Source organism: Agarivorans sp. QJM3NY_29, from assembly GCF_050870835.2.
Lineage (GTDB): Bacteria > Pseudomonadota > Gammaproteobacteria > Enterobacterales > Celerinatantimonadaceae > Agarivorans.
On sequence record NZ_CP194036.2, the window covers coordinates 4,621,319 to 4,678,989 of the forward strand.

Annotated in this window: 48 protein-coding genes (1 of these 48 cut by a window edge); 17 read left to right on the forward strand and 31 right to left on the reverse strand. The window is 46.6% G+C overall.

What is annotated here, in order from left to right; translation table 11 throughout:
- Positions 1-77: 77 nt before the first annotated feature.
- Positions 78-1,484, forward strand: coding sequence for a PocR ligand-binding domain-containing protein (locus ACRRS0_RS21065; protein WP_432455643.1), 1,407 nt, complete (start codon positions 78-80; stop codon positions 1,482-1,484).
- Positions 1,485-1,554: 70 nt separating this feature from the next.
- Here ACRRS0_RS21065 and ACRRS0_RS21070 read toward each other — a convergent pair whose 3' ends face one another.
- Positions 1,555-2,460 carry a LysR family transcriptional regulator gene (locus tag ACRRS0_RS21070; RefSeq protein WP_432455642.1) on the reverse strand — a complete coding sequence of 302 codons (906 nt, stop codon included), beginning with the start codon at positions 2,458-2,460 and terminating at the stop codon, positions 1,555-1,557.
- A 100-nt stretch (positions 2,461-2,560) separates the two neighbouring features.
- Between ACRRS0_RS21070 and ACRRS0_RS21075 the strand changes: the two genes are divergently transcribed.
- Complete coding sequence (locus tag ACRRS0_RS21075) at positions 2,561-3,355, forward strand: TSUP family transporter (protein ID WP_432455641.1); 795 nt, start codon at positions 2,561-2,563, stop codon at positions 3,353-3,355.
- A 54-nt stretch (positions 3,356-3,409) separates the two neighbouring features.
- Here the strand turns inward: ACRRS0_RS21075 and ACRRS0_RS21080 are convergent, their stop codons facing one another.
- The 3 genes from ACRRS0_RS21080 to ACRRS0_RS21090 form a co-directional block, all read right to left on the reverse strand.
- Positions 3,410-3,955 carry a DUF2301 domain-containing membrane protein gene (locus ACRRS0_RS21080; protein ID WP_432455640.1) on the reverse strand — a complete coding sequence of 182 codons (546 nt, stop codon included), beginning with the start codon at positions 3,953-3,955 and terminating at the stop codon, positions 3,410-3,412.
- Between the two features lie 21 nt (positions 3,956-3,976).
- Positions 3,977-4,507: a hypothetical protein gene (locus tag ACRRS0_RS21085; protein ID WP_432455639.1), complete on the reverse strand. Its 531-nt coding sequence runs from the start codon at positions 4,505-4,507 to the stop codon at positions 3,977-3,979.
- Positions 4,508-4,659: 152 nt separating this feature from the next.
- On the reverse strand, positions 4,660-5,550 hold the full coding sequence (locus tag ACRRS0_RS21090) for a LysR family transcriptional regulator (RefSeq protein WP_432455638.1): 891 nt from the start codon (positions 5,548-5,550) through the stop codon (positions 4,660-4,662).
- 96 nt (positions 5,551-5,646) lie between these two features.
- Between ACRRS0_RS21090 and ACRRS0_RS21095 the strand changes: the two genes are divergently transcribed.
- Positions 5,647-6,606 (forward strand): nitrilase family protein, encoded by a 960-nt coding sequence (locus tag ACRRS0_RS21095; protein ID WP_432455637.1) that lies wholly within the window; start codon positions 5,647-5,649, stop codon positions 6,604-6,606.
- 454 nt (positions 6,607-7,060) lie between these two features.
- On the forward strand, positions 7,061-7,588 hold the full coding sequence (locus ACRRS0_RS21100) for a GNAT family N-acetyltransferase (protein ID WP_432455636.1): 528 nt from the start codon (positions 7,061-7,063) through the stop codon (positions 7,586-7,588).
- Between the two features lie 72 nt (positions 7,589-7,660).
- Here ACRRS0_RS21100 and ACRRS0_RS21105 read toward each other — a convergent pair whose 3' ends face one another.
- The 12 genes from ACRRS0_RS21105 to ACRRS0_RS21160 form a co-directional block, all read right to left on the reverse strand.
- A complete protein-coding gene (locus ACRRS0_RS21105; RefSeq protein ID WP_432455635.1) occupies positions 7,661-9,007 on the reverse strand; it encodes a class II 3-deoxy-7-phosphoheptulonate synthase in 1,347 nt (448 codons plus the stop codon).
- 276 nt (positions 9,008-9,283) lie between these two features.
- Positions 9,284-9,889: a GNAT family N-acetyltransferase gene (locus tag ACRRS0_RS21110; protein ID WP_432455634.1), complete on the reverse strand. Its 606-nt coding sequence runs from the start codon at positions 9,887-9,889 to the stop codon at positions 9,284-9,286.
- 176 nt (positions 9,890-10,065) lie between these two features.
- Entirely contained in the window at positions 10,066-11,202 is a 1,137-nt protein-coding gene (locus tag ACRRS0_RS21115) for an ABC transporter ATP-binding protein (RefSeq protein WP_432455633.1), read from the reverse strand.
- A gap of 1 nt (position 11,203) precedes the next feature.
- Positions 11,204-12,544, reverse strand: coding sequence for a GH1 family beta-glucosidase (locus ACRRS0_RS21120; protein ID WP_432455632.1), 1,341 nt, complete (start codon positions 12,542-12,544; stop codon positions 11,204-11,206).
- 4 nt (positions 12,545-12,548) lie between these two features.
- Entirely contained in the window at positions 12,549-13,400 is an 852-nt protein-coding gene (locus ACRRS0_RS21125) for a carbohydrate ABC transporter permease (RefSeq protein WP_432455631.1), read from the reverse strand.
- A 1-nt stretch (position 13,401) separates the two neighbouring features.
- Entirely contained in the window at positions 13,402-14,403 is a 1,002-nt protein-coding gene (locus ACRRS0_RS21130) for a carbohydrate ABC transporter permease (protein WP_432455630.1), read from the reverse strand.
- Positions 14,404-14,452: 49 nt separating this feature from the next.
- Positions 14,453-15,700, reverse strand: a complete 1,248-nt coding sequence (locus ACRRS0_RS21135) for an extracellular solute-binding protein (RefSeq protein ID WP_432455629.1) — start codon at positions 15,698-15,700, stop codon at positions 14,453-14,455.
- 24 nt (positions 15,701-15,724) lie between these two features.
- On the reverse strand, positions 15,725-16,732 hold the full coding sequence (locus ACRRS0_RS21140; RefSeq protein WP_432455628.1) for a LacI family DNA-binding transcriptional regulator: 1,008 nt from the start codon (positions 16,730-16,732) through the stop codon (positions 15,725-15,727).
- 372 nt (positions 16,733-17,104) lie between these two features.
- Positions 17,105-19,507, reverse strand: a complete 2,403-nt coding sequence (locus ACRRS0_RS21145; protein ID WP_432455627.1) for a GH36-type glycosyl hydrolase domain-containing protein — start codon at positions 19,505-19,507, stop codon at positions 17,105-17,107.
- A 47-nt stretch (positions 19,508-19,554) separates the two neighbouring features.
- Positions 19,555-22,719 carry a GH116 family glycosyl hydrolase gene (locus ACRRS0_RS21150; protein ID WP_432455626.1) on the reverse strand — a complete coding sequence of 1,055 codons (3,165 nt, stop codon included), beginning with the start codon at positions 22,717-22,719 and terminating at the stop codon, positions 19,555-19,557.
- A 239-nt stretch (positions 22,720-22,958) separates the two neighbouring features.
- Positions 22,959-23,870: a MalM family protein gene (locus ACRRS0_RS21155; protein ID WP_432455625.1), complete on the reverse strand. Its 912-nt coding sequence runs from the start codon at positions 23,868-23,870 to the stop codon at positions 22,959-22,961.
- A 59-nt stretch (positions 23,871-23,929) separates the two neighbouring features.
- Positions 23,930-25,111: a carbohydrate porin gene (locus tag ACRRS0_RS21160; protein ID WP_432455624.1), complete on the reverse strand. Its 1,182-nt coding sequence runs from the start codon at positions 25,109-25,111 to the stop codon at positions 23,930-23,932.
- Positions 25,112-25,448: 337 nt separating this feature from the next.
- Here ACRRS0_RS21160 and ACRRS0_RS21165 point away from each other — a divergent pair, with 337 nt between their 5' ends.
- The 3 genes from ACRRS0_RS21165 (at position 25,449) to ACRRS0_RS21175 (ending at position 30,218) form a co-directional block, all read left to right on the forward strand.
- Positions 25,449-27,458 (forward strand): methyl-accepting chemotaxis protein, encoded by a 2,010-nt coding sequence (locus tag ACRRS0_RS21165; protein WP_432455623.1) that lies wholly within the window; start codon positions 25,449-25,451, stop codon positions 27,456-27,458.
- Positions 27,459-27,484: 26 nt separating this feature from the next.
- On the forward strand, positions 27,485-29,749 hold the full coding sequence (locus tag ACRRS0_RS21170) for a glycoside hydrolase family 9 protein (RefSeq protein WP_432455622.1): 2,265 nt from the start codon (positions 27,485-27,487) through the stop codon (positions 29,747-29,749).
- A 226-nt stretch (positions 29,750-29,975) separates the two neighbouring features.
- On the forward strand, positions 29,976-30,218 hold the full coding sequence (locus tag ACRRS0_RS21175; RefSeq protein WP_432455621.1) for a GlsB/YeaQ/YmgE family stress response membrane protein: 243 nt from the start codon (positions 29,976-29,978) through the stop codon (positions 30,216-30,218).
- A gap of 55 nt (positions 30,219-30,273) precedes the next feature.
- Here ACRRS0_RS21175 and ubiK read toward each other — a convergent pair whose 3' ends face one another.
- The 4 genes from ubiK to ilvY form a co-directional block, all read right to left on the reverse strand.
- A complete protein-coding gene (gene ubiK, locus ACRRS0_RS21180) occupies positions 30,274-30,528 on the reverse strand; it encodes a ubiquinone biosynthesis accessory factor UbiK (protein WP_432455620.1) in 255 nt (84 codons plus the stop codon).
- Positions 30,529-30,593: 65 nt separating this feature from the next.
- Entirely contained in the window at positions 30,594-30,809 is a 216-nt protein-coding gene (locus ACRRS0_RS21185) for a hypothetical protein (protein WP_432455619.1), read from the reverse strand.
- A gap of 21 nt (positions 30,810-30,830) precedes the next feature.
- Positions 30,831-31,304, reverse strand: a complete 474-nt coding sequence (gene ybaK / locus ACRRS0_RS21190; protein ID WP_432455618.1) for a Cys-tRNA(Pro) deacylase — start codon at positions 31,302-31,304, stop codon at positions 30,831-30,833.
- A gap of 13 nt (positions 31,305-31,317) precedes the next feature.
- Positions 31,318-32,199 carry an HTH-type transcriptional activator IlvY gene (gene ilvY, locus ACRRS0_RS21195; protein WP_432455617.1) on the reverse strand — a complete coding sequence of 294 codons (882 nt, stop codon included), beginning with the start codon at positions 32,197-32,199 and terminating at the stop codon, positions 31,318-31,320.
- A gap of 201 nt (positions 32,200-32,400) precedes the next feature.
- On the opposite strand from ilvY, the gene ilvC reads away from it, so the two are divergent.
- A complete protein-coding gene (gene ilvC / locus ACRRS0_RS21200) occupies positions 32,401-33,882 on the forward strand; it encodes a ketol-acid reductoisomerase (RefSeq protein WP_432455616.1) in 1,482 nt (493 codons plus the stop codon).
- 893 nt (positions 33,883-34,775) lie between these two features.
- Here ilvC and ACRRS0_RS21205 read toward each other — a convergent pair.
- Positions 34,776-35,576: a helix-turn-helix domain-containing protein gene (locus ACRRS0_RS21205; RefSeq protein ID WP_432455615.1), complete on the reverse strand. Its 801-nt coding sequence runs from the start codon at positions 35,574-35,576 to the stop codon at positions 34,776-34,778.
- Between the two features lie 136 nt (positions 35,577-35,712).
- Here ACRRS0_RS21205 and ACRRS0_RS21210 point away from each other — a divergent pair, with 136 nt between their 5' ends.
- The 4 genes from ACRRS0_RS21210 to ACRRS0_RS21225 all read left to right on the forward strand — a co-directional run bounded on the left by ACRRS0_RS21210 (position 35,713) and on the right by ACRRS0_RS21225 (position 39,604).
- Positions 35,713-37,068, forward strand: a complete 1,356-nt coding sequence (locus tag ACRRS0_RS21210; protein WP_432456129.1) for an SLC13 family permease — start codon at positions 35,713-35,715, stop codon at positions 37,066-37,068.
- Between the two features lie 183 nt (positions 37,069-37,251).
- Positions 37,252-38,196, forward strand: coding sequence for an ADP-ribosylglycohydrolase family protein (locus tag ACRRS0_RS21215; protein ID WP_432455614.1), 945 nt, complete (start codon positions 37,252-37,254; stop codon positions 38,194-38,196).
- The gene (locus ACRRS0_RS21220; protein WP_432455613.1) at positions 38,193-39,023 is read left to right on the forward strand and encodes an NAD(+)--dinitrogen-reductase ADP-D-ribosyltransferase; all 831 of its coding nucleotides are present in this window, start codon (positions 38,193-38,195) and stop codon (positions 39,021-39,023) included. The genes ACRRS0_RS21215 and ACRRS0_RS21220 overlap by 4 nt, the downstream gene beginning before the upstream one ends.
- A 71-nt stretch (positions 39,024-39,094) precedes the next feature.
- The gene (locus ACRRS0_RS21225; RefSeq protein ID WP_432455612.1) at positions 39,095-39,604 is read left to right on the forward strand and encodes a GNAT family N-acetyltransferase; all 510 of its coding nucleotides are present in this window, start codon (positions 39,095-39,097) and stop codon (positions 39,602-39,604) included.
- Positions 39,605-40,180: 576 nt separating this feature from the next.
- Here ACRRS0_RS21225 and ACRRS0_RS21230 read toward each other — a convergent pair.
- On the reverse strand, positions 40,181-41,137 hold the full coding sequence (locus ACRRS0_RS21230; RefSeq protein WP_432455611.1) for a choice-of-anchor A family protein: 957 nt from the start codon (positions 41,135-41,137) through the stop codon (positions 40,181-40,183).
- 271 nt (positions 41,138-41,408) lie between these two features.
- Positions 41,409-42,167, reverse strand: coding sequence for a GNAT family N-acetyltransferase (locus ACRRS0_RS21235; protein WP_432455610.1), 759 nt, complete (start codon positions 42,165-42,167; stop codon positions 41,409-41,411).
- Between the two features lie 295 nt (positions 42,168-42,462).
- On the opposite strand from ACRRS0_RS21235, the gene ACRRS0_RS21240 reads away from it, so the two are divergent.
- Both ACRRS0_RS21240 and ACRRS0_RS21245 read left to right on the forward strand, forming a co-directional pair.
- Positions 42,463-43,299, forward strand: coding sequence for a phosphate/phosphite/phosphonate ABC transporter substrate-binding protein (locus ACRRS0_RS21240; protein ID WP_432455609.1), 837 nt, complete (start codon positions 42,463-42,465; stop codon positions 43,297-43,299).
- A complete protein-coding gene (locus tag ACRRS0_RS21245) occupies positions 43,300-44,838 on the forward strand; it encodes a diguanylate cyclase domain-containing protein (protein WP_432455608.1) in 1,539 nt (512 codons plus the stop codon).
- Positions 44,839-44,890: 52 nt separating this feature from the next.
- On the opposite strand, the gene ACRRS0_RS21250 is transcribed toward ACRRS0_RS21245, so the two are convergent.
- Together ACRRS0_RS21250 and ACRRS0_RS21255 are read right to left on the reverse strand one after the other, a co-directional pair.
- Positions 44,891-46,456, reverse strand: a complete 1,566-nt coding sequence (locus tag ACRRS0_RS21250) for a carboxylesterase/lipase family protein (protein WP_432455607.1) — start codon at positions 46,454-46,456, stop codon at positions 44,891-44,893.
- A 21-nt stretch (positions 46,457-46,477) separates the two neighbouring features.
- A complete protein-coding gene (locus ACRRS0_RS21255; protein WP_432455606.1) occupies positions 46,478-46,978 on the reverse strand; it encodes a phenolic acid decarboxylase in 501 nt (166 codons plus the stop codon).
- A 133-nt stretch (positions 46,979-47,111) separates the two neighbouring features.
- On the opposite strand from ACRRS0_RS21255, the gene ACRRS0_RS21260 reads away from it, so the two are divergent.
- Positions 47,112-47,975, forward strand: coding sequence for a LysR family transcriptional regulator (locus ACRRS0_RS21260; RefSeq protein WP_432455605.1), 864 nt, complete (start codon positions 47,112-47,114; stop codon positions 47,973-47,975).
- 27 nt (positions 47,976-48,002) lie between these two features.
- Here the strand turns inward: ACRRS0_RS21260 and ACRRS0_RS21265 are convergent, their stop codons facing one another.
- Genes ACRRS0_RS21265 through ACRRS0_RS21275 form a run of 3 tightly spaced genes read right to left on the reverse strand, consistent with a single transcriptional unit; the run spans position 48,003 to position 50,671 of the window.
- Positions 48,003-49,118, reverse strand: coding sequence for a DNA alkylation repair protein (locus ACRRS0_RS21265; RefSeq protein ID WP_432455604.1), 1,116 nt, complete (start codon positions 49,116-49,118; stop codon positions 48,003-48,005).
- 43 nt (positions 49,119-49,161) lie between these two features.
- On the reverse strand, positions 49,162-49,602 hold the full coding sequence (locus ACRRS0_RS21270; RefSeq protein ID WP_432455603.1) for an HNH endonuclease: 441 nt from the start codon (positions 49,600-49,602) through the stop codon (positions 49,162-49,164).
- A 34-nt stretch (positions 49,603-49,636) separates the two neighbouring features.
- A complete protein-coding gene (locus ACRRS0_RS21275; RefSeq protein ID WP_432455602.1) occupies positions 49,637-50,671 on the reverse strand; it encodes an acyltransferase in 1,035 nt (344 codons plus the stop codon).
- Positions 50,672-50,846: 175 nt separating this feature from the next.
- Here ACRRS0_RS21275 and ACRRS0_RS21280 point away from each other — a divergent pair, with 175 nt between their 5' ends.
- On the forward strand, positions 50,847-52,310 hold the full coding sequence (locus ACRRS0_RS21280; protein WP_432455601.1) for a sensor domain-containing diguanylate cyclase: 1,464 nt from the start codon (positions 50,847-50,849) through the stop codon (positions 52,308-52,310).
- Positions 52,311-52,363: 53 nt separating this feature from the next.
- On the opposite strand, the gene ACRRS0_RS21285 is transcribed toward ACRRS0_RS21280, so the two are convergent.
- A complete protein-coding gene (locus ACRRS0_RS21285; protein ID WP_432455600.1) occupies positions 52,364-52,891 on the reverse strand; it encodes a DUF4136 domain-containing protein in 528 nt (175 codons plus the stop codon).
- A gap of 242 nt (positions 52,892-53,133) precedes the next feature.
- Between ACRRS0_RS21285 and tcdA the strand changes: the two genes are divergently transcribed.
- The gene (tcdA, locus tag ACRRS0_RS21290) at positions 53,134-53,922 is read left to right on the forward strand and encodes a tRNA cyclic N6-threonylcarbamoyladenosine(37) synthase TcdA (protein WP_432455599.1); all 789 of its coding nucleotides are present in this window, start codon (positions 53,134-53,136) and stop codon (positions 53,920-53,922) included.
- Positions 53,923-54,220: 298 nt separating this feature from the next.
- Here the strand turns inward: tcdA and ACRRS0_RS21295 are convergent, their stop codons facing one another.
- Together ACRRS0_RS21295 and ACRRS0_RS21300 are read right to left on the reverse strand one after the other, a co-directional pair.
- Positions 54,221-57,292 carry an efflux RND transporter permease subunit gene (locus ACRRS0_RS21295; protein WP_432455598.1) on the reverse strand — a complete coding sequence of 1,024 codons (3,072 nt, stop codon included), beginning with the start codon at positions 57,290-57,292 and terminating at the stop codon, positions 54,221-54,223.
- Positions 57,293-57,303: 11 nt separating this feature from the next.
- Positions 57,304-57,671 carry the final stretch of an efflux RND transporter periplasmic adaptor subunit gene (locus ACRRS0_RS21300; RefSeq protein ID WP_432455597.1) on the reverse strand. 754 nt of this gene lie beyond the right edge of the window, so 368 of the gene's 1,122 nt are visible here — the last part of the coding sequence; its start codon lies beyond the right edge, outside the window; it ends in the stop codon at positions 57,304-57,306.

A 57,671-nucleotide genomic window follows, 5' to 3' on the forward strand; every position in this document is an offset into this window, starting at 1 on the left:
TTACTATCACCGATCCGTGCTCTGCTGCGCATGATATGAGTCCGGATAATACTTTAAAGAAGAGTTAGGGTAAGCTAATGTCGAATGCACAAATGATATTTTTTGGTCTTTTTTTTATTGTTGCAAGCTCTGTTGTCCGCTACTTTTACAAGAATAAAATTGCCTCCGCTAAAGAATCGATGCATGCCAATAAAATCCCTCCACATGCCTCTTTATCGATCGAAATAAAAACCATCGATGAACAATTAAAACACGTGAATATTCAACCGAAAACCGCATCGACTCAAAATAACGCAAAGTATTCAGTGAAAGACCTAATTGATGTTGAATTATTGCAGCAAGTTCAAGATGCCTTTTCCAATGCCTTTGGTGTCGCCAGTATCACCGTTGATGATCAAGGTGCTCCAATCACAAAGCCAAGTAACTTTATGTCATTTTGCATGGAATTAAACCGCGGTAATCCTGAAGGTTTAAAATTATGTTGCCAGTGTGATGCGGGGGGTGGAACCTTAGCGGCAAACCTGTCGAAACCTGCGATATACCGTTGCCATAGTGGGCTGGTCGATTTTGCGGTGCCAATTATCATTGAAGATAAACAAGTGGGCAGTATCGTCGGAGGGCAAGTTCTCACCGAAGCCCCCGATCTCGATAAATTTCGAGCGCATGCTAGAAAACTGAATATTGACGAAGATAAATATCTTGAAGCCTTAAGTAAAGTGTCTATTATTTCACCCGATAAACTGATCTCTGCAGCCCAGCTACTTGAACTCATTGCCAAGGCTTTTTCTCAAACGGGATTAAAAACAAGAAAATTGCTCGATGCCTCCTTATCAGGCCTAAGTGAAATGACCAGCAGCATTACGCTGGTATCTAATTCTTCAAACCAAATAAAGGGAAGTTTGCAACAAGTCGCCACAAAATCCTCTGCGATGTCGAACACCGTAAAAGAAATTTCCGACAATGCCAGTAAAAGCCGAACCATTGTTTTGCAAGCAGTGGAAAAGGTGAAACACTCGACCAAACAAATGGATAATCTAGAATCCGCGGCACAAGAAATCGGCATGGTATTAGAGACAATTAGTAAGATCTCCAGCCAGGTCGATCTCCTCTCTTTAAATGCCGCGATTGAAGCCGCTCGGGCTGGAGACGCTGGCCGAGGATTTGCGGTCGTAGCCAATGAAGTGAAGCACCTCGCAGGCCAAACTCAGGATGCTTCTATTGATATTGGTACTAAAATACACGACATTCAACAAGCATCAAGCGATGCTCAAGCCAATATTTCACTGATTAATCAAGTCATCAAACAAGTTGATGATACGGTACTCGCCATTGAAAGTGCAGTTAAAACCCAAGCCAATATGGCAGAAGAAATGTCAGAGAATATTTTGCAGACCTCCACCGAAATGGAAACCGTAGATAACGACATGCAACATGCAGCCAGCGTGGCACAGAAGTTAACCACGAGTCTGGAACAGAGCTTATGATGACAGTGGCATGGCTATAAGCAAATATAAACACCGCCTGATGCCACCAGTCAGAAAACAGAGGCCCGCGCTAAGCAAGCCTTTGCCTAAGCTTTTCTTTTAAAAAATCGAGAAAAACGGTCACTTTTTTAGCTCGATGATCGCTATCGGCGGAAAGCAGGGCAACAATATCCGCCGCAGCTAAGCTGTAATCGGGCAATAGCGGCAACAGTTGCCCTTGGGCCAACTCTTTATTCACATCCCAGCCAGAGCGCAACATCAGCCCTCGTCCAGCAAGACACCAGTCTTTCGTCACTTGACCCACATTACTCGCCAGATGAGGTTCAACTCTGACCGAATGGGGCGTCCTGGTGGCGGTTTCAGTAAAACGCCACATGCTGGCATCCTCATCGTTTTCTCTGAGCACAATACAGCGATGCTGGGCTAAATCGGCTGGCTTGACGAGGGCCGGAGCCGTGGCGAGGTAGCTTGGAGATGCCAGCAATAATCTTTGATTTTGCGCCAAGACCACACGCTTTAATGATGAATCCTGCAGCGCGCCAATATACAACAGCAAGTCAGGACTCTGATGCACCGACCATTTTGGGGCATCAGACAGAATTAATTCAATCTCGGTTAAGGGATAAAGTTGTTGAAATTCGCCAATAATTGGCCCGATATGCTTTGTCCCTAGTCCCAGTGGTGCCACCAGCCGAAGATGGCCGGAAACGGTCAGTTTGTTGGTTGAAATATCCTCACTAATCGCTGCCAGATGAGTTAACAGCAAACGGCCTCTTTCCGCCAACAGCTGCCCTTCACTGGTCAGCGATATCGCTCGGGCGGTTCGCTCCACCAAGCTAACCCCTAGCTTTTGTTCAATCGTTTTGAGGCGTTGCGACACACTCGGCGGAGTCACATTCATTGTTCGCGCCGCCGCAGCCAAAGACCGACTGGCCGCAATAACGACAAAAAATTGCAGATCCTGAGAATTAAGCATTAAGCTTCACCTTAATGATGGAATAAAGATCTGTTAATTTAACTACATGCTTAGCCATGTTACAACTATTGCCAGTTATTCAATTATCATGGAAAAATCGATGCAAACCAGTCTACTTGCCGAGCTGAACAGCAATATTTATCTGATCTTGTTTGTGGTCGCGATTGTCGCGGGCGTGGTGGATGCAATTGCTGGCGGAGGCGGACTGATTGCCGTGCCAGGCTTGATGCTCGCCGGACTTCCTGCGATGACAGTACTAGGAACCAACCGCTTTCAGGCGGTGATCGGAGAGCTCACCACCGCCCTCAGTTTTTTATTGCACAAGCAATTGAACCTGAAGGGGCTGGGTCTGGGGATCGCCACTACTGCCGCGGGAGCCTTAGCGGGATCCTACTGCGTCAGTCTGTTTAATAAAGAGCTATTGGAAGTGCTGTTACCTGTTTTAATGTTGGCGATCACCGTTTATTCGATCCTGTCCAAACAATTAAAAACCAGTGCGGCCTCACCAGCCAAGCTCTCCATCACCCAATTTATGCTGATATGCGGGCCGATCATTGGCTTCTACAATGGATTCTTTGGACCCGGAACTGGCTCAATCTGGATGATAGCCTTTGTCATGTTATTAGGTCATACCCTCAAACAAGCCACCATGATGACCAAGCCCCTCAATTTAATGGGGAATATCATCTCGCTAGTGTTTTTCATTCATCTGGGAAGTATTGATTATGCTATCGGACTCACCATGGGGGTAGGACAAGTCTTAGGCTCACTACTGGGCAGTCGACTGGTGATGTCGCAAGGAAATCGACTGATAAGACCGGTATTTATCTCGGTTACGCTACTGATGAGCGCCAAGCTACTGTACGAGCAACTACCGCTCAATCTACTCGCCTAAGCGCAGTAAACCGCTTGTGCTTGGCAATACCAGCGCTGCGCTTGTTCACAGCGGCTACAATTGGTAATTGCTGCGCTTGCCAATATCAAAGTGCAGCGGCTGCTTGAGTTTCTGATAGGCAATAATCACGCAGCCAATGCTGATGAAACATAGCAAAGGCAGCCGCAATTGACTCCAGGGACTTAAATAAATTAACCAATCCGCCAGTAATACCGTGGGCAACCAACGCAGTAGACCTAAATCGAAGCAAAAGCTCTCTTTATAGACCAAGGCCGATACCACCACATAAAAAGCCCCCATCGCGAGGCTTGCCAGTAGCGGCCAATGCCATAGATAGAAAAGTAAACTTAACCAAAGTGCCGCCCATCCACAGGCTTGCACTAAGTAACGAATCGATTTGCTGTAAATATGTAAATTGTGTGCCAACAAACTACAAGCCGCGGCTAATAGCCATAAGGGCTGCCTAATGGCATGCTGATAAATACCGCTGTAAGCGGCCCAGGCAAAGGCAAAAGCCAGCACTAGCCAGCCTAAGCGATAAGACAAGACACTCAATTTATCGATACTATCTAAGTTTTCCTGATGTTCGGTGTTGGCCACAATACTGCCCTTATTTGCTTATCAATGACGACTTAAGTCGCGTGCTAAAATCAGCGCCAAGCCAATAATTTGTAGAAATAATGCTAAATTTCTCAAAGCTGAAATGGTCGCCATTTGCTCAGTATAACGACTGCTTAAATCGATATTCTGCAAATACCAATGATCAATGCGCTGGCGCAAACTATTTTGAATTTTATCAATAAAAAAGTCCAGACTCGCCAGATTATCCAAACTTATGGCCGAAATTTCCCCTTGCTCCAACCAATACTGCAAATCTTTAGCGACCAGCTGCTGTACATGAACGGGGATCGAGCGCTGAGTCTGAGCTTCACTCGCCAGCAGGCTATAGATCAGTTCTCGTTTGCGCTCTAATCCGTCAACTTGTTGCCAGGTTTGTCCGATTAATTTGTCATGCTGCTGCTGGCGTTGCACCATTCCATGGGCATCTTGACTGACCCGGTCAATATAAAAATTGGTCATTAAGGCGGCCACAATATTAAACAGCAAACCGATTAATACCACCCATTGGGTTCGCGTCAAAGCCCAGGCCATCTTCACTATCCTTAATCATTGAACGATGCTTAAGTTTAGCGACAGATTAACTAAAAGATCGGTCTTGCAGATAAATTGCTCACAAGCACGGTCGCGATCAAAATCACCACAGAGCCCAATAAACCCCGACCCAAGCTTTCATCCAGAAACATCTAATGACCGCCCAGCGGGATCATTTCATTGATAGAGACTGCATTGATAAACTGATCACGCACCCCGTCCTGTTGGCTATCGTTCCAAATTAAACCGACATCCCAAACAGCATCAGGACCATGAATCGGGATTAAACGGATATTATCTTGGCAGATGGTACTGGTACTTTGAGGAACAATGGTATAGCCGAGATCCGCAGAAACTAAAGTCAGCAAGGTCAGGATATCATTCGCCTCTTGCGTCGCTCTTACGCTAAGTTGGTTTGCACTAAAATAGCGCTCAATTTGAGTCGCTAAACCCTGTCCACGAGAAGGGCGCAGTTGTAGATAATTTAGCTTAGCCAATGACGCCAAAATATTAGATTCGTCGACCCTTTGACTGCTGTTCACCGCAATAGCCAAACCATCGGAAAACAGCTGCATGCCTTTTAAAGGCGGCTTAATATCCGGCAAACGGTTAAAGCTCAAGTGCAAGTCACCATCGAGCAAAGCCTCCACTTGGTCCGATGAAGGGAGGTCATTTAGCGTGATATGAACATGGGGAAATTGCTGCTTAAATTTAGCGATCAGTAAAGGAGCCTGAAGATAAGTTGAAATACCAAAACCAACCTTTAAATGGCCATACTCACCTGCAGCAACACAACTGGCCAAACGCTCGAAACTTACAAATCGAGCGGTGAGGCTTACAGCTTCCGGCAAAAGGCTTGCGCCCGCTTGAGTCAACTCGGCACCATTCCTTCCGCGAGTAAACAATGCCACCCCAATGCTCTCTTCTAAGCGTTTAATTTTTTTAGTCAATGCTGATTGACTGATAAAAAGGCGAGCCGCAGCGAGCGTGTAATTTCTATCTTTTGCAAGCTGACAGAAAGCCTGAATAAGATCGATATCCATTCCATTTACTCATCAATAGTTGAGAATTATTCATTATACGGAATGAAATGAAATTTCTACACTTACTCATCCCGTTTGTTTTAGAAAGAGGTCAACATGAAAGATCTACGCGTCGCTTCCGTCCAGTTTAATCATAAAGCCGATGATAAATCCTTCAATCTATCGGTGATACAAAACTATGTCATCTCGGCAGCAGCACAAGCTGTAAAAATCATCGTCTTTCCAGAAATGTGCATTACTGGCTACTGGCATGTTTCTCAGTTGAGTGAAGACGCGATCAGAGGGCTAGCAGAACCCGTTCCGCAAGGACCAAGCTGCCAACATTTATTAGATTTAGCCAAGCGATATCAGATGACTATTGGCGCAGGCTTAATTGAGTTAGCCGACAATAACCAACTATTTAATACCTATGTGATGGCAATGCCCGATGGTCGCCTAGAGAAACATCGAAAACTACATACCTTTATTAGCCAATACATGTCGAGTGGCGATCGTTATACTGTTTTCGACACTCCGCACGGTTGCCGTGTCGGTATCTTGATCTGCTGGGACAATAACTTGGTTGAGAATGCTCGAATCACGGCCCTGATGGGCGCTGACATTCTCATTGCGCCCCACCAAACTGGCGGCTGTAACTCGCGCAGCCCTCAAGCCATGGGGCTCATCGACCCACAACTTTGGCATCAACGTAAACAAAATCCACATGCGCTACGGGCTGAAATGCAAGGCAAAAAAGGACGTCAATGGCTGATGCGTTGGTTACCTGCTCGGGCGCACGACAATGGAATGTTCCTGATATTTAGTAATGGCGTTGGTTTAGATTTAGATGAAGTACGGACCGGCAATGCCATGGTACTGAACCCATATGGAGAAGTGATTGTTGAATCTGACAAGATCGACAATGACATGGTTGTAGCCGATCTAAAAGGCGATGAATTGGAAATGTGCACCGGTCGACGATGGATCCGCGGACGTCGCCCAAGCTTATATCATCCCATCTGCGAAACCACTGATGACCAACTAAATCCATATGCAGCGAGGTTTCAGGAAAACTAACGAAACAGAACCGTGGATCGGCGCTTGCGTCAGCCGCTCCACTGGTATTCAGTGCCCATAGAAAACCACTCGCGCAACCCCATATGGCTGGTTTCCACCAGATATGTCAAGTTGACAAACATCGTCCATTTAGGAAACATGTGCAACTTAAAACATGACGCGCAAGATCAGTATTTTTCTACTTTTAACCTCTGTTTGAATCAGCGATTCATCTCAAATAATTCGCCTTTACAGAAAGCCATAACAATTAAAACGGGACACACAAAAACAGGTCATCGTTTGGTGCAAAGTCAAACGGCATCGATGAAATTTTTGAAGCTTAACTGCAATTTGTAGAGCCGACTGATTCGCCCAACCAGTCCATCTTCAGCAGTTAAATAACCTTGCTACTATCGTCGTGCCCCACGACCAACCCAGCGCTCTTTTGCGAGCCTTAAAAATTAGGAGTTAGACGGTGTTATTTTTAAGAAAACCAAAGCCAGAGGATGCTGAATCGATCAAAGCGCTCTATCAAGCAAGCACTTCGCTTCATCAGCCATGGAGCTATCCACCAAGCAACTATGCAGGTTATCTGGCAGATGAATATCGCTATTTTCTCTGTCTCACAGAGAGCGGTGATATTGTAGGAACCTTCAATATTTCTGGCGTGGTAAGAGGCTATTTTCAATCTGCATATTTAGGCTACGAAGTATTCATGCCCTATCAAGGAAAAGGGTATATGACGATTGGTATAAGACTATTACTAGAAGAAGCTTTTTTCCAACTGAAGCTACATCGCTTGGAAGCCAATATTCAGCCCGAAAATACAAGCTCAATTAAACTGGTATCAAAAGCGGGATTTGAGAACGAAGGGTATTCGAAGCATTATTTAAACATTGGCGGATTCGGCTGGAAAGATCACCAGCGCTGGGCCATCGTTAATCATCAATGGTCAAGCGGCGAATCTAAAAGCAATAGAGCAATCAATCACCATCGAGGCTAAAACGGCGCATCTAAAATCATTCAAAGCAGACAAAAAAGCCACCCATAGGTGGCTTAGTCTAGCATCGCTGGTTTAGCGAGCCGCTTTAATATGATCCGCAATTAAAAACGCCAGCTCCAAAGCCTGATCGGCATTTAAGCGGGGATCACAATAAGTATGGTAGCGCTGCGCCAAGTCGTGTTCGGTGATTTGGAAAGCACCACCAACACATTCGGTGACATTACGACCAGTCATTTCAAAATGCACGCCGCCCGCGTAAGACCCTTCGGATTTGTGGATCTGGAAGAACTGTTGCACTTCGCGTAATACATCATCGACTCGACGCGTTTTGTAACCATTCGGAGCTTTAATGGTATTGCCATGCATTGGGTCACAGCTCCAGACCACATTTTTACCTTCGCGTTCTACCGCTTGAATTAGTCCTGGAAGATGATCCGCTACCTTGTCGGCCCCCATCCGAACAATCAGGTTTAAACGGCCTGCTTCGTTCTCTGGGTTAATAATGTCGATAATTCGTAATAACTCTTCAGGATCGGTGGTTGGCCCTGCTTTTAAGCCAATTGCATTTTCCACACCGCGCAAGAATTCGATATGAGCATGATCGATTTGACGAGTACGGTCGCCGATCCACAACATATGCGCCGAACAATCGTACCACTTACCAGTTAAGCTATCACAACGGGTTAAAGCTTGCTCATAGGGCAGAAGTAAAGCTTCGTGCGAAGTATACAAAGTAGTTTCACGCAGCTGCGGAGCGGTCGCCGGATTAATACCACAGGCATTCATAAAGGCTAAAGACTCTTCGATGCTACTCGCAATACTTTCGTAACGCTCTCCTAAGGGACTTTTTTTGATGAAATCCAAGTTCCACTTGTGAACTTTATTCAAGTCAGCCAAACCGCCTTGAGCGAAGGCTCGTAGCAAGTTGAGCGTTGACGTTGATTGATTGTAGGCGCGTAACATCCGCTCTGGATCCGGCACCCGGCTCTGTTCACTAAAACCGATTTCATTAATGATATCGCCTCGGTAAGAAGGCCAGCTCACCCCATCTATGGTTTCCATATCGTCACTACGCGGCTTGGCAAATTGCCCGGCAATACGACCAATTTTCACCACCGGTTTTTGACCACCAAAGGTCAAAACTACTGCCATTTGCATTAAGGCTTTAAAAGTATCGCGAATATGACTGGTTCTAAATTCGTCAAAACTTTCGGCGCAATCGCCCCCTTGCAACAAAAACGCTTCACCCTGAGCTACTTTTGCTAAATCTTTACGTAGCGCTCGCGCTTCACCTGCAAATACCAACGGTGGCTGGTCGGCCAAATATTGCTCGGTCTGTTGTAGCTTTTGTTGATCAGGGTAGGTGGGTAATTGTTTTACTGGTTTATCTCTCCAGCTTGAGGGTGTCCATTGCGTCATTACTGTTCCCGAGGATGTACTAAAAATACCCATAATAGGCATTATCCCGCACATGAAAAGCGCTAATTTCATTTTTTTTAATCATAGAAGTGAGTATCTATGCCGATGATTGAATAAAAAACCTCACAACACAGCAGTTATCAACAAAAACTGAATGATTGTTAGTTTAATTCTCTAATCTTTTTAGATAATGCCACAGCTAGCGCTGATTAGCCGCGCATATCAAGCCGTTTCACTGTGGCTATAGAAAAACCGTCGCCTCACCCAATACGGCCACTACCCCTGATAAACACCCAGTTTATACTGCAAAGATTGCTTTACCGTTGGCCATTCTTGTTGAGTAATCGAAAATACCACGGTATCGCGATAACGACCTTGGGCATCGATACTATGCTGTCGCAACACGCCATCTTGTTTTGCTCCAAGCCGAGCAATCGCATTACGTGAAGCATGATTATGCCAGTGAGTTCGAAACTCGACCGCAATCGAGTCTAAGAGCTCAAAAGCATAAGTTAGCAATAACAACTTACATTGGGTATTGACTGCCGAACGTTGATAGCTTTTGGCATACCAGGTGTAACCAATTTCTAAGCGGCGGTTGCTGGCATCCGCATTACAAAATCGAGTCGTCCCAATCACCTGCTTGCGGTGTTTATCAATCACCACAAAAGGCAAGGCTCGCCCTGCCTGTTGTTCGCCAAAGGCAGTTTCAAGATAATCATCGATCGATTCAGCGTTGGGTACCGAGGTATACCATAATTGGCTCAACTGGCCATCCGCTTCAGCGGCCAATAAGCCTGCTTTATGTTCAGCCTGCAACGGTAACAATAAGACATCTTCGGCGGTTAATTCCGTTTCAGTCAAATACTCGGTATTGCTCATGATTGGGTCCCTTCATCATGTTATCCACAAGACAAGCATATTAAAGTAAATAGCCGATGATACAACCCACCAAGGTAGGGCAAAGTAGATACATCAAGGGAAGCACGAATGCTTCCCTTGGTAAATTCATTACTCCTCACGGCCTGCTAAACTCAACTCAGCAGACAGGTACAACATTAACCAACTGAAGCAAGGCCCGCTCCGGCAGTGTTTGGAAATACAGCCAAGCTGTGTCCCTGTTTTAAATCAAACAGGTGTAGCGAGGTCATATCCACCACAAGATCCAGTTTATCGCCCTCGAGAACAAAGCTTTCGCTGGCAATTTCCGCCTGCATTGGACAGCCCGCAAACTCGCAGTTGAGTAGCATACTGGCACCTAATAGCTCTTTGTCTAGCAGCGTCACTGGCAACTTACTGATGTCAGTATGCCCGACTCGCTCAGCCCGAACATGCAAATCGGTTGGTCGTAAGCCCAGCTCCACCGCCTGACCAACGCTTGCTTTCTCTTTGAAACGTTCCGGTAACGGTAGGTAGTGACCACTGCATTGGATCTGCAGCTGCCCTTCATGCTGCTCTATGGTCGCCGCAAAAAAGTTCATCGTCGGATTACCAATAAAACCGGCTACAAATCGGTTATTCGGTTTACAGAATACCTCTTCTGGGCTACCAATTTGCGAGATCACCCCCTTATCCATAATCACGATACGATCGGCCAGGGTCATTGCCTCAATTTGATCGTGTGTGACATATAAGGTGGTAACACCTAACTCGCGGTGCAAAGCTTTAATTTCGGAGCGCATTTTGCCGCGTAACTTAGCGTCGAGGTTCGACAAGGGTTCATCAAACAAGAATAGCTTGGGAGTCCTCACCATGGCACGTCCCATTGCGACCCTTTGTCGCTGCCCACCCGAGAGCGCCTTAGGTTTGCGCTGGAGTAAGGTTTCAAGATTGAGCATCTTCGACGCCCATTGCACCCGTTCGTCAATGTCTTGCTGACTCATGCCTGATAATTTCAAGGCAAAAGCAATATTTTGATAGACCGTCATATGTGGATATAAGGCATAACTTTGAAAAACCATGGCAAGGTCACGGTCTTTAGGATTCACCTTATTAATCACTCGCCCACCCAAGACCACCTCACCGGAGCTAATATCTTCTAAACCTGCAACCATGCGTAAGGTTGTCGACTTACCACAACCCGAAGCACCGAGCAAAACCACAAACTCGCCATCGGCAATATGCAGGTCAAAGCCTTTTACCACCTCAACGTCACCATAATTCTTTTTCACATTCTTAAAATTTAAAGTACTCATCTCATAATCCTTTACGCTGCGCGAGGAATTGCGCAAATTGCAATCCACTCTGCTTAATCGTGCGTTGCTGAGTCTGATAGTCGACATGGATCAATCCAAAACGTTTGTCGTAACCAAAAGACCACTCAAAGTTATCCATCAGACTCCAGGCATAATAGGCACATACTGGAACGCCTTGTCGAACCGCATGATCAACCGCTTGTAGATGACTTTGGAAATAGTCGCAACGCTGCTGATCGTTGACCTTGCCATCAATCACCTGGTCGTCAGATGCCATGCCGTTCTCGGTAATGATCACTGGTGGCAGCGAATAGCGTTGATGCAATGCAAGCAATAGATCGCTTAAACCTTCGGGGTAAACTTCCCAACCCATAGCGGTGCGTTCCACATCATCTAATTTGACCCAGCGATAAAGCGTTTCAGGGTCGCTCGTAACAACTCTGCGGGTATAGTAATTAATGCCAATGAAATCCAAGGGTTGATGGATCAGCGCCAAATCGCCAGGCAGAATTAACGGCCACCACTGTGGCCGTAGCTGACGCATTAATTCTGGGTAAGTCCCTTCCAGAAGCGGTTGAATAAACCAATGGGTATCCTCTGCATCAGCGATGACCACCGCCGCTTCATCACTCGGCTTAAGTGGGTAAGCCGGTGAAAAATTAAGCACAATGCCATGTTTGGCGTGAGGCGCATTAGCGCGCATTTTGGGCAAAGCTAAGCCATGAGCTAACAGCAGATGATGCACCGCCTGAAAACCACAACGATCATCTTTTACACCCGGCGCATGGATACCAATGCGATAGCCTAAAAATGCACTACATAGAGGTTCGTTAAAGGTGGTAAAACTGTCAACCAGCTCCCCCAGCTCTTGGGTTACCACTGCCGCATATTCGGCAAATTTGTAAGCGGTTTCCCGATTTAACCAACCACCTCTGTCTTCTAAATACTGCGGAAGATCCCAGTGATAAAGGGTAACGTTGGCTTTAATCCCAAGTCGTTTCAGCGCCTCTAATTGCTCTCGATAGAAAGCTAAGCCAGCGGGATTCACCTTGCCATCGGGCTGGGGGATAATCCGCGGCCAAGAAATCGACAAACGGTAACAATCTAAATTGAGTTGCGAAATTAACTCGAAATCTTCAGGCCAACGCTCATAGTGTTGGCAAGCGATATCGCCTGTATCACCATTAGCGACCTTACCGGGGGTTGCGCAAAAGGTATCCCATATCGAGTCACTCTTACCATCACGATGTCTCGCCCCTTCAATTTGAAAGGCAGCAGTCGCGGCACCAAATTCAAATTCAGGGCGATACAGCACACTGTCTGGAGCAAACTTAAAACTCATCTAATTATCCTTTTACTGCGCCACTTGTCATACCACTAATCATCTGCTTAGACGCAAATAGATAGACCAATACAATCGGTAATATCGACAAGGTGGTCCCTAACATCACCGCGCCCCAAGGGGTATTCGGCAGGCCCTGTACACTGCGCAAGGCGGTGGTCAACACGAAATTTTCACTGCTGTTGAGCGCAATCAACGGCTGCAAGAACATATTCCAGAACATCACAAATTGAACAATACCCACCGTTGCCAATGCCGGACGCATCAGCGGTAACACCACCGACCAATAGGTCCGAAATTCACCAGCACCATCTAACTTCGCCGCTTCCAATAGCTCTTTGGGGATCGAGGCCACCACATATTGGCGGACCATGAAAATACAAAAAGGTGTCGCTGTGAAGGGCAGCCAAATTGCCACGTGGGTGTCCAGCAGTCCAAGGAACTTGATGGTCAGGAAGTAAGGAATAATCCCCACCACTGGTGGCACCATCATTGAGCCTATCAGCATTGCAAACAGAACATTTTTACCCTTGAAGCGATATACCCCAAAGGCGTAACCGCCCATGCTACAAAATAGTAAAGAGATCGTCGTTCCCAGTACCGAAACATAGATGCTGTTAAACATCGCCGACCAGAAAGGCATCACCTCTATCATTCGCTGGTAGTTGTAACCGAGACTATCGCCGATGCTCATGATCAGCTCGGTGCTAAAAATAGTGCTGCGATCATGGGTTGATAATAGTGCCGACCAAATGAACGGAAACACCGTAAAAAAGGCTGAAATACTCAGCACGGTGACGAGTAAATACAGACTAAATTTCTTCAACCAATAGAAAAAAATATCACGCTTATCCATGTTAGTTGTCTCCCATACCCTGTTTACCAAAGAAGAAAAAGTGGACTAGGGTAAAACCACCAATTAGCAGGAACAATAACCATGAAATCGCCGATGCAGTGCCCATTTCCAGCCATTCCCAACCGACTCGATACAGATACATAGCAATCGTTTGACCCGATTGCCCCACGCCGCCGGTACCACGGGTAAGGATGAAGGGTTCTTCAAACAACTGCAGATTCCCGATGATAGTCAGGGTAGTGGCAAAGAAGATGAAAGGACGCAACATGGGCAAAGAGATATACCAAAATTGTTGGGTCGCATTCGCGCCATCGATCCGAGCTGCCTCATACAGGTCTTTGGGAATGGTCATCAAACCCGTGGTGTAGAGCACAATATTGAAGCCGGTGTACTTCCAAAACACCACAAAAGCAATTGCCGGTTTCAAGGTGGCTTTTTCTTCCAACCAACGGATCGGCATGTACTGCTCTATCCAGCCAAAGGCCCAAGAAAACATATCTGACTGAGCTAAGGCTAATAAGACCTTGTTGATGATCCCCGAGTTAGGCGAATACATGTTGAAAAAGATCAACGAGACCGCCACCGTGGAGGTGATAAAAGGTAAAAAGAACGCCGATGTGAGCAAATGACGCGCCCGACTGCCCAAAGAGACCAAAATACAAGCCACCGGGATCGCCACCAAATGCTGAGCAAAACCGGAGGTTAATGCCAACCAAAAGGTGTTCTTTAAGGAACGCCATAACCATGGGTCGTCCAAGGCTAAAACGTAGTTCTCTAAGCCATTAAATTTCATGGAATCCAAGCCTGCCACCGGATTCCATTGGTGAAAGGAGAGAAACATAGAGAACAGTAAAGGGAATAAGCCAAATACCAAAAATAAAACCAGATAAGGGGCTAAAAATAGATAGGGAGCCAGCCGCTCTCGGCCCCCCTGTTCAAACCAATGTCGCAAAGTGCCAGTCCTAGGCTCAAAGCGAGTTGCATCTTTCGTTGTTGACGACATAACAATATCCCTAACAGCTTGGCCTGGAGTAGCTCCAGGCCAGATAGACTTACATTGCTTTTAAGCGACGTTGCAGAATACGATCAGCTTCGGCAAGTGCCGTCTTCACGTCTTTACCTTCATCCAAAACTTCGCCTAGAGCGGCATCTAAGATGATTGAGCGAGCCACTTGATCGCCCTTCGCTGGCTTAACGGGTTTCACGTTTTTAGCCACTTCAGCGAACAACAAACGAGCTTTTTGTCCATTGAGGAAGTCGATTTTTTCGTCAAACATGGGGTCGTCGTAAGTCGCAACTAATGAAGGGAAGGCAGCAATCGTTTTAAAGGCCTCTAGCTCCACATCAGGACGAGTCGCCATATACTTAATCAATGTCCAAGCTTGATCCTGCTTGTTACTTTGTTTGGGGATCACTAAGAATGAACCACCCCAGCTACCGTAGATGCCATCAGGCAGATTCGACACGCCCCATTTACCAGCGGTATCTGGTGCCATCCAGTTTTTTAAGTGGCCAAGCAACCAAGCCCCAGAAAGTTGGGTCGCCAAGGTGCCTTGTTTAAAGCCTTCATACCACTCGTTACTCCAAGCAGTAATTTTGGCATCCAGACCTAGATCACGAATTTTTTTCGCAGTTTCAAAGGCTTTTACAAAGCGAGGTGATTGCAGTAAGGATTTACCCTGGGCATCAAAGTAAAGCCCATTACCATCTTCAACCGTGGTGTAAATAATCGCTTCAGCAACATCGGCAGCCGACGCAATCAAGTAAACACCTTTCGGTTTTAACTTCTTACCGTATTCAATGTAACTATCCCAATCGTGGATCACCTTATTGATATCGGCACCCACAGAATCAGCTACATCACGACGGTAATACAATACCCCTGGGCCCAAATCCACCGGTATACCATATTGTGCTCCGTCCACGCCCTGACCCTGAGTCCACGCATAAGGTGCGTATTGGTCAGCTAAACTGTCGACATCATATTTTTCAGAGAGGTTTACAAACCCGCCCTTGTTTACGAAGGCGCCAATCCGACCCACATCGACCACCACCACATCACCAGCACCCGAGCCAGTTGCGAGATTGGTGGTTAACTTATTGTGATGGTCTCCCCAGTTGTTCATCACATAATCAACTTTCAGATCCGGATTTTCTTGATAGAACTTTGGCAATATTTGTTTTAAGCTACTATCGAAATCTGGAAAACCGTCGAAGCGGATTTCAGTTTGAGCCGCATTAGCCGTGCATGCCAAACCGAGTCCAAACAAAGCAGAGACTAGCAGTTTTTTCTTTGTCATCTTTCAATTTCCTTTTGTGATTTATCACTCCGTTGAAAGAGGCTGGGCGGTCGATTCTCGAACCACTAATTCGGGAGTCAACTCAATTGCTTCCATGTCGCCTTTTCCGGAGATCTTTTTCAAAACTAAACGTGCTGCCGCTTTCCCCATTTCCACTACGGGAAAGTGGACAGTCGTTAGTTTTGGCCTTAAATAACGAGATAACAGAACATCATCGTAGCCGACCACCGAGACATCTTTGCCTACCTGCTTACGCTGTTCTGCTAATACGTCATAAACGCCCAAGGCAATGTTGTCATTTCCACAAAAAACCGCGGTAAAATTCACATCACGTTGGATTAATTTTCTAGCGGGAGCAAGGCCCCCGTCTTCGTCATAACTGCCCTCAGCCACCAGATTGGGATCAAAAGCCACCTTCTGCTCTGCCAGCGCAATCCGATAGCCTTGCACCCGATCACGACTATCTTGCTTATTCATTGGTCCGCAAATACAAGCGACAGAGCGGTGTCCAAGGTCTAATAAATGTTTGGTGGCTAAGTAACCACCCAATTCGTTATCGAGAAAAATGCAGCTGTTCGCCAACTCAGGCACAAACCGGTTGATCAATACCAGCGGCCGACCCTGTTTGGAAATTTCGATCAATTCATCGTCGCCGATCATCGTCACATGCAGAATGAGGGCATCAACCTGTCGCGATAGCAAAAAACCAATCGCCTCGCGCTCGCGCTCCTCAATATCATCACCGCTGGTCGCCACTAAATGGTGGCCGTTGGCACGCAGTTCTTGTTCGACTTCATGCATGATTGGCCCAAAGAATGGGCCTGATAAACTACTTACAACCATACCAATGCTGGTTGAACGACTTGAGGCAAGGGCTTGGGCAAAACTATTGGGACGATAGCCCAAATCACGCATCGCAGCTTCCACCCGAACACGAGTCGTTTCTGACACTTTCTTATTGCCATTAATGACTCGCGACACGGTGGCTTGAGATACATTTGCCAATTCTGATACTTCTCTGATGGTGGCCATCAATCACTCCCTATGTAAGCGCTTACATTCAATTTGATTAAAAAACCCTATTCAGGGTTAATGTAAGCGCTTTCCTAAATAGTGCTTCGCCAGCCAACAATTGTCAATTCTTTGCAAAATATGACTGGTAGAACTGTGAACAGACGCATAACTTACACTCAATGAAACAACAATGAAATTATGAAACAAAAAAACTAGTTTATATTCAATAAATTAAAAAACATAATGTCAAATCACATATTTAACATTAATATCCTAAGTGTGCGCGACTTCAATCGCTCGCAAGCCCAGTATTCCTCGCCTTAAATCCGTGGCGGTGCAGCAATACGCGGGTTAAGCGCATTACTGTTTACCACGCGTATTACCGCTGATTTATCGAGCAAGTTCCAAGCGAACTTGATAAACCCCTGGTGCCTGCTCTGGGATCAAATCTCCAACAATCGCTTCCCCTTCCAAATAGAGTTGACTCGTGGTCAAAGCGGAGCGAAGCACTTCGATGTGATAACTCGCACCGCGATACTTACGCACCACTTTAAAGCCCGGCCACGCGTCCGGAATACAAGGCTGGATCCGCAAACCAGTCATTTCCGGACGGATCCCTAAAATATACTGGGTTGCAGCAACATACATCCAGCTAGCGGTGCCCGATAACCAAGCATTACGCGCCAGACCAAACTGTGGATGTTCATCACCTAACACATTTTGTGGATAGCAATAGGGCTCCGATTGAAAACAATCCAAATCATCATTTCGTGAAGCCGGATTAATCTGACGATAATACTGGTAAGCCTGATCGGCGCGGCCAAGCTTGGTTTCAGCAATCACCACCCAAGGGTTAGAGTGCAAGAAAATACCACCATTTTCTTTCGCGCCAGGGGGATAAGTAGAGACCCCTCCCAGCTTTTCGTCGTAGCCAGTATAACCCGGCCAAGATAATTTAATGCCGCGTTCGGTATTCAGTAAACGCTTAACAGCATCAAGCCCCATGGTTGCTCGCGACACATCGGCAAACTCAGAGATCACCGGCCAGGATTGAGCATTGGCATAAATCTTCCCCTGCTGGTTTTGGGTCGATCCTAAGGCTTGAGTCTGCTCATCAAAATAGCGCAACCACCACTCACCGTCCCAAGCATGTTGATTCACCTGAGACTGCATCTGTTGATAATAATTATCTAAACGAGTCACTAAGTCTTGCTCACCACAGAAGCTAAGCACTTCTTTTAGTTCAATAATCGCTTTGCCATAAAGGTTTGCCACAAACAAGGACTCAGCGCCTAGCGGTAGATTCACCGTATCATTCCAGTCCGCAAAACCCAGCAAAGGCAAACCATGGGCACCGATGTTACTGCGAGTAAACTCAATCCCTCTCAGTAAGTGCTCTAATACCGTCGCCTGCTCTCGCTCTGCTTCCGCAATCCCCGTTTGATAGAAGCTCACCGGCTGCTGCAAAAACTCCAAATTACCGGTTTCTTTCAGGTATTGCGCCACCGTTAAGATGATCCATAGATGATCATCACCATAATAGCTGGCGCGATCCAACTCTTCTCGAGAATCGCCTTCGGTGGCTTCCATGGTCATCGGAAAATATTGATGCATCGCCGAGCCATCAGGCTTTTGCACCGATAACAAACGCTCCATAAATGGTTTCGCTTGCTCCGGCATATGGCTCATCACCCCCAGTAGATCCTGTGAAGAGTCTCGAAAACCAATGCCTCGAGCACCGTACCCTAATTGATATAGCGACAGATAACGCGACCAGTTCTTGGTGGTATGGCATTGCCGAGGGTTATGAATATTAAGCATGCTGTTGAGTGAAGTATCGGGTGTATCTACCTGCATCACTGACAAATAGTCTTGCCAAAATTCAGCTAAGCCAGAAAAAGCCTCAGCCACGCTTTCGGTATCTCGATAACGTTCGATGCTCGTACACGCGTCCTCTAGCGAAGCCGCTTGACCAATTTGAACAATGCTTTGCTCACTCTGCCCCGACGCCAAACTGCCTAATTTGATCATCAAGGCAGCCATGGTATCGCCACGCACACATTCTGAGTTGCTCAATTGCGGTGCAAGTAGAGCTCTGGGATTGGCCCAACTGCCGTATTCATTGTCGCCAAGAAAGGCCCGCCGATCGCCTTCCCAAGAATCCACCGGGCGGTTCGCCGTTACATAATTCACACAACTATCACGTTTCATGTAAGCATACTGCTCCAATACCACCTGTCCGCCCGCCTGTTGATGGGCTTTTAGCTGCATGGTTTGCGGTACCCAATCTGCATTGGTGAGCTGTTTTAAGGCATCGAAATGACTAAATTCGAAGGCGGGGATCAAATCAATTTCCAGCGCTTCACCACCAATGTTAGTCAGCCGAATATCCTGCAGCATCACCTTACTGCCGGGTGGCACAAAATAGCACACTTCCACTCTCACACCGTGTGCTTCTGCTAGCCAACGGGTGTAAGACAAACCCACTCGGCATTCGTAACGATCTAACTCGTTCAGGGTTGGTGTATAGAAAGGTGAAAACAGCAAGTATTCGCCATCTTTACGGATCCGAACATACAGCGTACTACCTTTAAATTCAGAAGCTGGCTGCTGAGCGATATACTTGGTGATCCGATTTAAGGCCGGATCTTCACTACATAACAAGGCGCCGCCCGAACAATCGACGATGCCACCAAAATCAAGTGTCCCCACATAGTTAATCCACTTGATCGGCGTTTTTGGCGTGGTGACCACATATTCCTTATGCTGGTCATCAAAATATCCATACTTCATAATCACTAACCTTTAATTCAAAAAAAATTCGATAAATACTGCATCGCTCAGCCTTGGTGCTGGTCGGCAAGGGCAAAAATCATCCCCGGTCGCAGGTAACGACCGGCGGTATATTTCAAGGCGGTCGCATGCAATAGGCGAAAAATTTCGCCGCAATCTAACAACCACTCCGCGAATAAACTGGCGTAATCTTGGCTAAATTGGCCAAAGTCTTCGCTTAAGTCTCCGGCAACTCGACCATCGGCTTGCAGTAAACCATGCTGCTTTAAGGCTGCGAGTAAGTCATCTCGCTCAGATGCACTCAACCATGTGGGCAAGTCTTGGGCTTGCAAACGCACCGTGGCGTTAAAGCCCTCTGGTGCCGCGAAGGGGATCTGTGCGCTTTGATATAGCAGCCGATATACCGACGCAAGCAGTTCTTCGGATTGCGGCTGGTGATGCTGCTGCATCGCCAAAGCAAGCGAATACTGCACGCCAATCCACACATCGTGAGCTTGAAAATTATCCCAGGCCTTTGGCGCACCATTATGCTTGACCAAATTTGCCGCTCCCACTCGCGGGCTGTTGAGCCGATAGTTGTATTGATAAACGTGCTGCAATACCCGCTGGCAACGCGCCTGCTCAAATAAAGCCTCTTGTCCCAACCAACGCAGGTAGCTATCGGCTAAAAGTTGATCGGCAAAAATATCATCGCTATCCAACACCAGCCATTGCTCGCCCTGCAGGCACCAATCACCACCGCCATTTAACAGCAATAGTTTTTTCAGCCGCCGTTGCGCCAATTTTCCTGCCTGCTCTGGCCATGGACAATTCCAGTGCTGCCACCACAAGGCTTGCTGGTCCTCGGTCAATGATGGGAACAATAACGGTTGGTTCAACCAGTGATTAATCGCGACGACTAATTCACTCAAGCTAGTCTGTTGATAAGCTTGCTGGCTGAGTAAGGAAAAATGCTCAGCCAATTGTGGTAGTTGTTGTCGATCCACCTGACTAGCACGCAAAGGAGTCACATAGAACAGGTAATAACCCTGTTGTTCGTCCCATAGACTATCGTCAAACTGCTGCTTAGCCACCGCTAAACGCTGCCGATACTGTTCGGCCAACAGTTCCGCACCGCGCAACTTCGCTAAGCTGGCACAAGCCTGTAAAGCGGCCAGCCACAACGAACCGCTATAACAAGAAATGCCATGTGAGCGCAAATTATCGAAGGTATCATCGGTCCCATTGGTCAACGGAAATTGCTGACCCGGTTCGATCATTTTCTCTAGATAATTCATCGCCTGCTGCACCGCTGGCCAACAATCTTCAAGCAATGTTGGATCGTCAAATAAGCTCACATGACGCAATACCATCAACACAAATTTTGGAGCCAGATCCTTCCATTCCTTCACGTTATGCCAATCATAGGCATCGGGACGACAATCGAAGGGACTCCCTAAATCGTGACAAACCGCCCCTCTAATCGCGCGTTCTGCCTGATATTTCGGATGACTGAGTTCGGCATAGGGTTCTTCGGTATAGATATGATGGCGTCGTTGCCGAAAATCGTCAGCCAATACTGCGTCGGCAAAACGCCGCATCACCTCACCATCGAGCCGAGGTAACAAGCTCAATAGACTAAACGAACCGTAAAAGTACACATCTAAGGAATTGAAGAACGGGTAATCAACACATTCACGGATCAAAAAGCGGTCCTGCTTATCCCAAACCGTCGCCTCGGCTAGAAAAGATAAGCTATTCAAAGCCATTGTTGTCAACTGTTGGCGTAATTGAGGATCTTCCTGCTGACTAAACTGGGCGCGTTTCCAAAGCCCTGCAAAGGCCTGTTGCAAATAGTCTTGCTGCTTCGACCAGGCAAAGCGCGCAATCGCCAGAGCACGCTGTTTCGCTTGGGGAAACTGACGCACATAAGCCTTCTCACTACTTAAGCCATTCATTTCAACTTGCGGTAAATCTAATACGGTCATAAAACAGAATTGCAGCGTTTCGCCGGGGGCGAGCGTAGCCGTCAACTGCAAGGCCGAAGAGCAGAGTTCACGACCGCTATAGATCCCGCGTTTGCTTTGACCACTCAAGCCGCCGCCAGCTAAAGCCTGAGCCACCACTTTATCGGCATGGGCGGTGTAAAAACAATGATTGGCACTCAACTGACACTGCGCTGGCGCTTGTAGCGAGAGCGCCATCTCGCCCAAACAATCTTGGTAAGACTCTCCACTCATTAATAGCGATATTCGCTGCCCTTGCTCACAACGCTCACTAAAGAGTTCTCCCTGCTGCTGCCTGGCTTGACGAACCAACATAAACGACGCGTCCTGACTCCCAACTCGCTCCTTAGTGACCTGAAAACCAATTAGATTTTCCTGAACCTGAACCAGATTAAAGCGCTGAGTTCGCTGGCTCGGATTATGAACGCAAAATTGAGTAAGCGAGACCGGCAGACGGCACAAAGCTTCATTATCTGCTTCAATAAAGCTGTAATGGGTCTTGCTCAGCTGTAACACCGCCCCCGAATAATCGCTCTGCGCCACCGGGTATAAACCTTGATATTGAATCTGCTCTGCAGGCCAAGCCGGTTGCTTAAGGTAACTATCGGCCTCACAATCGGCGATCAGCGAGCGCTGAAAACACTGTTCTTGAACACAGCCACCAAAATACTTAAGGAGTAACTGGCAATTGGCACGACGATCCACTTGCCCAGTACTCAGCGCCAGCTTTAAGTTTCGATCTAAATGAATTTTCCAATCCGCCAATCGTTGCTTATTCCAAGCATATAGTTGAGGTTCATCGAGCAAACGCTGTAAACCAGCTAACCATTGCGCTTGACTTTGATCGGGACTAAATAACTCTTGCCCTTGATCATCGAGCAAGGGATACAAAGAAATTTGTTGAATAAAGTCGGCAGGCTCAATAATACGAAGCTCGCCAACCCGTAACTCATCCTGCTCACTAAAATAAAAATCTGCCATCCGCAAACTGTCGTTACGTTCAGCGCGCACTTGAATCCCTGGCAAAAAATTGAACACAGGACTACAACCACTGATCGACAAACTATAAGTATTGCCAATTCCGCCCATCGCCATCCCTGTCGTTAAGGGGGTAGTTGGCAAGGGTTGATACCAAGGCTGAACAAACTCCGAAGCCAAACCCGGGGCCATCAGCTCGGCAACACTGCCACGGAGCGAAGAAGCCGCTAAATACTGTTCAATCTTCATAAGCAGCCCTCATTTTAATCACATCAACAACTGTTGGGCACATTAGTAACTCCTTGTACAAGAAATAAAATCTATTCACTGACCATTAAATTTAACAACCTTCAAAAACCTTAATTCCCCCACTCTCGGTGCTTCCATGACCGAGCTACGCACACATTTTGGTGGCAAAAAAAAACGGCTCCTTAGGAGCCGTATGCCAATACGACAAGGAATAAAGAATTTAAGGATTACACGATGAACTAGGGTATTTTCTCCTTGATTGCTTCGGTGAAGGTATGTTGGGCAGTATTTGAACCTGCAGCTTCTGCCTCTTTAAGAAACAGTAACGCTTGCTCAATATTACCCTCGGCTATCGCTAGCCGAATTTGTTGCTGGTAAAACTGCTCCGTGGCCGGTTGTAAAACCGTAACGGCTTGAACCTTGCTTGGTTCGACCAACGATGTAGCGGCTGCAGTTGCAAGTACCGTAGCACCCGCACTATTCGAAGTCGTCGCCTTAAATTGTGACCCAAATTGCACTTTATTCAGCCGTATATTGATCTGACCAATTGGTGAGTGTTTCGCATACACCTTACGCGCAGCGGGGCGATCGATGCCCATTTTTAGTTCATAGGCCACTTTGGGATCAATGAGTTCGGTCTTACCAAATAACTGCTCGTGGGCGGTATAAACCAATATATAGCGGGCCTTTCTCGCTAAAGTAGGACTAAATTGTTGTTTAATGGTTAAGAAACCCTCGGCGCTGAGTGTCGTTTGATTAAACTTAGCTAAGGGTTGTAGCTGTTTGTCATATACTGCAATCGTTGGGACAAACACCATGTTGGTAATCAGACTATCAACTTCAACTTCAACTTGCTCAAGATGCTCAGGGAGTGCTAATGCCGCCACATAGGAGCGTCCTTCGGCAAACTCAACGACCGATGAGTTTAGTCCAATATCCACACGGTTGGTGCGATCGGCCGATAGTAAACGATAAGATAATTGTTCAATTTGCACACTCGGTTGCTGCGCATCTAAACGATTACGCAACTCGGTTTGGTCACTAAATTGTGAGCCCCAGCCACGAAAAGGGTCTTCGACATCCACCGCCTGAGTGCTCGAACAAGCAACCAGACATGCACTTATCAGTAACAAACTATAGTGTTTATTCACTTTATTTCTCCCTGTATTGGGTGCTAGCAAACTAGCACCCAAAACACTGCCCTCTGGGTTTACCACCAAGCCTCAACCATGGCTCCCACCTTGGTTAAATCGGTGGTACCCGCATTTTTACCCGTATTTTTCTTCTCACCGGTAACGACATAAAAACGTACGACTGGACGAGACCACATAAAGTGACCAATCTGGAAGTTTTGTGACAAGGTTAACTTCCAAGCATCCGATTGATTCGAATCTTCCTTGGTATTATGAAAACCAGCTTCTACAGCAGTCGCCATATAATCGTTCCAATGGTGTTGCGGACGAACCGCCACCCCGTACTCTTCTTTCTCATCGAAAGAACAACCGGTTTCAGTACAATCGACCTTCAAATAGTTGGCGTTGTATTCCATGGCTGTCATTTCACCAAGCGTAATCGCACCATCAACAAAGGCGCCGTAACTACGTGCGGTTTTATCCTCATAACCCGCCCAGCTAGTCCCCGAAGAGTTAGCGGTGGTAAATGCTGCACCATCGGTTTCATAACGACCCGCCAACTGTACCCAGTTGTCACCAAAAGTGTGTCGATAGGCCGCAAACAACTGCATTGCCGTATCATTTTCTAAGTTGTCTTTAATATCGGCTAAGGCAAATGCATAGTTGGCTCTAAATTTTAAAGTACCTTGCTTGCCAATTTTCATGTCATGCAAGTGCAACATCAGCATGTTGACCGTGCCTTGGGTGGTATTTGCAGCCCCTGCACCGTCTCCAGCCTGAGTCCAACCTAAGTCGAGCTTACCAAACCCTACATCCAAGTTATCCACACCTGCGCCACTGCCATCGGCACTCAGCATGTAGTAATCACTCAAACCACCTTGCTCACGCCCATAAAATCGCTTACCCGCCCATACATAGGCATCGGGTTGCGAAGGAAAAATGCCTGAACCGCCACCATAGAATTGTTGTAAGTAAAACAACTTACCCCAATCATCATGGCCCGGAGTACCGATCATCACATTCAAGTTAAATTTGGATTGATCCATTTCGAAGTCTTGGGTCAACATCCACTCCATCCAGTTACCTTCGTTACCTAAACGGCCAGCGGCATTAATTTCGCCGTAATCCCCTTTTAGATAAATCATTTCGTCACCCGATGCTTCTTGCGCATAACGGCCATAGCCAGAAAAATTAGGTGTTCCAGCAACTGAACCGAGTGAAACTAACATCAAAGATAATGTAAGCGCTTTCATTTTCATGGTAAAAAAATCCTTTTCTGTTTTAGGTATTATGGGTGAATTCGCTACTACTCCAAACAACGTAAACACCACCTATTTCGAATATACACAGATAAAAACGCTATTTTTGTGATCAAAAGCGCAAATGCAAGCGCTTACATAACCAAAAATAGCAAATGTGATCCCTGTTCAATATTTAGCCTAGACGATCCAATATATTGTGTCCAGCTAACGAAACAATGAAAGCACTTACATTTATTGTAATGATCCAACAAAAAATACCAATAGACAAGGGGGTTAAAACAAAAATACAACAAACCGCAGGTAAGCGCTTACACCTAAAACACGGATTGCAAAGATGAGAATTTTTAGAACGTTATCGATCATTCAACTGACGAGCCTAAGCTTTACCATTCTGGGCTTATGTTTACTGGCTATGGCTGGACTTTCTTGGCAGTTAAGCATGCCGCTGGAAAACAGCCTCAAACAATTAAATCAGCGAGATCTGCCAAGGCTGGCGAGCAGCCAAGCATTGATCCAAGCCCTAACCCAAAGCGCTCAAACCATAAGCCAGGCAGAAAATAGCCACCAAGCTGGTGAACTCGAAGCCTTGAACAAGCAAATTCAGCGACAGGCTCAGGTTTATTTTGAGCAACTTAAGGCGCTTAGCGCCCTCAGTACTGACACTAATAGCGCACAACTGCAGCAACAAAGTGAGCTTTGGTTTACCCGTGCCAGCCAAGTTCTAAGCGCTCAAGCCCCTTTACTCAAGCAACAACAACAGCTCGCCGAACACCGCGCGCAATATCAACTATTAAGTATTCAGCTTAACCAAGCCCTAGGGCAACTTCGCGCTTCGGTAAAAAAAGACTACCCCAAGATGCTGCTCACTAATGTTGATACCGCGCTTTCCTTGATGCAGGCTCAAGCTGCCCGAGCGCTCAACGGCCAAGATCTGGCGCAAGTAAAAACAGCCCTTCGCTCAGCCAAAGCAAAACTCGACCTAGTCGAAGCCGATTTTTCGGAGCTCATCACTCGCTTAGGCTTAAGCCATCAAGACATTTCTCGCCAGCTGCCGCTATTACTCAGCGAATTAACTGGCGAACAAGGGATCGTCAGCCAATACTCAGCCTACTTACAGTCTCACTTTCACCAACAACAACAACGCTTAGCCTTACAACAGCAAAGCCGTATTTTGAGCCAACAATTGAGTGACTGGCAACAAGCCAGGCAAACTCAAACCGCCCAACAACTGGTGAATAGTCTCAGTAAACTGAGCCAACTCAGACAGGGGCAAGTCAGCGCCTCCGCGATTGCGATAGGCTTTTGTTTGAGCCTAGGACTACTGCTATTTATCACCATCCGTCAACCCTTAAAACAATTGCTTGCCACCTTGAGCGCTCTCGCCAAAGGCGAGTTGCAACAGCAATGCCACTATCGAGCCAACAACGAATTTGGTCTACTCAGCAAAAAAATCAATCAAGTGATCCAGCAACAACGCGAAGTAGTTCTCGAGCTACAACAGAAAAGCCAGCAGCTAGAGAGCGCCGCCAGTAGTAACCAACACCATGGCCTCGACATCCAACAGCAACTAAACCAACAGCGTCACGAGTGCCTCAACGTGGCCTCTGCAATGAGCGAGATGGAACAAGCAATCCAAGATGTCGCTGGCCGCGCCGAGCATGTCAGTCAAAACATGCAACAGATCCAGCAGCTCAGCGAACAAGGCGCCAATTTGACCACTCAGGCGAACCATAGTAATCACCAGTTAATCAGCCACCTAAGTCGCTCTGGTAAAAACATTGAACAGCTCGCCGAACAAAGCCAAGTTATTGGCAGCATCCTTGAAGTGATTGATGGTATCACTCAGCAAACCAACTTATTGGCACTGAATGCCGCCATCGAAGCGGCTCGAGCCGGTGAACAAGGGCGTGGCTTTGCGGTCGTGGCAGACGAAGTACGACAGCTTGCACAACGCAGCGCCAGCTCAACCAAACAGATTCAGGGAATGATCGAACAACTACAACAAGTCGCCCATTCTGCGGTATCAGACATGCAAACTTGCACCCAAGCAATGGATGATAATCAAATTTACTATCAGGGACTTAGCCAGCATATACAACAAGTCAGTGAATCGGTGAGTTGCCTCGCGGGGCTCAATCACGAAATAAGTATTGCCACCGGGCAACAGCGTAATAGCAGCCTCGAGGTCTCACGAAGCATGGAACAGATCTCACAGTCGGCACAGCACAACTATGCCGTGGTATCACGGCTTCATCAAGCCAGCGAACAACTGGAAGACTTTGCTCAGCAACAACTGAGGCTATGCTTGCGCTTTCATATTGATGCCCAAGTCTCAAACATTTAACTTGCCATCTGGCAATAGGAGAGAACATGAAAATACCCGCAATGCTGTGTATCGTGCTCGCTATATTCAGCCCTCAGCTTATGGCGATGATATCTCCCTCATTAGCAGGTGCGACCACACTCTCCTTGCGCTTTAAACAAGCCCCTCAAGCCCAATGGAATAAGCAACGAATCAGCGCTCGACTGACTGCAGATCAGCGCGCTTTTATACTGCAAGATCAACAACAACATGCTTTTAATGATGCAGAGCTATTTAAGCTTAGCATCTCTCAAACCCTGCCCTACGGTCGAAAGTTATTGTATTTTAAGTTGCATTTAGTTGATGACTTTAAGCCTTTATGGGGCCAAAAAATCCTACAGCTGAAAGTCGATGGTAAAGAACTAGAACCCGCCAAGGCTGCCAATGGCAAGGCGCTATGGCATAAAGTGGTTGAAGAAGACAACAAAGGGTTTATTCCAACGGGGCTCAGCGAACTGTGGTTTGAGTTGCCCAGTGACAGCACAGAGATTAAATTCATGACGATGATGACGGCCGGTGCCGAGCACTTTCAAGCTGAATTAAGTGATTTCATCATTTATTCTTGGCCCGAATCCGACCAACGGACACAGGTCTACCAGGTGCGTTTCAACCACGATGGTTATCTCAAACACACTGCCAGCCCAGTATTAATAGAGTTGCCAGATTGGATTGAACAAAGCCAGCTGCCAGTAAGCATTAATGCCGTCGACGTCGAACCACAAGAACTCATGCTCACGATCCCTTCACAGAGCGATCCAGGCTCGGGCATGAAAGTCGTAAGCTTGGATCTAGCAAACCTCAATACTCGCTTCACAGGCAAGCCGCTGACGCTACAAATTAACTCGATCCATCCTCAACTGACAAACACCCGTATCAGCCTCAAACAAGGTCTTGATCTTTCCAGCCTACAACGCCATCGAGACCAAGCTTTAGCCGCTTTTTATTACTTTGACAGCAGTGATTTAGGCCCCTATTCGGGGACCCACCCCCAAGATAGTCGAGCCAAACGGCTGGATAGCGAGAGCACGCTGGATGTGCGCGGCGGCTGGTTTGATGCGGGAGACTATGGCAAATATTCGGTCAATGCAGCCTATTCACTGATGACGCTATTGATGGCCGAGCAATTACAACCCACCGCCTTTGCCGTGAACATTTCACCAATTGCCAGCGACCAAGGTTCGGACTTACTGGCACTGCTCAGCAGTGAACTCAACTTGTTACTCAAGCTGCAAGCCGACAATGGTGGGGTTTATCACAAAGCAGCATCAGCTCAATGGCCACCATTGGCGCAAGCGCCACAACAGGATCACCAAATTAAAACCGTACTACCAATCACCACGACCGCAACGGCTCACAGTGCAGCTGCGTTTGCCATGGCCGCCAACAGTTTTGCTCGATCCCGCCAATTAACGCATCAACAACAGGCCCTGCAATATCGCCAAGCTGCCTTGCGCGCATGGGCTTATCTAGAGGCCCATCCGCAATTGGAGATGATAAAACAACGTTATCATCAATTCGAATACGGAGGTCCTTACGATGATGTGGACGACCGAGATGAGCGACTACTCGCGGCACTTGCGCTCTACCAGATGACTGGCGAAGTACACTACCTCAATCACAGCAAACAATACCTCGCAAGTTTACTGGAGTTACCGCGTTTAGGTGATCCTTCCCCCAGCTGGCGAGATAACCGCAGCCGCTCAGTGCTGCTGTATTTAAAAGCTGCGCCGAAAAACGACGATTTATATCCAAGTGTCCACCAAGCTCTGAGCCACTATTTAGAACATATTTTAAGCTTGCAACAAAACAATCCATATGGCATCGCCTTTGCTGGCCATCAACAACAATTCGATTGGGGCTCCAATGGCATTATCGCTAGCACAGGTTTCCAATTACTATACGGTGGATACCTTTTGGATAAACCAGCATGGCTGGCAGCAGCGATGCAGCTGAGCCACTGGTTTTTTGGTCTCAACCCTCACGGCAAAATATTTGTGGTCGGCGACACGCCCAATCATGTGCAACACCCACACTTTCGCCCCTATGTATCAAAAGCCTCACCACTGCCAGTTGGCCTGCTCATTGGTGGCGCAAACTCGGTCGAACTGAAGGGCGATATGATGGCTGCCACCCGAGAAAATATGGCACCAATGCAGGTCTACATTGACCATCAGGATTCTTGGGCCAGCAATGAAGTGGCCATTAACTGGCAAGCGCTGTGGGCAGCTTACTTATGTTTGTTGAATCAGAGCCTGGCCAATAACCTCCAGTGACGCCACGCAAGCTGAGTTCAGGTGAATACAGCTTAGAGTCATCCAAACGAGCCAACTGATGGCGTAAACAGCGGATTAAAATTTGTATTTACACAACGAGACCAAGCAATCTTTGAGGATTGTCAGTAAACTTAAGCTGAAATGAGGCTTGCGGGGCTGAATGCAACAATAACCAGCCGCCTCCAGTTCAGTTGCACGACATAGAGTAAAGCATACAGGGGAAGACATGATGGGAATTTTGATCTGGTTGCTAATTGGCGCAGCCGCAGGCTGGTTAGCGGGACAAATCACCAAAGGAAAAAGCTTTGGCCTACTTGGCAATATTGGGGTAGGTATTGTCGGCTCAATGCTCGGCGGTTTTATTTTTCGCTTACTGGGTTTTCACAGTGCCAGTCTTGTGGCATCGCTGATTACCGCAACGGTCGGCGCGGTATTATTGCTCTATCTAGTGAGTCGATTTAAAAGCTAAAGTACATAAAAAAGCACAGCCGAAGCTGTGCTTTATCAATCAAACAAGGAGCGACTCAAGACTCTTGGTTTAAGCGCTTTTCTAACGCAGCGACTTTCTGCTCTAAGGCACTCAACTTTTCTCGGGTGCGCAACAAGACTTGTGTCTGTACGTCGAAATCTTCACGATTCACCACATCCAGCTGGTTCAACTTGGCTTGAATCACTTGTTTTACCTTGCGCTCAAACTCATCCCCAACATTCTTTAAGCCGGGGGGCACCATCTCACTCACTTGTTTGGCGATCTCTTCGATTTTGGCTGGGTTAATCATCTATCTCTCCTTTAAGTTAGACTCATTGTATAGAAGCTCTGCTAAGGGCTCAAGCGGCTCTGGTATTAGTATGACCGAGCTAAACGAGCATCAATTTGAGATATACGACCCACACCACCCCGTAGCAGCAGACCCTGCAGTGCGGCGCATGAACGCTCGGCTTGCATGCCTTGAGTCGAAGCTTTCGACCAATACAAATGCCGCTGTTGGCTAGCCCGTTGATAAATCGAAGCTCTCGCTGAAAAGCCACACCAACAAAACAAACCCGCAGTCAGTCTCATAACCAGCGCTGTAATGAACGACTAATGACTAAGTTTAGCAAACTGAGCACCAAGCACCCGCTGCAGCACATCCGCCTTAAGCTGCAAAGACAAACCACGTTTACCGCCACTCACCACAATGGCAGGCAAGGCTTGAGCGCTCTCATCCACAAATGTCGCTAAACGTTTTTTTTGGCCAAAAGGGCTGATCCCCCCTTTAACATAACCAGTGGTACGCTCAGCAACGGGCACCTCGGCCATCCGCATTTTCTTGATTTTTGCGGCCTTGGCCAGTGCTTTTAAATCCAGTTGGCCAGTCACTGGCACCACTGCCACCACCATTTTCTTGGGATCGTGTTCATCACAGGCCACCAACGTTTTAAAGACTAGCTCTGCGGCCAAACCCAGTTTTTCGGCGCTATCTAGACCAACGTTGCCCTGCTGAGGATCACTTTTATATTCCAGTAATAAATAATCCTGTTTGGCTTTTTTAAGCTGCTGTACTGCCGGCGTCATAAATCTTCACTCCTTAATTTCGCGCTGCCACTTGCCAGAATCGCTGCAGCAATGGTTCATGTAACCTTCTTGATAACATGCAGATCCCCAAATCGAAAGGCTCCAGCTCCACCCCGACCGGAATACTTTGGATCCGCTCACGCATTGGGCTGTTATCCACCACCACTTGCGGAGCGATCCCCACACCGCTGCCGAGCGCCACCATGCTAACAATAGCCTCGTGACCCGCCACCTTGGCATAAACATGAGGTTGAATACGCATCCCTTTAAACCAATGATCAATCCGAGCACGCGCTGGGCCATGTTCTGGCAAAATAAAGGGAATTTGATCCCAAGGAATAGGATTTCGCTCTAATAGTTTACGAACCGCACAGGGAACCGTGGGGCCAATAATCGACAGGGGCACCTTACTAATACTAGCAAAAGCCATGTTCAGCGGTAATTGCTCGGGGCGGGCGGCAATCGCGATATCGACTTCCCCATCGGCGACCTTACTCACCGCCAACGCCACATCGCCGGTGGCTAATTTAATATCGGCATTTGGGCAGGTAAGACGATACTTATCCAAAATATCTGGCAGGTGACTATAGCTCGCGGTCACCGAACAATACAGGGTCAACTCCCCCGCCAATTCGCTAGATTGCAAAGATAAATCCATTTGCAGCTGTCGCCATTGTTGTAACCAATTTTCGGCAAAACTGCGAAATCGCACTCCCGCCTGAGTCAGATGTACGCTGCGTTTATCACGACTAAACAAACGACTGCCAAGCTCTTCCTCTAGCCGCTGAATCACCCGACTTAAGGTAGAGGGGCTAACATGCATCGCCTGACTGGTTTTCGTAAAATGCAGGCTGTGGCTTAAGTGTAAAAACAGCTCAACACTTCGAACATCCATTGCTTTTCCTTGATAAAGCCTGTTTCATTTTATGCAATACAATATCCCAAAATCATCATTTTACGCAATATTAGTTTAGGTTTATATTAAATCCATCACGAGACAGGATAAGAAACGCGCTCAAGAAAAGAAGTGCATTGGGATCTCGTAAACACAACAACACCATCATCATTTGATTAACGCTATTTTACGGAGTCGAACATGGCTAATTATTTCAACACCCTAAGCTTGCGCGAGAAACTAGAGCAATTGGGTAAATGTCGTTTTATGGATCGCAGCGAATTTGCTGATGGTTGTAACTTTATTAAAGACTGGAACATCGTGGTAATTGGTTGTGGTGCACAAGGCCTAAACCAAGGTTTAAACATGCGTGATTCTGGGCTCAACATTTCTTACGCTTTACGTGATGCGGCAATTCAAGAGAAGCGCGCTTCTTTTGTACAAGCGACCGACAACGGCTTTAAAGTTGGGACTTACCAAGAGCTAATCCCACAAGCTGATATGGTGCTTAACCTCACCCCAGACAAGCAACACAGCAACGTGGTTGAAGCGGTGATGCCGTTAATGAAGCAAGGTTCTACCCTCGCTTACTCGCATGGCTTCAACATTGTTGAAGAAGGTATGCAAGTGCGTGAAGACATCACCGTAGTGATGGTGGCGCCCAAATGCCCAGGCACTGAGGTTCGTGAAGAATACAAACGTGGTTTTGGAGTGCCAACCCTAATCGCTGTGCATCCAGAAAATGATCCTCAAGGCAACGGTCTTGCGATTGCAAAAGCTTATGCTTCTGCAACCGGTGGTGACCGTGCCGGTGTACTTCAGTCTTCTTTTGTTGCGGAAGTTAAATCTGACCTGATGGGTGAGCAAACCATTTTATGTGGTGTGTTACAAACTGGTGCAATCTTAGCCTATGACAAAATGGTAGCCGAAGGTATTGAACCCGGCTACGCCGCTAAACTCATTCAATTTGGTTGGGAAACGGTTACCGAAGCATTGAAGCACGGTGGCATCACCAACATGGTCGACCGTCTATCTAATCCAGCTAAAATCAAATGTTTTGACCTAGCCGACGAGCTTAAAGACTTAATGCGTCCGCTATTTGAAAAACACATGGACGACATCATCGAAGGCGAATTCTCATCAACCATGATGAAAGACTGGGCCAACGATGATGTAAACCTACTAAAATGGCGTGAAGAAACTGGCCAAAGCGGTTTTGAAAAAGCGCCAGTATCTGAGGTAGAAATTACCGAACAAGAATTCTTCGACAAAGGCATCTTGTTAGTTGCCTTGGTTAAATCGGGTGTTGAACTCGCCTTCGAAACCATGGTTGCTGCTGGCATCATCGAAGAAAGTGCTTACTACGAGTCACTACACGAAACGCCACTCATCGCCAACACCATCGCTCGTAAACGTTTATACGAAATGAACGTGGTTATCTCTGATACTGCAGAATACGGTTGTTACCTATTCTCGCACGCTGCCGTGCCTCTATTGCGCGATACCGTGAACAACATCAGCCTGGAGTACATCGGTAAAGGCTTCGAAGAGCAAGATAACGGCGTGGATAACGCGCGCCTCATCGAAGTAAACGAAGCACTACGCAGCCATCCGGTAGAAGTAGTTGGTAAGAAACTTCGTGGCTACATGAAAGACATGAAGAAAATTGCCGTTGGCGGTTAATCTTCTCGCTTTTGGCTAATGACGATTAGCTAACTGTGAAATTGAAAGCCCTGAGCAATGCTCGGGGCTTTTTTTGTCGGACTTATCCCCACGGCAAAACAGCACTGCCAACACGCCATTACGACCAATCAGAATCACTCGTAAAAAGCAGCGCTTTCGCCTACGGCGCCGTCATAAGCTTTGTCCAGCTAAAGCTTACCAGCAAAAGAAAGGCTGCCCTGCATCTTCTTAAATCCTGTGTTGCGCACTCACTAGGGCGTCGAAGTAACTCGCTACGCTCAAACAGACTTCAACGAATCTCCCTAGTTCATTTACGCTACTCGGAGAAGATGATGGGGAAGCCCCACTTGGATAGTTGTTGAGCTTTCTTTTATTAAATCGGTTTGCGATTAATAGTTCTTAATTTCAAATGAGTGCCTGTAGCGATTTTGATTTCACGAAGCTGAATATAGCTTAAGTGTCTGTTATCAAAGCGCCACAACACAAAGCGTCATCTCTTTTCATACCTTCATTATCGCCGAGTAGCGCAAGTGTCTAAGTGATAAAGTCGAAACCTGTTTGAGCGTAGCGAGTTTTTCGACGCACTTAGATACGAGCAACGCAGGAGGAAGATAATGCAGGGCGAGTTTTCTTTTTGCTTCGTTTTTCTTTGCTCGTCAAAGAAAAATGACGTCGCCGTCCAGGCGAAATCTACATAACCAGCTCACCTAAAAATCCAATTAAAATAGTAGACTAAAAACAAGAGCTTTCGCCTACGGCGCCGTCCAGGCGAAACCCAAACTGACCACTCGCGCCACAGCCACTAAGAACCCAAAATATAAACCCTCCATCTTCGCCGAGTCGGCAAACAGCCTAAGCAACGTTCTCTACAATAAAAACGAGATCACAATAGCTTATCGTTGCTTCGCATAATCCTGAGGCGTGCAGCCAAATTGCAAGCGAAAGGCCTGCACAAAACTACTAACACTTTTATAGCCTAAGGAATGTGCAACCAAGCTGGAGCTTTCCCCTCGGCTCAAGAGCTCCAGTGAGTTCATCAAACGAAAGCGGCTGCGCCATTGGCGAAAAGTCATCCCGGTTTCGGCTTTAAATAAACGTTCGATGGTGCGCACACTCGCGCCCACTGATTTTGCTAAGTCTAACAAGGGTAAATTCTGATTGGGATTTTGCACCATATGATGGATCAGTTTCGCCAATCGCGGGTCATTGCCAGCCGGGATCCGCACTTCAAAGGCCGGTAAATTCTCCAGCTCGTCAATCGCCACCAGTCCCAAACGCTGGATACTCGTTTGGTTCATGCTTGGAGGATCTTGATTAAGTCGCAGCACAATTTCGCGCATCAAGGGACTCATGCTTAACATCACCACCGCTTGTTCATGTTGGCGAATAGGAAATGACGGGTCGATGTACAGATTACGAATTTGAACAGCAGTTTCACTACTCACCTGATGATAGGTATTCATCGGGATCCAAACCGAATGAGTCGACGGCACCACCCACACGGCTTGTTCGCTGGTCACTCGCAATACCCCTTCCATGGCCCACAATAGTTGGCCTCGCGGATGGGAATGCGGTGAAATATTGACTTCGGCGAGCATATCTCGGCCATTGCTTAATACTGGTCGGCTCGCATCAATCGTGAATGCGATGTCGCTAGGCGGCAACATTGTCGCATTAGGAATAGGTTTTGTCATATTTACACCTTAAAACGACAAAGAGGATTCGCTATCTTAGAAAGGCAAGCACAATCATTTCAAGTCTTTTTTCACTCTTTCAGGAGAAGCGAACGATATGGACAGCAAACTCAACTTTAAAAATGTGATTCTATTGATGGCATTAGCTCTCGCCCTATGGTTCACGCTGTTTCCTATCGAGGGTCATGCAGATGGATTTTCGCATAGCGCCGCGGTGGTCTTCATTACTCTGATCTTTTGGAGCACTGGTGCACTCCCCCCTTTCCTCACCGGTTTGCTATTTTTTGCTTTAGTTGCAGTATTTAAACTCATCGCACCCAACATCTTGTTCTCTGGATTTGGCTCAACTGCGGTGTGGTTGATTATCTCAGGCTTTATTATTGGTTCTGCGATCTCCGTTTCCGGTTTGGGTAAAAAGCTCGCCTTCAGCATTGCTCCCTATTTAACCGCCAGTTATCCTCGCTTGATCGGCGGCCTGGTCGCCAGTGCGATGTTGCTGGGCTTTGTGATGCCCTCTTCTGTTGGGCGTTCGGTGGTATTAATTCCAATCGGTATGGCATTGGCCGAACAGGTGGGCTTTAGCCTAGGCAGCAACGGGCGTCGCGGGATCGCTACTGCACTGGCGCTAGCTTGTAATATGCCAAGCTTTGCAATCTTACCGTCCAACATTCCCAACATGATTTTGGCGGGCTCGAGCGAAACCCTGTTTAACATTCACTATCACTATACCGAATACCTACTGTTGCATTTTCCTGTCTTGGGGATCCTGAAGTCGCTATTGATCGTATTGCTGGTCCTGTGGATCTTTCCGGCAAAAATTTCATCCGCCACGGGAAAGCATTCGCCCAAACCAGATGAACCATTTGATAGTAAAATTCAAAAACGAGTTGGCATTATTTTGGGTATTACCTTGTTGTTCTGGATCAGCGACTCACTACATGGGGTAAATCCTGCCTGGGTCGGTCTAGTGACCGCGATTATCTTACTGATGCCCAAATGGGGCGTGCTGGCGGCGAAGTCCTTTAACAGCGCCATCGACTTTGGCACCGTCATCTTTGTTGCCGCAGCCTTGGGTTTAGGCGCTTTGGTGAACGCATCCGGGCTGGGTGAATATGTCGGGCAGGCTTTTAGTCACTTACTACCCAACACCGTAGAAAATACTTTCTTAAACTTTATGTCACTATCACTGATTTCGACCTTTACCGGACTCATTACCACCATTCCCGGAGTACCAACGGTGCTCTCTCCGATGGCAGCAAATTTTGCTGAGGCCACCGGCTTTAGCCTACCCGCGGTATTAATGACCCAAGTGATTGGTTTCTCAACGGTGCTGTTCCCTTACCAGGTTGCACCTTTAATCGTCGCGATGCAGCTGTCTGGCGAGCGCCTGGCCGATCTGCTTAAAATAACCCTTCCACTGGCATTACTGACCATTGTGGTACTGATGCCTCTGGACTATTTGTGGTGGAGACTACTAGGCTGGATAGCTTAGACCGGCGAGTGATAGCTGCAGGCAAATAAGCCACGCGCGCTCTGAACCACGGTTTGGCACTGAGCAAGGCCTTGGCATCAGCTTGAAATAAACCCACAAAATATAAAAGGAATTAGCGTCAACTCATGACAACTCAGACAATAAGGTTTAAGTTAAAGCATCAGCATACACAAGGGAGCTGTTATGCCTGTACCCTACGAGAATCTCGCTCAGGATAAGTCCAGGGGATGCCTGGTTGGTCTAGCGGTAGGGGATGCCATTGGCACCACCCTCGAGTTTCAGACCCCAGGGAGCTTTAAACCCCTCACCGATATGGTGGGTGGCGGTCACTTTTGTTTAAAGAAGGGCCACTGGACCGACGATACCTCGATGGCTCTGTGCCTCGGACATAGCTTACTGGAAAGTGAGGGGTTTGACCCAGGCGATCAAATGCAGCGCTACTGCAATTGGCTGGATAAAGGCTACATGAGTAGTATTGGTGTTTGCTTTGATGTAGGGGTGACGGTCTCCTCCGCCCTGCGCCGTTATCAAAAAACCGGCCAAGTCTTTGCTGGCTCCAAGGCACGCTGGAGCTCTGGCAATGGTTCGATCATGCGCCTAGCGCCGATCCCGATTTTTTACCAGCAACAGCCACTTGCAGCGGTTCATTATGGCGGCGAAAGCTCACGCACCACTCATGCCTCACCGCTATGCATCGATGCCTGTCGCTATTTATCGCTGCTATTACTGAGCTTGATTGAAGGTGGCGACAAACAGAGTTTTCATCACATCGCCTACACCCCACAAAGCGATGAAATAAGCCGCATCAAGGCGGGTGAGTTTCTCGAAAAACCTTACGCTGCGCTAACCGGCAGTGGCTATGTGATTGAGAGCCTCGAATCGGCACTGTGGTGTTTTATCAATAGTGACGATTTTGAATCCTGCGTGCTGGCGGCGGCCAACTTGGGCAACGATGCCGATACCACCGCCGCCATTGCCGGTCAGTTAGCTGGGGCTTATTACGGCCATCAAAATATTCGTCAGGACTGGCGGCAGGCCTTGCATCAACACCAACAGATTGCCAGCTTGGCCGATGGGCTGTTCGCGGCTTCACAAAACCAGCCAGAACACGTCATCGCAGCCCGATGAATTCGCAGCTCTACAGCCCCAGCGCCAGCGAAACGCAATTATTGCAGCAGATCTGCCTGCCGCTGAATCATTGCAATCTGCCTTCCTGGTTACTGGCCAGCTTGGCCTATCAGCAACAGCCGATCCCCTTGCAACTGGATTTAATTAGCACCTGGTATCCAAAATTATTTACGGGTGTAAAGCGGGCCGAAACTGCCGAACAACGCGCCGCACAGTTTAAAGACTTTATGAATTTTCGCTTTAACTTAGCGCAGGGGCGCAGCCAAGCAAACCCAAACGACCAACCTCCGCCGCGGCCGAAGGTCAACTATCGACGGCTATTGCTGGGGTGGTTATTTGACTCCGATAATCAACAGGGAGCGGCGTGGCGCAGCTGGGTGGAGTCACGCTTTGGCCTGCTCACTTGTTTTCACCATGAAACGCTGGCCGATCCAGACGGCCCGGCCTATTTGCGCTTTCGCCAACAGTGTAGCCAAGCGACCTACAATACCAATGAACTCTATGACCAGTTAGATCTACTCTACTGCTTTTGCCAACAGGAGCTGCGGCTGCGTCACCCCAATGGCGAGCACCTCAGCCTCTATCGAGGTTGCACCGCCTTGCCGGAATATCACCTCGAAGGACAAGCGGTAAAACTGTTCAATAACCTCAGCTCCTTCACCGCCGATCCCGAGGCGGCATTACGCTTCGGCTCAAAAGTGTTTGCGGTGCAGGTGCCTTTGAGCAAAATCGTCTGTTTCGAGTCGCTACTGCCCCGCAGCCTGCAAGGCGAGCAAGAATTCATGGTCTTGGGTGGCTTATATCGCGTCGAACCTTTCAAGTTTTAAAGACCAGCAGTTGACAGAATATCAATGAGTGATGCACGTTGGTCTAAGTATATTGCTATTTGGAGCATTCAATGATTAAAACCAAACAATTAAAACTAAGAAAACCCGATACAAACGACATCGACATTATTGCAGAGATTTTATCTTGTCCGCTGCAAACTAAATATCTTCCTCACGAAAAACCATATTCAACACAACAACAACGCAGTTATCTAGAAAATCGAATACAGCATTGGCAAGAGCATCAATTTGGAACCTTTATTATTGAACTTACCCATCAAGCCTCTAAAAAAATCGGCTTTATCGGTTTTGAATATGCACCGAACCCAGCGTTTATCGATATCCGAATGGGCCTGGTCCATGCCTGCGGGGGTTATGGTTATGCGACTGAATCGGCACATGCAGTCCTAAAATGGGCTTTTAATCAAAACATAGCCAATGCGCTCTATGGGGTTGCTGTACAAGAAAATATTGCCTCCCAACGCGTGCTTACAAAGATCGGAATGAAACCCGTGCAAGACGTAGATCTATACCATCGACCGGGTCTGATCAACTTTGTCATTGAGTCGCCAAAGTCATAACACCATCATCAAATCCACCTGAAATGAACTCACAGAGGACCCAGACAAGCATGCAAATAGTCACCACAGAAAAACAAGAAAAGGAACAAAATATTCAGCGCCACACTCTCAAATTGATAATTCGGTAAAATATGAGTCAACGCCTCCGAACAGAGCAGATTTTGTATTAACTAGAGATGAGAAACAGCAATTCCCATCCAATGAAGCAAAGCTCTCTGACCGCGAGGCCATAATCTACAGTCATAAACTGATTCAATATAATTGCTTGTTAACGACGCTTCAAGATAGAAACTAAGCATTTGTTTTTAAAAAAATATTACTAATATCGAGCGCTGATAGGTGAATCACATTGTCAATACTCAAATTTGCAAAATAGCAAAATAGCAAAATAGCAAAATAGCAAAATAGCAAAATAGCAAATGATAAACACAACCATTGGGCCGTCTGAAGGCGTTTAATACTCGCCTCAAAAAGTGCGGCCAGTCCACCGCCAAACCGTTCGAGATGGCACTAAAAAAGCCCCATGCAAGGCATGGGGCTGTTCACAGGCGCACAGGAAAATAGCTAAAGCTGATTTTAGATGCAATTACGGCGGCGCGATAACACCACAAAGCCTAAGCCAAGGGCAAATAAAATAGAACTCGAACCTTCACTCACCGTCGCAGGAATTTGCGGCTCTTGCCAGTTAAAGCCGGTATTGTGGAATTCTCTGGCACCGGTGAAACTCTCTGCCGCAACACTGCCATCAAACACTGCACCACCAACCAAATCGGCATCCATTGCCAATATCGCGCCGACAAAGGCGATACTGTTAAAATCGATAGTTTCTGCTTCGTAGAAGTTCCACAAAATATTCGCCGCGCCAATGTTCAGGCCATCATCTAAGATCCCAAAACCGCTGGTAAGGTTGACCCCTCCGGCTACCGATACCGCAGAGCCGGCTACGTTAATAACCACCGTTTTAGCCGAGCCAGCCGCTAATGACAAAGAGTTATTTTGGGCAAACACCTCACTGAAGTTGACATTAAATACCGCCATATCATCGCTACCACTATAAGACAAGTGACTAGTGCTAAAGCTACCATTTGCAGTTAAACCGGAAAAATATGCGGAATCGGCACGTAGTTGCGACTCAAGACCAGCCATATTACTGGCCATGGCAGCTTGCTCGCCTGCCGTCACTTTTTGCACACTGGAGCCGCCACCATTTAGGTTTACGTTGCTCACATTTAAGTTGCCACCGTAAGTCAGGCTACCAGCATTCAGGTTAATATTCGAAGCATTGATATTGCCTGCAACTGTAACCGTATCTTCAAAAGGGACGGTGGTTTCACGAATCGCAAAAGTTGGCGATTGCCCAGCGGCATTTAAGTCACCACCAATAATGGTTCGTCCTTCGACTTCTCCACCTTGGTAGTGATAGTCACCAGTGAGGATTAAATTGTAATCACTTAAAGGCGTTGCTTGGCTAGCTGCTGAGTACAATAAGGCAACACCGATCACTGCTGCTTGGCCAAATTTTTCATAAAACATATAACTTTTCCTGATACTGCTAAGTCGCCTAAATTTATTCAATGTTTTCAAAGTGAAACCGTGATAAGCGATGGTTTCTCGACCGCTCAGTCTGCGCATCAAAAGCAAAAATTAAGCCAACAAGTAAATAACCATTTAATTCAATGCCTTACGAATAAGTAAATAAAACTGTACATGAGGAATGATGCAAATGTGTAAAAAAACTCGACAACTGCTCAATATTAGCATTTCAGCAACAAGCTTTAGATTCGCCTCATCATACGATACGAGCTTAAGCTTGAATGAATTTGTCAAACCGACTATCCATACATGCACTAATATCTGTCGTCACAAACCGACCGTTGTAAAACAAACTAAAGATGGTTGCCGGAGAAGGGCAGTTTTGCGCCTGCTGGCAAGTATCAAGCTTAATAACGGTCAATGGAATATGACGTTTTTCACAACTTTCTCTTAAAGATTGAGTCGCATGATATTCAGCAAAAGGGCAGCGATTAGAAAAATAGACGACACAGCCTTGCGGTACAAGCCCCGGGCTTTTAAGCTGAGCAGCGAAGCTAGGGAGTACCAGCTCCTCGTCGAAGGCTAAACAGAGTAAAACGAAGCCATCCGCAATTTCATCGCTCACCACAAAACCCTGTTTAATTAACCATTTGCTATCGCTCATAAAATGATTTTTGTTGCGACCCGCCACCGCAACTAAACCTAGTTTGGCCTGCTGCTTGGCATCTTCAATCGCTTGGTTTAAAAGATATAGACCATGCCCATGGCCTTTATATTTTCCCGACACCCAAAAACAACCAAGCGCCAAGTAATTAGGCGCCACGATCGGCAACCATGCGGTTTCGGCAGGACCATATTCAATAAACACCTTTGCCCGTTGATTGAGGCGTTTGAATACATAGCCTTGCTCAAATTGTTGGGTTAACCAGTCTTTTTTTGCCTGATAACTTTGTTGACACTTTTTATCCGAAAATGCACAGCAGATATGCTCAGTTGCAATATTCGACGGACTTAAACTGATGTATTCCACTTTTCAACTCCTTGCTCCTTAACCTTCATCCATTAACTCCAATCAAGCGCTTGGTTCGCCAATAAATAAAGACCACTTTCTACACAAACGCCACTTTCATGCGCCTTAAAACCACACATGATAATGGTACTCACTCATAACAAGCGTTTATAAGTTGAGCCATGCAAGAAGCCACGATCTTGTTTGCCAAAAGTGACATACTCACCAGAAATAACCAGAAATCTCGATGACACGACTCATTGTGACTATATTGTAAAATAAGCTGATAATGCCCCCCAATTAAAGTAGGTGCCCGATGAAGCAACTGACTGCCCTTATTTTATTTATTTTAAGTACGACCAGTACCACTGGTTACACAGCGCAAACAGAGCGAGTTTACTCTGTGGGGATTGTGCCTCAATTTGAAACCAATAAACTGCATCAAATTTGGCATCCAATACTGCTGCAGCTAACCGCTAAAACAGGCTACAAATTTAAATTGTTGGGCTCCACCTCTATCCCTGATTTCGAGCAAGACTTGGCCGCTGCCAAATACGACTTCGCTTACATGAATCCTTACCACCTGCTGATTGCCAATCAGCAAGCTGGTTATCTTCCTTTAGTTCGCGATCATGGCCGTAAGCTTTATGGCGTATTAGTTGTAAAAAAAGACAGCAATATCACAAGCCCTACACAACTAGATGGCAAGACCTTGGTTTTTCCGTCGCCTAATGCACTGGGCGCATCGCTACTGATGCGACAAGAACTGAAAGACCAATATGACCTCAACTTTAACGCTCGCTATGTCAAAACTCACGACTCTGTTTACCTCAATGTATTATTAGATGAAGCAGACGCAGGCGGTGGAGTGCAAAAAACCCTGAATCGCCAAAAGAAACAATATAAAGAACTACTAAACATCATTCACAGCACCGCAAAAGTAGCGCCTCACCCCTTTACTGCACGACCTCAAGTTCCAATTGAAGTAAGAGAGCGAGTACGTGATGCTTTATTAGAGATGGGCAGCTCAAAAAAGGGGCTGTTACTATTATCCAAGATCCCTATTAACAGTATAGGACCGGCAAACCTAGATGATTATTTACCACTCAAAACAATGGACCTTGAACGTTTCTATGTGGCGCCAAATAAATAGATGAAAATTAATTTAAAGCTCGCGATACCACCTTTGATAGGCCTGATTCTGATAAGCCTGATTATTCAGTTGTACTGGATCCCGCTGCAATTGGAAAACGCCAAGACAGAATATAAGAAACATACTTATGAATTGCTCACTTTGGGAGAATCATCAATTGCCAAGAGCCTACTACAACGAGACTTGGGCGCTTTATACGTTCACCTCGAATATTTAGAAGAAACCTATAAGTCTCGCTGGCAGAACATCGCGCTATATAACTATAACAACAAGCGTTATTACCCCATCGTAAAACCATCGCTAAATGACAAGCAGAGCAAGCAACTAATTCATATTGTTCATGAACTAAGTTCAGGAGAGAAATATCTAGGTCGTATTGAGTTAGACGTAAACTGGAGTGATAAGCGACAAACCGTTATCTCGGATATTAATAAGGTGAGAAACATGGTGATAGGCTTGGTTTTATTAAGCCAACTCATTGCCCTATTAAGCCAATATAAAATTATCTATAGGCCACTTAAAAAGCTCAGCCTCGCCACCCAGAAAGTCGTCGAAGGTGATTTTAGACCGGCACTCCCATCACTAACGGAAGACGAAATTGGCGATCTAAGCAAAGCATTTAAAACCATGGTAGAAGAACTGGCATTCCGTAAAAATGCGCTTGACGAACATGCTATTATTAGCGCCGTAGATCGCTCAGGTCGGATCACCTACGTCAACACCAAGTTTTTACAAATATCCGGTTATTCTGAAGAAGAACTGCTCGGCAAAACTCACCGAGTGATTAAATCAAAAGTTCATTCACCAGAATTTTATAAGAGCATGTGGTCAACCATCACTCAAGGCAAGGTGTGGCAAGGAGAAATTTGTAATTTGACGAAAAACGGTGAGCACTATTGGGTCAGCTCAACCATTGTCCCCTTTTTAAATGAACACGGTGTGCCGCAACGTTATATCTCGTTACGCACCGATATCACCGAGCAAAAATCCGCTGAAGAACGGCTTCGGCACATGGCCAACCATGATGCCCTCACAGGTCTAGCCACTCGACGACTCTGTCGGGAAAAGTTGTCTACCGCCATCGCGATGGCACATCGTCACAAAAAATGCGCAGCTGTTTTATTTATTGACCTCGATGGTTTTAAAACAATCAACGACAGCTATGGTCATGATGCTGGTGATGCAGTGCTGATGAATGTTGGCAAAAGACTTTGCGCCACGGTACGTGAAATGGATACCGTGGCACGGATTGGCGGGGATGAGTTTATGGTGGTATTGAGCGACATTAGCGATCCTGACGATATCAAATTAATTGCGCAAAAGCTGATTAACAATTTGAAGGCTCCTTTTCATTTCAACGAGCAGCCTCTTCAGATCGGAGCCAGCATCGGTATCGCACTGTATCCAGACCATGCTCAAGATGCAGAAAGGCTGATTAATCGAGCCGATGAAGCCATGTATACGGTAAAATCTAATGGCAAAAACAATTATGCTTTTGCCGAAAAAGATTCACCGTCTCATACTGAACACCCGCATTGACGCTCAAATTCCCCTGTTATTTTAGTGGGGTATTTGAGCTTGAAGCGAAGCGCTAGAAAGAATAGCCATCCCATAACAGGCGTCGCGACTTTTCTGGATCGCGCTGTTGCTTTGACTGGGCGTCAAAACGCATGCTATAGCGTTGATTAAGCTGATACTGGCTCCAACTAACTTGACCTGTTTTCGCAAAATCAAGCCACTGACGATGCATCGAATCGGCCAGTGATTGTGGTGCATCACTACCAACAAACGCTTTGGCTTGATCCGTTGCTAAGGTATTGAAAGAGAAAGGAACATCCACAAAATGGGCGGCCCCTAACTGACCACCAAATGCTTTTGAACGCCAGGAAAAATTATAATGCCAAACTGGATTACCATTGTTGACCAGTGTCTCTGCAATATGTAACGCCGGCATTCTAAAGGTGTAGTCCGATTGAATATCGGCGAAGATATCCCCCTGAGTTGCTTGCCCATCCTCGGAATACACCTGCATTGGTTTTCCCGCTAACTTTAAGTCCCCTAAAAATAGCGACACCTCGGCATTCGTCATGCGGTCTAGTTGGCCACCAGGAACAAGATACAATCTCGCTTCCTGATCGGTGCTACCAACAATGACCGGAATGCTCGGATCGGCATTTTTAGCAAGGTTCACCATTGGCGTATCAACAATCAGCTTCCCGTCCATAACAGGCAGAAAAGCCGTTCCACCCCAAGACAACTCGCCCCATTGCTCACGGTCTTGGATCTGCTGCCCCAGCGCGACTACCCCAGCAACTAGCTCAGGATAAGGCACACTCGCAATTCCTTCAATTGAGGCTGCAACCTTGAATCGTTCAGCAAATGCCTCGCTTAGGCGCGTGGCTTGCGCTGTGCTTACCGCCTGCATTGGCGGGCTTTGCATAATCGCTTTATGAAATAGACCTTTCGCCGCCGGAGTGCCGAGTAAAATTGCAACACTTTCGGCCCCAGCCGATTGTCCAAATAAAGTCACCTGTTTAGGATCACCACCAAAGGCAGCAATATGCTGTTGCACCCATTGCAAGGCGAGAATTTGATCCAAGATCCCGCGATTATCGGGTGCGCCTTGCAAATGCATAAAACCATCCACGCCAACCCGATAATTAACCGTGACCACAATCGCCCCCTGCTTGGCATAGCTACTACCGTTGTATACCGATTCGCCAGCATCTTCACGAATAAAAGCGCCACCCGGGATCCATACCATCACCGGTAGTTTTCCCGGCAACTTGCCCATCTCAGCAGGAGCCCAAATATTTAAGGTAAGATCTCCTGGAGCGCCAACTAACTCGGTTTTAACACCACGACTCGGCTGCGGAGTTGGTGCGCCCAAAGCGCTAGCATCTAACACCCCACTCCAAGCTTGCTTGGCTTGCGGAGCCTGAAAGCGGCGCCCTTCAACAAAGGGGTTTTCGGCATAGGGCACACCATAGAAGCTGACGATATCATCTTTCACCACACCCGCCACTTGGCCCAAACCCGTAGTCACCATCAGCTGGTTATTAGGGGGAATAGGAGACGCGGCAAAGGCTGAGCTCACAAACATCGAAAGTAGGCTCACAGCACTCAACAATAAGGTTTTAAATGGATAGTTTTTCATGATTAAATCTCTGCTATTGCACTAGTTCGGAAAAGATTCGGGAAGCTCAGCAGGTGCGCAGGCGATAATATCATCTCGATCCGCACCACAATCTTCCATGAAGGTTATTTTAGCAAACTCATCAACCACCTCTTTCGGGTAGGTTGGTCCAGCGTCGCGGTATTGCTGCATTAATTCTAGATGTTCATTTTGATAACAAACGGTTTTTTTCGGGTCATTAAATACCCAACGCGGAAAGAAGATCACTCCATGTAACTCTAGTCGCGCTAAATTAATAGTTAAACTTACGCAGGTACCCGTGGGTTCATCCCAAGAAATTTTATAGACGTGCTGCGCGATCGGGTGAATATGGGCGACCTGATCGGTGACCCAGCGACCGCCAACAATACCACTGTGGATCCGGTAGTCAAACACGGTGTCAGACTTCACATAGATTTCGTATTTCCAACCATTTTCATAAGTATAAACAAGATGTTTTCCGACTAACGGGTCCAAAGCTAATTCATTTTTTTCGCTGTTCATAAAATTGCTCTCCTAAGAATGCTTGAGAATAATTTCTCGCATTGAGTTAATTTCGAACAACATTATCATTTGAAATATAAATCTAAAAACGCTATTTTTCATTCACAACAATCTAAAAATTAGATGGATAGTCATGCATCGCTCTACTTTGGAACAATGGTACATCCTGCAAACCGTGATCGATGTCGGTGGATTCACCGCAGCGGCAAAACAAGTGCACCGCAGTCAATCCTCGGTAAGTTATGCGATCAAAAACTTACAACAGCAGCTCGACGTAGAATTGCTGCGGATCCACGGCAAAAAAGTACAGTTAACACCACTCGGGGCAACCTTATTGGAAGACGTTCGACCCTTATTAAAAGAATTCGCCAACATTGAGCTTCGAGCCAAACTGCTCACCGCTGGCGCGCCTGCCAACATTAAGTTAGAAGTCGACAGTATCTACCCTAAGTCATTGCTGTTTAGAGCTTTAAGTGCATTTAAACAAACCTTTCCCCACACTCAGGTAGAACTCAAAGAAATCGTCCGTCTCGCCCCAACCAATAGTCTGGCAAATTGCGATTTATCGATTGGGCTTCCTTTCAATGGCAAGTTAATGGCCCAAAAACTTTTAGATGTAGAATTGGTAGCCGTGGCACACCCCGCACATCCCTTGCATCACCTTAAGAAAACTCGTTTAACTGAAGCCGACTTGAATCATTACATTCAAGTTCATTTGGATAATAACCATCAATATGCCAGTGCAACAATTGAGCGTTCAAGTCAACGCTGGACAGTCAATACCGTTGATGCCGCTATCGAAGCGGTGCGCAGTAATCTTTGTTTTGGCTGGCTACCGGCACATCGTATTGAAGACTTAATCAACCAAGGCGAATTAACGCCACTCCCCTTAGATATGGGAAGAGTTAGAAGCATTCCTTTATACCTAATCTATATGGACTATGATCGACGTAATCCCGCCATACAGGCCTTAGCCGAACTGATTTGCGAGGTGTAAGCGACCTAAGCAAACCAGTTTAAAAACTTAACTTTCGACGATAAAACTTAAACGAGCTAACTCTCGTCCATTCACATGCAACGCGACATAATGTTTTCCAGGATAGTATTTTCGGGTAGAAATCGCTTTAAAAGAGTGGTTTTTCTCCATCGCAAAAGTCTCCCCCTGATTTAAACAGAGATTTTTTAATTTAAAGACCTTGGCCGCAGTTTTTCCATTAGCTTTCATAAAATGCAACGCGTAGTCCAAAACAAACTTTTGTTGGCTTTTTTCAGCGCTTATTGCCAAGGCAAAAGTGAGCACATCGCCTAATTTAAACCGAGCATTGAGCAGCGCAAATTCCTGCAGCTGCAGCTTTGGCTCAGCGGTATAACCGAGTAAGGGGAAACTCAAGGGATGGCCTTGTTTCACCAAGCTGCGAGTCGCGTGTTTAATCACCCAATCAAGCTGTGGGTCATTGTTCTTTTGCCAAGCCTGACATAAGTCTAAAACTTGCTCTGGATGATCTTTACTGATGTCATTCAGGTTATTCGCCACCGAGCGCCGCACATACAAACTGGGATCATTCTTGAGTTGTTCCAGCAAAGGAATAATTGGCGATGGGTCACGGATCAGAGACTTTAACTGCGCTCCCCAAGGCAAACGCGGACGGCAGCCCTCACTCACCAGACGCCGCAGATGTTCATCTTGGTGCACCAACCAGCGATGCAACTGTGCCCAGGTTTGCTCCGGATGCAGCTCAAGAAAGGGGCGGATCGCAAACTCCGCACTAAATAGGGGGCTCAGCTTCGCCAACACTGGTAGGGCGAGCTGGGGATACTCGATACCTGCCACCGCCACGTAATCGGTGACTGGCCATATCGCAAAACCACGTAAGCTATCCTTTGGATCACCACCATCCCAATACTTTGGTAAGTTGCTCAACAGCTTCGCTGTTTGGCCAAAATCTTGCGGTAGCGTTTGTTGCAACGCCGCAATAATATGCTGCACCCGTTGCTTTAGTTCTAATTGCTCTAAGCCTGCCTGTGCCAACTCCATAAAACCTAAGGCATCAAATTGCGGATACACCGCCACCAAACCCTTTGCGATCCGTTGCAAGGCAGGTTCGGCTAAAGCATTTTTCATCAACATTTGTTCGGCCATATTCTCATAAAATCCTATGTAATAAATTGAATCTCACGATTCATCATCTGGATCGCCATTGATACGTTGATAGATTGGATTTACCGACATTACAATGCTCACAGAGGATCTGCAGATTATCAATATCATATGCTAACTCTGGATGCGTCGATCTCGGCCGAATGTGGTCGACGTGCATCACCGCGCCAGTGGCCGGAGAAGCACCACAACATGAACAAGTATTGCCGTATAACTCAAAGGCTTTGGTTCGTAAACGTAACCACTTAGCAGACGAATAAAAATTGAATGTTTTCGGCTCACGATAGGGGACCTGTTGAAAGTGACTAAAATCTTGAGGGGTTTCACCTGGCGCATAAAAAGTTACTTTTGGGTTAGCCTCTTGATTCACTTTAAGCCATTTAAAAACCGATCTTAAAGCGCCAGCTTCGGTCTTATAGTTGCTCCGCTTCATGTTTCCATTCAAATAATAACTAACGAGGTACATTTATTCTGCTCCTTCACGACAACATAACGGCTTATTAAGGCACTAACCACCGGGTAAATACAGAACGGGTGAATAACCAACTTAAACCCAAAGCTAACAGTAAGACAATCGCCATAAGCACTGGCAGGGCGATACTCGAATGGCCAAACCATTGGTAAATCCCATAGTCTAGGTGACGAACCGGGATCAGGAACAAAGGGTGGACTAAATAGATCCCAAAACTATATTTAGAGACGGTTTTAATCATCGGTCTCCAACCATTGGGGACCTTTTCTGCGTAGGCTTTCACCAATACAAATAACGACATGGCAATCACTACAGTATTGAGGCTCTTATAGCCCATAAATACACTACTATATTCCCCTTGCTGCCAAATGTAATAAACACTGCCCAATACATTGAAACCTAAAGTCGCAAGGCCAGTCATCAACCAAAACTTCAAGTAAGGTTTCTGTTCATGGTTAAACAAATACCAACCCACAACTAAATAACCACTATATAAAATGATATTTTGCCGCAATGGCGTTTCTACCTTTAACCAATGCATTAAAGTGAGTAATAACCACGCCGCCAATAACAATAAAACCCGCTGATGATCCATTTTATGCAGCAACGGGGCTAACAAAGGGATCACAAAATACAGGGGAATGAAATCGTAAAAAAACCAAAGGTGATACCAAGTATGCTGATTGTTGGCATGTGCTAACAGACTTTCGGTTATCGTCCACGACCAACGTCCATCATGAAATCCCGCAACAACTGCATAAATCACCGTCCAAGCAATAAATGGCACTAATACCTTCGCTAAACGCCGTGACAAATAATAACCACAGTTAAAAGGCCGCCTATCTGACAGCAATAAGGCGCCACTAATCATCATAAAAATCGGCACAGCCCAACGACTCATCGCATTCAATGAGACCGCAGGCAACCACTGATGCCAAGCAAGGCTGGGAATTAACTCCCGATAAGGCCCCAAAACATGGATCCCCACCACCGCAATCACTGCAATAAAACGCAGACACTCGATATAAAATAAAGAAGGACGAGTCACTTGAGTATCGCTCATAAAAATTCATGTACCTTTGTAGAAGTGTTCGCTCACTTAAAAAATGTTCCCCCGCTATACTTACCGCCACATGAGCGCCGACAAGCAAGCAAGAAAGGGCTTTCGTTAATTGCCTTAATCCACCTTTAACTTTACACTAAGAGCTTGAATAATCGTTAATTTGCAAGGAATGCAAGTGTCTATATCTCAGCTCGGGGGCAGTAAACAGAAGTTTATTTTAGTGTTATCTATATTACTACTCTGTTCCTTTTGTTTAACTTCATGGTTAAGCTACCAAGTTGCCTACCACTCGATGAGCCAACAAATCGAAACCAACCATTTACCGCTCACCAGCGATACCGTTTATTCAGAGATTCAACAAGATCTACTACAACCTATTTTCATCTCTTCCTTAATGGCCCAAGATACCTTTTTACGCGATTGGGCATTACACCAAGAAACCGAAGTTGAGCCTATCGTTCGTTACCTCAGCACCATTCAGCAACGCTATCACACCGTCACCACTTTTTTTGTATCTAATCAAACCCTACGTTACTATCATCCCAAGGGTGTCATTAAAACGCTCTCGCCAGATGAACCAAATGATGCTTGGTATTTTCGAGTGCAGCAACTGCCAAAAACCCAAGACTACGAAACCAACATTGATTATGACACCGCAGACCCAACCCGCACGACCGTGTTTGTCAACTACAAGGTCTATGACTACAACCACAATTTGATTGGGGTGACGGGGGTTGGTCTGAATGTAACCTTAGTAAAAAAACTAATTTCACTTTATCAACAACGCTATCAACGTAGCGTTTATTTCATCGACCCTGAGGGTAATGTAGCGCTTAGTGATGAACACTACCGTGGTCCACGAAATATCTATCAACGACCCGGTTTGTCGGAGCAGGCCAAGACCTTACTATCCAGCCCCAGTGGACGCTACCAGTTCAAGCAAGACAATCTTCAATTTTACCTAAATGCGCGCTACATTCCCGAATTCAATTGGTATTTAATGGTTGAACAACAAGACGCGCCAGCTGCGAAGCAACTCAAACAGATTCTATGGATTAATCTACTGATTAGCCTGCTGGTGACTTTCATTGTGGTAATAGTGGCAAATTTTACGATTGGAAATTACCAACGTCGTCTGGAAAAACTGGCGTCTACCGATAAACTCACCGGCGCGTTTAATCGACAAAGTTTTGAAACACAGCTAGAACAGGTGATCGACATTCAACATCGCTCCAACAGCCCTTGCTCCTTAGTTATCTTTGATGTTGACCATTTCAAAGCAATTAATGACCAATATGGCCATCTGGTTGGTGATGAAGCACTCAAGCACATTGTTGCACTGGCCACGGAACAGCTGCGCGGCTCAGATATTATCTGCCGTTGGGGAGGCGAAGAATTTATCGTTCTATTGCCAAATTGTGATGCCTCAGCCGCATTTGAGGTGGCCGAAAAAATACGCCTAGCAATCAAACATACCACGGTCTGCGTGAATGGAAATGAATTGCAGTTAAGCATTAGCTGCGGGATTGCGCAGGCCAAAAGCCATGAAGTTTTTGTTAATTTACTAATTAACCGTGCCGATCAAGCGATGTACAGCGCCAAGAGAAACGGTCGTAATTGTAGTGAAATAGCCCCATAAAGTTCACTCGTTGGCGAGCTCACAATGAAAACTTGGGGCATTTCAGCACTAGGTTACCTTGGTTGCGGCGGGTATTGAGCTAACATTAAGGTAATCTGTTCCGCAATAAATTTTGCGCGACTCTCTGGTCCCAGAGTCTCTTTTAACTGGCTTTGAGAAATAGAGCGCCAAACGATGGTTTGATTCTGTTGGTCTAACAGCTCCACAACTAATTTGCCATATTTACGCTCTTTATAACGGTCGGGAGAACTCATCCCAATTGCGCTATGCCGACTGCCAAAACCAACCGAAAAGCTACCACCAAGAGCTTCTAGTTCACTAGCCGAATCAACGCGATAGTCAACCAATAAGTCAGCCTGTTCTGCTGCAACCATTTGCAAGCCCTTTTGCTCCAATTGAGCCGCTAACTCAGCTTTGATGCGCTGTTCGTCGAGACTTTGCACCGCATCATCTGCACCAGCAACAAATGCGTAATGATGATATTGCGAAAAGTCTTGACCCACTTGGTAATCAGTTGCAGGCTGAATCGTACAAGCCACCGAAAGCAAAGTGAATAAGGCAATACTAAAGACTCGATACATGGCGGAACTCCTGCTGCAAGCAGCATTAAAAACATTTCCCTAAATCTACCATAATTTAAGATAAATAGATCTCTGCAAGTGGCCTTTGCTGTTTAGATTTATTTCGCGACTCAGTAGACTAAACCGCTGCGAGTAGGATGTTTTACTAACCAGGCTCATCAGGCTGCTCAACAAGTCGTCAGTGCTTACCCAGAGCGAATCGCTTTGCTATAATCGCCACGTAATTTTAGTAATGGTTTATTATGTCTCAATTTGAACAACGCTTTGGTGGGATCGCCCGCCTTTATGGCCGCCGCGCGCTCAGTAAATTTCAGCACTCTCACGTCTGTGTTATCGGCATCGGCGGAGTCGGTTCATGGGCCGCGGAAGCATTGGCAAGAAGTGGGATCGGAAAAATTACCCTGATCGATTTAGACGACATTTGCACCACCAATACCAACCGCCAAGTACATGCAACTCGCGCGACCGTTGGCCAGTCAAAAACAGCGGTCATGTGCGAACGTATTCAACAGATTAATCCCGAGTGTATTTGTCAGGAAATCGAAGACTTCGTCACCCGAGATAACCTATACCAATACCTAACCCAAGACTTCGATTATGTGATTGATGCCATCGACAGCGTCAAAGCAAAAGCGGCGCTAATCGCTTATTGTAAGCGTAATAAAATCAAACTAATTAGCGTCGGCGGTGCAGGTGGACAGATAGACCCCACTCAAATAACCATAAGCGATTTGGCAAAAACGATTCAAGATCCTCTCGCGGCCAAGGTGCGTAATGAGCTGCGTCGTTTTTACAACTTCAGTAAAAATACAAAACGTAAATTCGGCATCGATTGTGTCTATTCTACCGAACAGCTGATTTACCCCAGTGATGACGGAGGCACCTGTATGGCCAAACCCGATAGTACTGGCAGTATGCGCATGGATTGTAGCAGTGGTTTTGGGGCGGTGACGCATGTAACGGCAAGCTTTGGCTTCGCCGCTGTCTCACGTGTACTAAAAAAACTCGCCGAACAAGCAAACGCGGCTTGAACATGTTTAGCGCGTAGTGACATTGTGGCGCAGAACAAACAACCAGCACCCAATACAACTCTCCCCCAGAATGGTACTAAGCTTATACACCCGATGTTTTAGGCTCACTTTAAAATCACCTTTCTATGCTGAGCATCGCCCAACATCGTTAGTATCGGCATCAACAATACAGCCTTGGATCTCAAATAGACTGTCAGATTGGTAGCATAATACGAAGCTCTCGACGCCATGAACAACTGACACAAAAAAGCCCAGCAGTGCTGGGCTTTTATCCATTGTTCACATCAACGATGAGAGCTTAATCCGCAACAGTTTCCCCTTGCAGATGTTCCACGCTTGGGATTTGCTTATGATTTGCACCTAAGTAAGAGTAAATCACAGGCAATACAAACAAGGTGAATACCGTACCGATGGACAAGCCAGCACAAATCACCATCCCAATATCAAAACGAGCCGCTGCGCCCGGACCCACCGCCAATAACAAGGGGATGAGGCCAGCCACCATCGAAATGGTCGTCATCAAAATTGCCCGTAGACGAATTCGAGCAGCATGACGAATCGCGGTAATTTTATCTTCACCGCGCAATATTTGCCGTTCTTTGGCGACTTCACACATCAAAATACCGTGCTTAGTAATCAAACCTACCAGAGTAATCATACCAATTTGAGTATAGATATTCAGCGTCGCCAAGCCCCAGCCCATCATCAACAAGGCACCACAAATCGCCAAAGGTACCGAGACCATGATCACCAAAGGATCACGGAGACTCTCAAACTGAGCCGCCAAAACCAGGAAGATGATCGCCAAAGCTAAACCAAAGGTGGCAAACAGCGCCGAACCTTCTTGTTTAAACTGACGGGATTCACCTTTATAGTTAAAGCTATAGCCCTTAGGCAATAATTCGGCTGATTTCTGCTCTAGAAAATTAAGAGCATCCCCCATGGTTTGACCCGGCATTAACGCCGCATTCAGTGTCACCGAGTTGGTCTGATTCATTTGCAACAAGGCTTCCGGTTGGCCTTTGAGCTTCCAATCAATCAAATTCACTAATGGAACCAAACTGCTATCAACAGTTTTCACATAAAACTGACCAATCGCTTCTGGGCTAAGGCGGTCTTCACGTTTCACCTGTGGGATCACCTCATAAGAGCGACCATCAAAGTTAATGTGATTGACATAACCATCCCCCATCAAAGTGCCTAAGGTACTGGCAATATCGGCCATTTTCACCCCATAAGCACCAGCTTTATCTCGGTTCACCTGAATATCTAAAGTCCCAGTTTCGAACTTAGTATCTAGGTCACTAAACACAAAGAAACCACTCTGCATCGCCGCTTGCTGTAATTCCTGCGCAAGGCTAACTAAGCTACGATAGTCGCCAGTTCCCTGCAATACAAACTGCACTGGGAAACCGCCACTAGAGCCCGGTAATACCGGTAGCGGGAATGAAGCGACCGATACTCCGGCAATATCCGCGGTTTTTGCTTGAATCGTTTTCACCAAGGTATCTTGATCCATAGTACGGTCGTCCCATACCACGGTTCGTAAGAATCCTAAACCCTGGGTAGAGCTCGGGATCCCCGCTAAGGTGAACGAACCAGCAATATCATCTAACTTCAAGGCCCGACGACCAATCTCAGTGGTGTATTGATCAACATAATCAAGGTTTGCCCCGGCGGGTCCAGTTGCCATAATCATCGCCGCACCTTTATCTTCGGCAGGCGCCAATTCGGTAGGGATAATTTTTAGCAAAGGATACAAAGACCCCATCACGATCAACGCAAAGATGACCACCACAGGGCGACGAGCCAGTACCGCGCCCACCATGCGATCGTAACCACTGTCTAAGCGATTCAAGAAACGATGAACACCGGCTTCAAAACGCCCAGGATGAGGGTTATGTTTTAGCAATACCGAACACATCACTGGCGATAGGGTTAAGGCAACAAAGCCCGACACCACCACCGCACCAGCAAGAGTTAAGGCAAATTCGGCAAATAACACCCCAGTTAAACCTTCGACCATGGCAATCGGTGAGTAAACAGCGGCCAGAGTAATGGTCATCGAGATCACTGGAAGGGCAATTTCTCGAGTCCCCACGATCGCCGCATCGAAGGGTTTCATTCCCAGTCGAATGTGCCGATCGACGTTCTCCACCACCACAATTGCGTCATCCACCACCAAACCAATTGCCAGTACCATGGCCAATAGGGTTAATAAGTTAAGCGAAAAACCAAGCGCTTGCATCGCTAAACAGACACCAACCAAAGACAGTGGGATGGCAATCACCGGGATCAATACCGCACGGAAATTCCCCATAAATAGGAAAATAACCACTACGACAATCACCGTTGCCTCGACAATGGTATGTAATACTTCATCGATCGAAGACTCGATATATTCGGTCGAGTCATAGAGTACTTCCATCTTCATGCTATCGGGAAGATTAACCTGAATATTGGGTAGCATCTCGTTAATCAGTGTTGCCACGGTAAGTGGATTTGCGGTTGGCGTCGGATCGATGGCGACCACCACCGCGGTGGTTGCATCGGCTTTGGCACGAACCGTTTCCCGGGCAGAATCAAGCTCTAACTCAGCCACATCGCCTAAACGCACAATCCCCGAAGCACTACGCGAAACAATCAACTGTTGGAACTCTTCACGCGTCTTCAGATCAGTATCCGCTTCAACGTTATATACTTTGAAGCGACTCTTGGCCTGACCAGGCGCCGATCTAAAGTTATTATTTTGCAATGCACTCACAACTTCCGCGGCAGTCAGTTTGTGATTCGCCAGTTTCACCGGATCTAACCACACCCGCATCGACAACTGAGGACCATAAACATTGGCCTTGGCAACACCGGTCACCGTCACCATTTGCGGCTGTACGTTTCGATTCACGTAATCCACCAGCTGAGCTGATTTTAAATCCTCACTGCTAAAGGAAATATACATAATCGAGGTACTAGAACCCGTAGAACGGGCAATATTTGGATCTAAAGCTTCACTCGGTAACTGCGCACGAACCGCGTTAACTTTAGCCATCACCTCAGATAAAGCTGCATCGGGATCGGCACCAGTTTTCATATACGCAGTGATCGTACTGCTACCCATCGCCGATTTAGACTCTAAGAAATCGAGGTTATCGGCTTCCGCAATCGACTGTTGTAAAGGTTGGGTAATAAAACCCTGAATCACTTCTGCTGGCGCACCATAATATGAGGTGGTAACAGTAATCACCGTATTGGTTAACTCTGGGTACTCACGAATTTGCAGCTTAAATATGGATTGCATACCCACAATTAATAGCAACAAACTCAAAGACAGAGCCAATACGGGTCGCCGAATAAAAATATCGGTAAATTTCATGACCTAAGCTCCTAGTCTTTTGGCAAAGTTTGATCGCGCTGAACGAAGTTGTCTTCGACAAGTTTCACCCGAGCACCGTTACGCAAACGAACCTGTCCAGACACCACAACCTGCTCATCCGCTTTAATACCCGAGGTCACCACCGCAACATCGCCACGACGCTCACCGATGGTAACCGTACGTTGTTTAGCAACTAAGATCTCGCTGCCATCCTCTGCGGTTTGTGGTTCAATCACATAAATAGACTCACCATACAAGGAGAAGGTAATTGCTTGCTGCGGAACCACCACTTGATTGGCTTGTACCGGTTGCCAAATACGAACGCTGGCATACATACCGGAACGCAGTAAGGCTTCATCGTTAGGTAAGGTCGCCTGCA

Excerpts from the sequence above, each read along its gene's own strand:
- ACRRS0_RS21260 (WP_432455605.1), top strand. The coding sequence starts at position 47,112 with ATGCATCGCTCTACTTTGGAACAATGGTACATCCTGCAAACCGTGATC.
- ACRRS0_RS21115 (WP_432455633.1), bottom strand. The coding sequence starts at position 11,202 with ATGAGTACTTTAAATTTTAAGAATGTGAAAAAGAATTATGGTGACGTT.
- ACRRS0_RS21125 (WP_432455631.1), bottom strand. The coding sequence starts at position 13,400 with ATGGATAAGCGTGATATTTTTTTCTATTGGTTGAAGAAATTTAGTCTG.
- ACRRS0_RS21095 (WP_432455637.1), top strand. The coding sequence starts at position 5,647 with ATGAAAGATCTACGCGTCGCTTCCGTCCAGTTTAATCATAAAGCCGAT.
- ilvY (WP_432455617.1), bottom strand. The coding sequence starts at position 32,199 with ATGGATGTTCGAAGTGTTGAGCTGTTTTTACACTTAAGCCACAGCCTG.
- ACRRS0_RS21210 (WP_432456129.1), top strand. The coding sequence starts at position 35,713 with ATGGCATTAGCTCTCGCCCTATGGTTCACGCTGTTTCCTATCGAGGGT.
- ACRRS0_RS21220 (WP_432455613.1), top strand. The coding sequence starts at position 38,193 with ATGAATTCGCAGCTCTACAGCCCCAGCGCCAGCGAAACGCAATTATTG.
- ACRRS0_RS21090 (WP_432455638.1), bottom strand. The coding sequence starts at position 5,550 with ATGGATATCGATCTTATTCAGGCTTTCTGTCAGCTTGCAAAAGATAGA.
- ACRRS0_RS21170 (WP_432455622.1), top strand. The coding sequence starts at position 27,485 with ATGAAAATACCCGCAATGCTGTGTATCGTGCTCGCTATATTCAGCCCT.
- ACRRS0_RS21070 (WP_432455642.1), bottom strand. The coding sequence starts at position 2,460 with ATGCTTAATTCTCAGGATCTGCAATTTTTTGTCGTTATTGCGGCCAGT.
- ACRRS0_RS21205 (WP_432455615.1), bottom strand. The coding sequence starts at position 35,576 with ATGACAAAACCTATTCCTAATGCGACAATGTTGCCGCCTAGCGACATC.
- ACRRS0_RS21160 (WP_432455624.1), bottom strand. The coding sequence starts at position 25,111 with ATGAAAATGAAAGCGCTTACATTATCTTTGATGTTAGTTTCACTCGGT.
- ilvC (WP_432455616.1), top strand. The coding sequence starts at position 32,401 with ATGGCTAATTATTTCAACACCCTAAGCTTGCGCGAGAAACTAGAGCAA.
- ubiK (WP_432455620.1), bottom strand. The coding sequence starts at position 30,528 with ATGATTAACCCAGCCAAAATCGAAGAGATCGCCAAACAAGTGAGTGAG.
- ACRRS0_RS21225 (WP_432455612.1), top strand. The coding sequence starts at position 39,095 with ATGATTAAAACCAAACAATTAAAACTAAGAAAACCCGATACAAACGAC.
- ACRRS0_RS21270 (WP_432455603.1), bottom strand. The coding sequence starts at position 49,602 with ATGTACCTCGTTAGTTATTATTTGAATGGAAACATGAAGCGGAGCAAC.
- ACRRS0_RS21295 (WP_432455598.1), bottom strand. The coding sequence starts at position 57,292 with ATGAAATTTACCGATATTTTTATTCGGCGACCCGTATTGGCTCTGTCT.
- ACRRS0_RS21250 (WP_432455607.1), bottom strand. The coding sequence starts at position 46,456 with ATGAAAAACTATCCATTTAAAACCTTATTGTTGAGTGCTGTGAGCCTA.
- ACRRS0_RS21085 (WP_432455639.1), bottom strand. The coding sequence starts at position 4,507 with ATGGCCTGGGCTTTGACGCGAACCCAATGGGTGGTATTAATCGGTTTG.
- ACRRS0_RS21255 (WP_432455606.1), bottom strand. The coding sequence starts at position 46,978 with ATGAACAGCGAAAAAAATGAATTAGCTTTGGACCCGTTAGTCGGAAAA.
- ACRRS0_RS21135 (WP_432455629.1), bottom strand. The coding sequence starts at position 15,700 with ATGACAAAGAAAAAACTGCTAGTCTCTGCTTTGTTTGGACTCGGTTTG.
- ACRRS0_RS21285 (WP_432455600.1), bottom strand. The coding sequence starts at position 52,891 with ATGTATCGAGTCTTTAGTATTGCCTTATTCACTTTGCTTTCGGTGGCT.
- ACRRS0_RS21245 (WP_432455608.1), top strand. The coding sequence starts at position 43,300 with ATGAAAATTAATTTAAAGCTCGCGATACCACCTTTGATAGGCCTGATT.
- ACRRS0_RS21230 (WP_432455611.1), bottom strand. The coding sequence starts at position 41,137 with ATGTTTTATGAAAAATTTGGCCAAGCAGCAGTGATCGGTGTTGCCTTA.
- ACRRS0_RS21240 (WP_432455609.1), top strand. The coding sequence starts at position 42,463 with ATGAAGCAACTGACTGCCCTTATTTTATTTATTTTAAGTACGACCAGT.
- ACRRS0_RS21105 (WP_432455635.1), bottom strand. The coding sequence starts at position 9,007 with ATGACGCAATGGACACCCTCAAGCTGGAGAGATAAACCAGTAAAACAA.
- ACRRS0_RS21130 (WP_432455630.1), bottom strand. The coding sequence starts at position 14,403 with ATGTCGTCAACAACGAAAGATGCAACTCGCTTTGAGCCTAGGACTGGC.
- ACRRS0_RS21175 (WP_432455621.1), top strand. The coding sequence starts at position 29,976 with ATGATGGGAATTTTGATCTGGTTGCTAATTGGCGCAGCCGCAGGCTGG.
- ACRRS0_RS21215 (WP_432455614.1), top strand. The coding sequence starts at position 37,252 with ATGCCTGTACCCTACGAGAATCTCGCTCAGGATAAGTCCAGGGGATGC.
- ACRRS0_RS21065 (WP_432455643.1), top strand. The coding sequence starts at position 78 with ATGTCGAATGCACAAATGATATTTTTTGGTCTTTTTTTTATTGTTGCA.
- ACRRS0_RS21075 (WP_432455641.1), top strand. The coding sequence starts at position 2,561 with ATGCAAACCAGTCTACTTGCCGAGCTGAACAGCAATATTTATCTGATC.
- ACRRS0_RS21140 (WP_432455628.1), bottom strand. The coding sequence starts at position 16,732 with ATGGCCACCATCAGAGAAGTATCAGAATTGGCAAATGTATCTCAAGCC.
- ACRRS0_RS21165 (WP_432455623.1), top strand. The coding sequence starts at position 25,449 with ATGAGAATTTTTAGAACGTTATCGATCATTCAACTGACGAGCCTAAGC.
- tcdA (WP_432455599.1), top strand. The coding sequence starts at position 53,134 with ATGTCTCAATTTGAACAACGCTTTGGTGGGATCGCCCGCCTTTATGGC.
- ACRRS0_RS21110 (WP_432455634.1), bottom strand. The coding sequence starts at position 9,889 with ATGAGCAATACCGAGTATTTGACTGAAACGGAATTAACCGCCGAAGAT.
- ACRRS0_RS21275 (WP_432455602.1), bottom strand. The coding sequence starts at position 50,671 with ATGAGCGATACTCAAGTGACTCGTCCTTCTTTATTTTATATCGAGTGT.
- ACRRS0_RS21120 (WP_432455632.1), bottom strand. The coding sequence starts at position 12,544 with ATGAGTTTTAAGTTTGCTCCAGACAGTGTGCTGTATCGCCCTGAATTT.
- ybaK (WP_432455618.1), bottom strand. The coding sequence starts at position 31,304 with ATGACGCCGGCAGTACAGCAGCTTAAAAAAGCCAAACAGGATTATTTA.
- ACRRS0_RS21185 (WP_432455619.1), bottom strand. The coding sequence starts at position 30,809 with ATGAGACTGACTGCGGGTTTGTTTTGTTGGTGTGGCTTTTCAGCGAGA.
- ACRRS0_RS21150 (WP_432455626.1), bottom strand. The coding sequence starts at position 22,719 with ATGAAGATTGAACAGTATTTAGCGGCTTCTTCGCTCCGTGGCAGTGTT.
- ACRRS0_RS21265 (WP_432455604.1), bottom strand. The coding sequence starts at position 49,118 with ATGGCCGAACAAATGTTGATGAAAAATGCTTTAGCCGAACCTGCCTTG.
- ACRRS0_RS21145 (WP_432455627.1), bottom strand. The coding sequence starts at position 19,507 with ATGAAGTATGGATATTTTGATGACCAGCATAAGGAATATGTGGTCACC.